The following is a 57,671-nucleotide window of genomic DNA, read 5'->3' as shown; positions in this document are numbered from 1 at the left end:
TTCTTCTGGATTTTTGACAGCAATAAAACAACCAGAATTGACTATCAAAAAATCAATTGCCCCACTTTAATAGTTTCGGGAACCGATGACCTGGCAATTCCCCCTTCCACAGCACAGTTAATCGCGGAGCGGCAAGGTAAAAATACCACCTTCTACCGGGCAGAAGGTTATGGTCACTATTTAATGCTGGAGCCAAAATGGAAGCGGATTGCGGAATTCTGCAGCACGTGGGTAAGCCAACAATTTCAAAAAACCACCTCCACTAGCAATAAATCACTGTGAACCCTTTACTACACCAAACCCTTAATCTGCCTCCTCCCTTTTCTCAAGTGAGATACTCGGCTAGATAATCAATCAGCAGCCTGACTTTCGGCGCGATATATCGATTGCCGGGGTAAACTGCGTATACCCCTTCATCCCTATCTTCGAGATCACTTAAGAGGGTGATTAATTTTCCTTCAGCGATATATTGCTCGACGTAGTAATCGGGCAACTGCACAACCCCCAGGCCTTTAAGCGCAGCATCTAAAAGCGCCCCGCCGTTGTTGTAACGAAGGCTACCTTTGACCCTAAGGTTTTTTTCTCCTTCCCTGGTATTGAATCGCCAGTAATCCAGTGTGCCCAGCAGGCAGTTGTGCCTGTTCAATTCCGACAACGAGTGTGGGGTCCCGTGCTCTTCAAGATAATCCGGTGAGGCGCACAGATGAATTCGCCGGTCCACCAACTTTCTTGCCATCAAAGTTGAGTCCTGCAACTTACCCAGGCGTATGGCGATATCGTAACCCTCATCTATCAGGTCAACCTGGCGATTGGTGAAATAGGCATTGACCTCAATCTTGGGGTTTTGAATCACAAAATCATTGATCAGTGGTGCAACCTTCTTTTCAGCATAAGTGACCGGTGCCGTCAGTTTGATCTTGCCCTGTGGGTGGCTCTGTAATTGAGCTACTGCTCGTTCCGCCGCCTCCAGCCCATCGAGCACCCCCCGGCAATGCTGGTAAAAAAGCGTACCTTCTTGTGTCAGTGACACCTTGCGCGTGGTTCGATATAGCAGTTTGACATTCAAACGGCCTTCCAAAGCACTGACCTGGCGGCTGACTTTAGCGGTGGAAATAGCCAGCCGCTGCGCTGCGAGGGTAAAGCTCTCGCTTTCAGCAACATAAACGAACTCCGTGATGCCTTCCCAGTCTTTCATTATTGCAAATATGTAAAAGTAAGTTTCAAAAACACCCAATTATAATCAATTCTGCAATCAATATAATGGCTCCCCAGTCGTCACAGCGGGGCCAACCAACTCCAGGCCCTGAATGACATGGTTTAACAGCGAGTAATCTTATGTCTGAACAATTTATCAAGTCGAAGGCCGCCATCGCTTGGGGGCCTGGCCAACCGTTATCGGTCGAAGAAGTGGATGTCATGCTGCCAAAGGCTGGTGAAGTATTGATCAAGGTCATTGCATCGGGAGTGTGTCACACCGACGCTTTCACCTTGTCTGGCGACGACCCGGAAGGCAAATTCCCCTGTATTTTGGGCCATGAAGGTGGCGGTATTGTCGTGCATGTCGGTGAAGGGGTTACCAGTGTCAAAGAGGGTGATCATGTTATCCCCCTGTACACACCAGAATGTGGTGAGTGTAAATTTTGCAAATCCGGCAAAACGAACCTCTGCCAAAAGATCCGTGAAACTCAGGGCCAAGGCCTGATGCCTGACGGCACCACACGCTTCTATAAAGATGGCAAGCCCATCTATCACTATATGGGCTGCTCGACATTTTCGGAGTACACCGTATTGCCAGAGATTTCGCTGGCAAAAGTAAATCCGGCTGCTCCGTTAGAGGAAGTCTGCCTGCTGGGTTGTGGTGTCACTACTGGTATGGGCGCTGTGATGAACACCGCCAAGGTTCAAGAAGGCGATACCGTTGCGATCTTTGGCCTTGGGGGTATCGGCCTTTCGGCGATTATCGGCGCTACTATGGCAAAAGCTTCACGAATCATTGCCATCGATATCAATGAAAGCAAGTTTGAATTAGCCCGCAAACTGGGGGCGACGGACTGCATCAACCCCAACAACTACGATAAGCCAATTCAAGAAGTCATTGTCGAACTCACCGAGGGCGGTGTTGATTATTCCTTTGAATGCATTGGCAACGTCAATGTGATGCGCTCCGCTCTGGAGTGCTGCCACAAGGGCTGGGGTGAATCGGTCATTATCGGTGTAGCTGGTGCCGGCCAGGAGATCTCCACCCGTCCGTTCCAGCTGGTAACAGGCCGAGTCTGGCGCGGGTCCGCATTCGGCGGCGTTAAAGGACGCTCCGAATTACCAGACTACGTAGAGCGCTACCTGAATGGCGAATTCCAGCTCAACGACTTTATCACCCACACCATGAGCCTGGATGACATCAATAAATCTTTCGATCTGTTACATAAAGGCGAAAGTATCCGCACCGTCATTCACTTCGATCAATAACCAGCAATAATCAATTGGGCCATCTCTTGGAGGTGGTCCAATTAGGGCTATCCATCATGTCTATTGAAAATATCAGTGCCAACCGGAGTTTTGGCGGCTGGCACAAGCAATACCTTCACGACTCACAGTCACTTAACTGCAAAATGCGTTTTGCTATTTATTTGCCACCGCAAGCTTCACAAATACACAAGGTTCCGGTGCTCTACTGGCTGTCAGGTCTGACCTGTACCGATGAGAACTTTATGCAAAAGGCAGGAGCCCAGCGGATTGCCTCCGAACTGGGGATAGCCATCGTTGCTCCCGACACCAGTCCCCGTGGAGAATCTGTTGCCGATGATGAAGCCTCTGATCTGGGGCAAGGTGCTGGATTTTATATTAACGCCACCCAAGCGCCCTGGAGTCGCCACTACCACATGTATGATTATGTGGTGGAAGAACTGCCGGCACTTATCGAGAGCACCTTCCCTGTGACAACACAGCGGGCCATTGCAGGACATTCAATGGGGGGCCATGGCGCACTGATGATCGCCCTACGCAATCCGGCAAGTTATGTTTCCGCATCAGCCTTCAGCCCCATTAGCAACCCCACTCAGTGTCCATGGGGGCAAAAAGCCTTTGAAACCTATTTGGGCAAAGATCGGGATAGTTGGCGCGGCTACGATAGCAGCGAACTGCTCAAAAATGCCGTCAAGCCTGTGCCGATGTTGGTGGATCAAGGGGAAGCCGATAGCTTTCTTGTTGAACAGCTGAAACCCGAGATGCTCGAAGCGGCTGCCAAAGCAAGTAACTACCCGCTCCAACTTCGCCGCCATTCCGGTTATGACCACAGCTATTACTTTATCGCCAGCTTTATTGAGGAACATCTTCGGTTTCATGGAAAATACCTAAACTAAATCTTCTTAATTACATTTATAAGATCGGCATTCAAAATACTGCCTCTCCAAATTGCATGGAGAGGCATATAGCAAGCGGGATACCCGCAGAGAGATGAGTTCAGGCCTCAAGTTTTCTTTTATGCTCAAGAGAGTGGAGCTCAAGTTCACTGATTGACTTTAGATCAGTTAAATCTTCAATTCGTTTAAGCAGCAGATTAGCCACCTGCTCTCCCAGCAAGTCTGAGATTATTTTCACTTTATTCCCGTTGTCAACAACAAGGTAAAAATCAAAGTACTCCTTTTTCCTGTCGTCCATACCTTTATAACCGGTATATTTTTTCATATAGACGCCAACTATCTTTGACTTCTCGAATACCTTTTGTTCATGCTTCGCCCACATCCAGGAGAAAAGGCAAGTAATCTTACTTTCTCCTATATAAGTTTGATAGAATCTGACCGTCCTTTTTAATGCAGAATTAATAGGAAGTAACCCAACTATCGCAAAGATAGCAGCGAAAATAAATGGTACGCGGGTAAATACTAATGCCAATCCAACAGCAGACACGATCAGCCCGCCAACGAACTGAATTACGGTGGGTACCGTGGTGAGAATTTTCTGCCGGATCTGGTAACCGGTATCTAACCTTTCGATCGATACAAGTTTTTTCAGATCTTCAGAGTAGTCCAACTTCTCTCGCCCAAGTGGGACTTTAACCAATACCTCAGAACTAAACACATCAGCCTCTTGAACCTCATAGCCCTCACTGAAAATTGGAACTTCGTAGGTTCGATTAAACCAAGCTCCTGACATGCCGCCCTTGACCTTAAGCCGCCACCAATCTCCAATATACCCCTCAATTATTGACTGGGGTAAATCATCTGCGATTTGAATTGCAAAATAGACTCTTGAACAATTATCGACCAACTCTAGATGACCTATCCCCCCAGCTTCCCAGTTGACAGAATTCTGAAGATTAGTGTTTTCATCCAAACCACTCTTAAATGTGTTTACTTGTTGAAGTGAAAACTGAAAGTTGTGCTTGTTAGCATCAATTTCGTCCGGAAACTGCAAGTATCCAGAAAGAGTACGTCCCAGGATTCCAGGAAATGGAACTAGCACCAAAGGCACTCTCCCATATCGAAGCTGCTGTATATTACCCTTAAGAGGGCGATAAAGCGCAATCAATAGAGATATTGAAAAAAACAACGCCATTATTATTTCAAGATCGTATACCCCTCTAGTTAGCTTATCAACGGCAACATATATGCAAGTAATAACCGGAGCGGTCAGGAGCATGATCAATAGCCACATAAACCATTGACTTCTATGCTCTATCGATAAAATCCCGCTCTTCCTCCATTCTTCTTTAAATAGGAAATCACTTGATTCCAGGTCGATATCGGCATCTCTTTTTCGCGTTACTGAAGCAACCATAACCATGAGTGCGAAAATCATTACGGGCAAGCAAAAGAAGATCAAGGGTAGTACTTGCATCCATCTCAAGTTTCGATCAATCACGGCCTCAGATGGATTTTTGGGGTTATACCACCCCTCAACTAGAAGACCTCTCTCTTTGGCATTATTCAATCTATGGTAAATATGTTTCTGGTATTGCCCAAGGCTCTCAAAACGATCATTGATACCCACTCGATTGTTCCAGTAAGCCTTATCATCTACTATAAATTCATATGCTGAGAAAGTTCGATAACTTACTGAACCTCCATCTCCCCAACTCTCTGCCAATTCAACTTCGAGTATCTCTGCTGACATTGACTTCCAACTATGCATCTTAAGCAAATCTCGGACAGGACCAACAACTTCATAGAGAAATGCCGCAAAAGCAAAGCTAAAGAATATCCCTGCGATGCTAAATAAGTAAGGGTTGAAAGAAAAATAGAACCTACTAAACTTACTCATATTACCGCCGGCTATCCTTTCTCTACTGAATCAAGCCTACGAGGGCTCTTTTTAGCTTGGCGCGCTCGCCGCCCAATTATTAGGCTCACTCTTTTTCGTAATTGTTCAACTACTCCAAAACCAGGAATAAAATCTGCGATCAAAATATCCCGTCCACACTCACTTTTGGCAAATAGGTTGTAGTATTTTCGAGCCTGACCTCCTACATAAATTGTGTACCCAGTACTTTTAGCCGCTAACTCATTAACTGAGTTACGCCGTACCTGCTCAACATCTCGGAGAATGCCAAAGCGAATATTTTTTCGAATCAAATAGTCTCGCGTGATGTGTACCTCCCTCATCGAAAATATTGTCGGAATCGCCAAAGCAAAGATCAAGAATGCAACCCCAAATGCAAAAAGATAAAACTCAGCTTTTATAATGGAAATCACACTGGCAATGATTACAATAAGGAGAGACGCCCCCATCATCCACAAACAAAAATCATAAAGAATTGGCCTTTGCCTTATTATTGTTGTAGCTCCACATATTTCCATTTCAACTCTCCTTGACAGTTCTCCAGAAAAATTCTTAACTGGCTCACCCACAGGCACGGTAATTAGCGTTTTGCCAGCATTACTTGCATGACCTTTCTTAGGAGGCGGACTTAGCAGGCGATTAACTCTATCTCTTCCGAAATTTCTGTCTTGCTCTTTTTCAGTAGTTTTAGCTTTCGTTGAAAGGCTTCCTTTAAACACTGGGAGCTCATACCGTCTTTCAAAGTGATCCCCAGGTATCTCTCCACTAACATTTAAGAACCAATATTCCCCATCTCCACAGTAGACATCTGTATTGGATTCAGGCAAGTCATCAGGAGCATTGAAACTAAAATATATGCGAGTTCCTAATTTAGTAACCTTCAGCTTGCCGAAAGTAACTGCTTCCCAGTTTACAAACTCCCTTTTATTATTGCTATTAGCCGTACGCTTTGTAACAATTTTGGATTGCTTTAGCAATATACGTATAGATTTATCTCTTATTGCTAGCAGTGGAGGAAATTGAATATATCCAGATACTTTTCCACCTATCTGGCCAGGGAAAGGTGTAATAGTAACGAAGACATCTCCAATCGACTTGAATCTAAGCCAACTACTAACTGACTTGAACATCACATAGAAACCAACCATCCCAATTACTATAAAGAACAGGCCACTATAAGCTCTATTTAGTATAAGCATCATCCCCACATAGACAAAAATCACACCCAATAAAGCTGCTAGCGTGCCTCCCAAAAGCTGCCCTCTTATATCTTTTTTGGTTTCTGACTGTATCCCTTCAGGTTTCCACTTACTTTTTGCTAACCATGGTGTTCTTCTGACCACATCGGGGCTCTTTTCCTGCTCTCGAAAAATATAGGCCAGATAAACGACAAACCCTATAAAAATAAACACAAAACATACCAATCCAGGAATAATTATCTCCGACCACCGTATGTTTTTGTCTAGCACTGAATCATATGGATCTCTTGGGTTATACCAGCCGCTAAATATGCTCCCCTGCTTTATATGTTTCTGGAGCAATCTATACATAGTTGTATGATAGCTAGCAAGCTCGGTATCGTTTGGCTTTGAGTGTATATCGACCCGATTATTCCAATAGGTCTTTCCATTTATAGAGTACTCATAGCTAGCTACAACCTGTTTCTGTGTACCATCTTCACTCTCGTAAATTTCCATATCAACGTCAAGCAGTTGAGCATCCATTGGATACCAATTTAACATTCTGACATTATCAAATATTGGCGAAAGCACCCAAGGATATAGAAAACTGATAAATACAACTTGATAAAAAGTGAAAAACAGTAGGGATCTTGGTGTTATCTTAGCTTTCTTCTTAAGCTGATCTTCCATGAATAAAAACCTTGTACAACTTTAATTATTATCAGAACCAGTAGACTCCATCACCATGAAGACTTCTAAGAAACTTAGCAAATTGAGAAATAATAAACAGGGGGGCAAAAGAGGAAAGAAAACATATATAGCGTACCAATTACTGCGTTAAATTAAATTGATAGATCTACAATATCACAATCGGTATATACCAGAAATAAGATTTAGTTTTTCATTCCACTCTGCAATTAAATGACTCGATTAAAAAGGAAAGCTCTAAATCCCTACCCTGGAGTTCGCACCACCATCAGCCTCTCCTCGGTCATATCCGCAATAGCCCAACGTACCCCCTCCCGACCAAGACCCGAATCCTTAACACCACCATAGGGCATATTATCTACCCGCCAGCTGGGTACATCACCAATAACCACACCACCCACCTCCAAGGTATCCCAGGCTTGCTGGGATTTGTAAAGGTCACGAGTGAATATGCCAGCCTGCAGACCAAAGGCACTGTCATTCACCTTGTCTAAAACATCATCAAAGCTATCGAAAGGCTCCAGAATTGCAACTGGACCAAATGCCTCCTGCTGCACAATGGAGCAGTCATGGGGCACGTTTTCCAATAGCGTTGGATCAAGCATGGCGCCATCTCGTGTACCTCCACAAAGCAGGGTTCCCCCGGCTTGAACCCCCTCTTCCACCCAGGTATGCAAGCGGGTAGCCTCTCCCTCAGAAATCATTGGGCCAATAAATGTATCTTCTGATCGAGGATCGCCTTTCTTAAGCTTTTTGGTACGCTCAACCAGACGTCGCTTCAGGTCTTCATATAGACTGCAATGTCCATAGATCCTCTGGACGCCGATACAGCTTTGACCCGACTGATAGAAAGCACCGAAAATCAGCCTCTCTACAGCATCATCAAGATCTGTATCCCGATCGATAACGCAGGCTGCATTACCTCCCAACTCCAAAACCACTTTCTTTCGTCCCGCCCTGGCCTTTAGGTCCCAGCCGACCGCCGGTGAGCCGGTAAAGCTCAGCAGCTTAAATCGATCATCCACTGTAAACAGCTCTGCTCCCTCTCTATGGCAGGGTAATACAGAAAAAGCACCTTTCGGCAGCTGTGTTTCGGCCAGAACTTCAGCGATGATCAATGCCCCTATGGGCGTGCGGCTAGCGGGTTTTAGTACAAAGGGACATCCGGCAGCGATGGCAGGTGCCACCTTGTGAGCGGCAAGGTTCAAAGGGAAATTGAACGGCGATATAAATGAGCATGCGCCTACTGGCACTCGCCTGATATATCCGCGATAGCCCCGTGAGCGCTTGGATATCTCAAGATTGATAATCTCACCATTGATACGCACTGCCTCTTCCGCAGCCACATGAAATGTATCGATTAGACGCAGCACCTCGCCCCGCGAATCATGAATCGGCTTACCAGCTTCAATACACAGCGCTTCGGCCAGCTCTTCAAACCTTTCACGAAAACGTACAACACAATGCTGTAAAACTTCCTGGCGGTTGTAAGACGGCAAATTAGCCATCGGTTTTTCTGCCAAAAGCGCCCAGTCGATGGCACTGTCAATAACCTTGGCATCAGCCATTGCAACCCGGGTAGCTACTTTCCCTGAATACTTGTCAGTAACTTCCAGATCGGTGTTGGCATGCACTGCTTCATTGGCCAGGTAGTAAGGGTAAGATTCTTGCAGCAAGGTAATATCCTTTTACTTGATGTCTTGATCTATCAAGAGTGCCCCAACGCTAGATACAGCATTGTGCCCATCGTCGGGTATAGATGACCCGCAGGCATATATCAAATGCGTGTTCAATGGCTTATTAGTTTTGCTACCGGGGAAGGACTTTCTTACTCGTACAAGCTAGATATGATGCAGAAGGGATAGAAATAGAGGAATCTTGTGAAGTTGGGGGCAAGCGCCCCACAACTTCATATTTACTGGGAACCAGCTACTTTTCGGTTAACCACATGCCAACAGGCTCATAATTAAACTTCTTATATACCGCTTTTTCGGTATCCGGGTTATCACTCTTCTTATCGATGTTGTATACGGTCCAGTTTAATTCATTGACATTGAATTCGATCACTGCATATCCATAGATATTACTAACAAAATCTTTGATATGTGGGTTATTGACCTGAACCCCGCCATTTAGCAGTGATGTAAACACACTGCCAACATCAATACCTTTCTCAATCGTATCGTTCATATTGGGAGAAGATATGGAAGGGGTCATCAGCTCAACGCCAACCAGGTTGTCGTAGTCCCAGTTGCTAATTTTGCTGAAATCAACTTTCAGGTATGAAGCGATACTGGAGTGGAGGTCCCCTGTCAGCACTACAAAGTTATCGACATTGCTGTCCTTAACAGATGACAGGATCTTTTCCCGCTCCCACTGGTAACCATCCCAGGCATCATAATTGGCATACACAAGAGAGCGCCCCAAGATAGTACCAGCCAATTGTGCCAGCAAAGTCTGGTTCCCCCACACTTTCCAGCGGGCACTGGAGTTAACAACTCCATCAATCAGCCAATCCCGCTGAGTCTTACCCAGCATGGTTTGGGTATCTTCTTCATAATCTGTGCACCAGTAGTTTTCCCAAGCTGTACCATCCTTGCACGGCTCCTTGGTCCTATAGGTGCGGCTATCTGTCATATACAGATCAACCAAGTCACCGAACTGGAAAGAACGATAAATCTGTAAGTAGTCAAAAGCGTGGCTTGCGGATTCATCGACTTTTACCCGCGCTGGAACATATTCGATCCAGGCCTGCTGAGCATCGCGACGCAGCTGGCGCAGCTGGTCAGGGTTGTTATCGCCGGTCTGGTAGGGATGAGATGGCACACCCAGAGTATCCCGCTCGTAATCCCAGTAAGCATTGTCTGCAGTTTCATGATCATCCCAGGTGATGATAAATGAGTGCATTTCCATCGCTCGCTGCAGGTTCTTGTCCTTGCGATACTCTCTGTAAATATGACGATAGTCCTCAAGATCCATCGCAACAGAGCCGCCAGAAGGCAGGGAGAGTGAATGCACTATTGAGCTTTCAAAGCCCTCGTACTGGGCATATTCATAGATAAAGTCACCCAAATGCAGTACGCAATGTACATCTTCGTCCGCGATATGGTTGTAGGCGTTGTAATAACCGGTGGTGTAATCCTGACAGGTAACCACAGCCATCTTTAGATTTTCTAGGCTACCGGTAGGCAGTGTGTGACAACGCCCAACGCGGCTACTGACAGTCCCGTATTTGAAGCGGTAATAGTAACGTTGGTCAGAAGATAAGTAGCCTTCCAGGTCAATGTTAACGGTGTAATCACGGTCTGCCGTGATATCGCTAGCATTAATCTCAGCACTTAGAATTGGCTGGGTAAATTCTTCATCCAGCGCGACATCTACATACAGAGACTGACCCGCGATATAGGAGTCTGGGTTAATATGCGTCCAAAGGACCACTCCAGTTTGACTGGGATCTCCCGAGGCTACTGATAAATCAAAAACAATTCCGTCGTTATCAATTTGATCAGCAAATGTGGTGCCGCCCAGTACAAAACGTGCATAGGTTTCGCTATCAGTGTCCGCGAGAGAACGGACCGTAAAGGGAGTCAAAAGTGCAACACCCATGGCCTGGACAAAGGTTCGGCGGGAGATGGTCATATATAAACTTCCTGTTATCGTACGCATGAAGAATCGGAAAGGGAGCGGATTCTATAGAAGAACGTACCAACAAAGAAGTTTGACTTTTTATCTAGTAATCTCTTTTTCTCTCGAAATTAACACTTATGGAGTTAATACACAAAAGTCAGATGGAGAAAAGCAAAGTCCCCCTCCCCATCAGCTATGAACTTGAAAAACTTAGCGTTGTTAACCATTAGCAATCTGAAATCATCTCTGGCCTGAGATAAGCAAAAGCGTGCTGTACATAGTCGGCTTTACCTAAGGAAACACCTTGGGCTCTCAAGATTGCATAGGCCGTGTTGATATGGAAATAAAATTGAGGTAGCGCCCAGTCCCTGGCATATTGCTCATTAGTCATATCGAAAGTCATCCCATTCGGGAGCTTAATCGTCACAGGCTCATCCACTGCTACCATCACTGCTTCTGGCGTAACGCTTCTTAAAAATACCAGTGCCTCTCGAATTCGCTCTTGAGCTTCGGAAATGGACCCGGGGTTTTCATCAGCTCTCTGCCCTTCACGAGCCAATTGCTCCAGAAAATCTGGAAGCGCACACCGCTTCAATCGAAATATTGCCTCTTGCGCCTGTAAACAACTAAACCGCACTTGGGATGATAAAGGAAACATATCTGGGGCAAGCCTCGCTTTAAGGAGGGCTTCAGACTCATCTTCTGGAAATTCTGTTTTTGCCTTTTCCAACCAACTAGAAAGGGCTTCCAATAGTTGTATATATGTAGGTAATAACAAATCTGTCAGGTTCATAATATGTTTCCACTGGTTTTTATTGATAAACGACAAAATATATCTCTGGTAGCATTCTAAAATAATAAGGGAGGCACAAGCATAATTTAGTGTCTTCTTGCCTCCATATCTAAGCTAAATTCATAAGGCGCCAACTCGAGATAAATAAATGCTCAGGATACTCAGATATATTGCTGCTAGTTTAATGGTATTGGTGTCACTAGCGAATGCTGAATCTATTGACGTCGCAGTTAATGGCACGCTAATGCGTGGATTCGCCCTCGAAAAACATATGCTTAAAAACCATGCCACTTTTGTACGAGAGGCTAAAACGGCGTCGATCTATCGCATGTGGTCAATTGGAGACAAATACCCCGCAATGGAAAGAGTTCTCAACGGCGGCACATGGATTACACTGGAGATCTGGTCGATTCCGCAAGCCAACTTGGTCAATCTATTAGAGGAGGAGGCCAAAGGGTTAGTTTTAGGTAAAGTTGCTTTAGCGGATGGAACACAAGTATTAGGCATACTGGGTGAAAACTATATTGTCCAAAACCAGAAAGATATATCCAAGTGGCATGGCTGGCGAGCTTATGCGGAGAGTATGAGTAGTAATAAAACCGGTCAGTAGCACTAATATCAAATATTTGATTTAGACAGTCGAAATGAGTACACATACAGAAGTCGCAGTAAATGGACCATTGATGCGTGGCCTGGCGTTAGATAAAAACTTAATACAAAACAATGCAACATTTGTCAGGGAGGCTAAAACAGAAGCCATTTACCGGATGTGGGCAATCAAAGGCGAATATCCTTCGATGCAGAGAGTGCGTACTGGTGGAACATGGTTCAACATTGAAATTTGGTCCTTACCCAAGGCTAGTTTAATTGAAGTGCTTAATTTAGAGGCAACGGGACTAACTTTGGGTAAAGTAGTCTTAGAAAATGGCGGGCAAGTTTTAGGGATATTAGGAGAAAACTATTTGACTCAGCAACAAGAAGACATTTCCCAATTTCATGGATGGCGCAACTATATACAACAGAAATCTAAAAACTGACGTTGAAGCTGCTTTTATTTGGCCCTAAACAATATCATTAGGTAGACAATCCACTCAGTCTATATCTTTGGGCGATATAGCTGCCTACCACGGCACGGTATTCCTACCCACTCTAAGCACCCTGCATCCAGAATCGTTACTACCGCCCCACCTCTCGAGTCTTCGCAAAAGGCTATATTCGTGGGACGCTTACCACAGGTGGGTATACGTTCGGCCACACTTCCCTCACCATCAAGAACGGTCACGTCACCTTGACCAAAAACTGCACAATATAATCGCCCGTCGCTACCGAAAGCCATCCCATCTGGCCCTACAAACCCCTCTGGCACCCCAACAACCACATTGCCGAAAAGCTCCCGCTTGGGGTGCGTTAACGAAGCGAGATCGTAGCGGTAGATATTGCCGCTAATAGTCTCCCCTACATACAGCTGGCCCCGATCATCAATGGCAATACCGTTGGGAAAACGTAATCCGGAATCAAGCTGTCGCAACACATCTCCATTGCGAGGATCTATCTCTAATACCTGTCCATCGTAGCGACAAGATCGGCAATCAGCTCGAATCACCTGCCCCTGAACAAAAATATCCGGGTCAATCCCGGAGTCGGTTATGTAAAGTAAGCCATTTTCACCAAAAACCAGATCATTGGGCCATAAGTAGGGCTGATCTTCTGGTCCGTCATAAGATTCAATAAGATCCCCATTTAGCCCCATGCGAACAAGCTGCTTACCCCCTCCATCTGCAATCCATAAATTGTCATACCCATCGATTGCCATGCCATTAGGTCGCCGAGCAGGATAGCCTATTTGTTGATATTGACCCTGCAAGTCAATACGGCTTATACAGTGCCGTCCAGATGCCATTTCAGTGACATAAATGCGGCCATCAGGCAGACAGATGGGCCCTTCTGGTTCTTGTAAGCCTCTACACAGTACTTGTCTTTCCATGCTAACGACCACAGACTCGAGTTGCTTAAAAAGGCATCATTTCTGATACGAGGGCGTATCAACGCCAGGAGGGACTAGTCCAGCCAACCTAATACGTTCCGCCAAAGACTCTCCTTGAACTCCTTTCGGAAAAACCCAAAGTGGCCTATTGATGTATTTCCAATAGAGCTGGTTTGAATCACCTCAATATCTGTATTCGCATTACAGTAAAAATCTCGCAATGCGTAGACAGCCTTCTCTGGTGCAAAGTCCTTATCGTCATCTATTAGCAGGAACTTCATATCACACTGCAAGCGCTCGAATCCCTCACGAATCGGCCGACCATGCTGATCGACAACGTAATCCTTATGTCGAGCCCAGTAAGCCCATTCACGAGCTATTCCTGCAGGTAGGTTCTCTCCCCCCCAAAGTACTCCAGGCACCCACCCCAAAACATTCGATAGCAAAGGAAATGCGCAGTACCATCCAAACAACAGCTTTGGCTGATACCTTGCATCCCAGTGCCCCCAATAACCGCTCTGAGAAGAAACACAATACACACTCGCAAATCGGGTGTTATTTGATGCAAGACCTACAATTTGACCACCGACACTATGGCAAATGCAGTGCCACTCCAAGCTTTTAGCTCGTTTGCTACACCAGTCAATCACTGCCGCCAAATCTCTCTCCCCCCAGGCTCTTAAGGTCAGCCGTTTGTCCCTTTGACTCTCGATAGCGGACTTTCCGATACCTCGGTAATCATAAGTAAGAACCAAATAGCCATTCCGGGCTAAGAAACAAGCAAAATCCCGATAGTAGCTCTGCTTAACCGCCATAGCAGAATTAATAATGATGCCGGCTTTGGGCACCTCACTCGGCGAGAATAGCCTTGCACCAAGCACTATCCCATCGTTAGTGGCGATTTGCTGAGCCTCAATCATTTACTCAAAAGTTGCCCCGTGTAATTCAACACAAAGCATTGGGGTAAGTTAAAATTTCACCCAATACTTCCGGTTTATAGCATGAGATATAATTAACAAGTTGATCCCTAACAGGTATTTCCTCCTTCCACGAGCAGTAAATTGACTTGAATATCCACTTTTCGACAGTTGCTATCCCCTAAAGACTAGAGCAAGTTAAAAGCCTTAATTATATCGCCCTATATAATGAGATTTGATGTTCCAGTTTATGAATTGAAAGGAGGTAGCTTTACCAAAAAGTCAAATAACATGGCAGACTATTGCTCTAGCTTTCCACTATTTCACCTGCAAATGTCCACGTGAGCTGCACAAAGATATACCCTGCCAATAATCCTCATATTCACTATCAAAAGTGCTAAAACTTCTAAGTACTCTAAAATGCAAGGATAAGGTTTGATAGCCGATCAATCCAGTCGCCAAGTTAAGGAGATTCGATTTATCGCTCACCTTATATTCCACCTGATTCACTTAAAATGATTTTGAGCTATAGACAACAGGAAGTTTAGGTGCATGTCCGATCGATTCAGTATTATTATGCCATGCTACAACGATTCTGACCTTCTGTATAACCTATTACAAGGCTACACTTTACAAACCTTTCCAAAGGAAAATTTTGAAATCATTATTGTAGATAACAACTCGCAAGACCCCAACATCCTGTCATGTTACAACCAGTTTAAGAACCACCTTACTTTAACTTTACTATTCAGACCTCAATTACCAGACCCATTTGCACTTAACTCGGCGCGAAACTTAGGGGTAAAGATTGCTAAATACGAGTGGTGTGTATTTACAGATAGTGATTGTATCCCCGCCCCGAACTATCTGGCAGAGATTCAAAAAATAATCAATGATTATGGGCCTAGTATCTGCATGACCGGGATAAGGGAATTTATTCACTCTAAAGATATTGACCCAGCAGAAATGGACGGCGACGGCAAGTACCTTGATGCATGCCCTAGATTTAATAGCCCATCAAATTATGGGCTCAGTAAAGATAGGCGCCTAGGGAAAATAGAGCAATTACCCAATACAGAACACCCCTGGGGGCACTTTTATGGCTGTAATATGGTGTTTAAAAGGCAGGATGTCATTAAAGTTGGTTTTTTCGATGAAAAATACGATGGAACCTGGGGTTACGATGACATAGACCTGGCTTATCGAGTTATCAATGAGCTCAAAGTTCAGCCAATTTTTATGAAAGAAGCCATTGTCTACCACCAAGACAACATAAATTTAACAGAGACAATCAATGGCAAGAGGAACAAAATTAAAGATTTGAGCAACCCAAACTATCAATATATCTGCAAGAGAATTTCCGGGTATTATGAGTTTAGTAATCGCGAATTCAAACGATTTGGGCTAACAACTACTGCAAGCTAACAATTGACCTGAGTGACCAACTTAAACGCGCCTAAATATTATTATACATTTTTCAAGCATCTATCAGATATCTGATAGTTCAATCTCGCTAGAGAAAGATTTCAGAAACAGAACAACCTTATCAAGAGAGAAAATAGCCTCATTAACAGCAACCTCAATATGATAACCATCAGAAGCTTTGCTAATAACAAAAACCAGTGCATCTCTTGTGATTGAATAGGTCGCGATACAGTCGACCTCTCGAGCAGGCAAATAACTAAATGTAAAGTCTTCATTAATACTTGATGTAACTTGCTTCTCAACTTTTAACATGTTGAGGAGCACCATTGCATAATATGCAATATGGTACCTTTTTAATAGGTATATTTGATACCTAGAGAGTTTATTTAGAGAAAAATAGAAACCAGATGCCGTATTTCCTACCCCAGCCAGTCTTTCACCCTGATCCGGAATGTTGTGAATAAACTCTTGTGTAATCAATATATTTGCTCGCTGCCTTTCAAAAGTACTGACAAAATTATCTATAAAAGATTTCAAGACATTTTCGAAAGATATCTCGCTAGATTCAACTTTAGCTGACACCAATACGATGTCATCGAGATCTCCTTTTATACAACCCTTTTCCTCCAAGAGAAATGGATTTGGCTTGCTCTCCTTCCTATTAAACATTCTCAGACTTAAACCTATAAATATAGCTTGGACCAGCCCTATAACTCGGTGAAAATTTGAGTATTGCCCATTACCCTTGTATATATGCATTATTGAAGAGCAATATGCATCTGACTTTTCCTGATCTTTCTTCAACAAGCAATTGGCATATTTAGAAAAGAGCAGGCCAGTGTAACCGGAAAAAAAGTCATGATTTGCTATAAAGCATACAGATGTGCTATCAAAGTGGATGTAGAAGGGGATCTTTTCAACCTCCAACCTCTTATATAGGGCCTTCCTTCCAACGACACCTGTCAGCTCTTCCCTCAGCGCCTTTATCTTTTCTAAGTAAAAGCGTTTCGGGTGAGGCGCGGTAGTCAATGCAACTAAGTTATAGAGTTTGTCTAGACAATCAGTAATTTCGCGCTGGTCACTTCTAGTGACAACATTTATAAGTAGAGTAGATACACTGCCATAACCTTTTAAGTGCTGCTGGACAAAGCTCTCTGGCGCTTCTATCGGCGTGAATAATCTGGATAGAAAGTTGGATTTGTCGGCCACGATACCACCTTACAAGGAAGGGATTGTCACTTCAGTCGATCACATACCATCTAAATTTAGTCAACTACCCTTATGGCCACAATTACTTCAAAGTTTTCCTTTGAGCAACTTAGCATAAAGAGGACGTAGAAAAAAATAAGACAAGTAGTTATTATCAGCTAACAACCATTAACACAACTGTGTATGCGCCGGGGTCCTTATCTAAATAATAACTAAAGAAAAACTACACGCCCATAGATACCTGACAGGGTTGTCGCAAGACGCATGTTTAATCAAATTATTTTCTTAAATTTAAAGCTAACGAAGCCTTATCTGATGATAAGCCTCACCATCTAAATAATTGGCAGACCAAGCTTCTAAAGTGACTCAACAACTGCAGTTGGATCAATCCTGAATACTGTTGCATGTGCCCACGTAGCCCCATAGAACCTTAACATGCTATAAATCGTTTGAGCCTGTTGAGTAAAGCATTGCCCTGTTCCAATACCGTTAAACACAATGGAAAATTGTTCTTTTATATGAAAAGTAAATATTTCAATACTCAAAGCAACCTTTATTAAACTCAATAAATCACCTTCACTCTAACCTGAAATGCATCTTGAATTATACAGATAGGGAAGCTTCAAATTTCTTTAAGTCTGGAAAGGTAAGTATATTTTTTGATCCTATCAAAATACTTATGCCTATGATTCCCATCCTTGCTCAGACCTAACCACACAAAGACATAAGCAAAGCAAACTTCATTAAATGCAAAAAATAGCCAATAGTTTCAATACTTATAGAGGCTAACACACCGGGTTAGTAGTTAGGAGCCAGGAAATGAGTAAATAGCTTTCTGATATAGTTCAAGTGCCAACCAAACACCACACCTTTACAGCCCAATATAAACCCCGTCTAGAGCTCAAACTTGAAAGGTGCAAATCCTACAGAGGCACCCTCCTCTATTTTTAAATGGGGGCTCGAATAGATTTTTTAAAAGTCAATTAGCTGGAACGCAAAAATCCTATGAAGCAATTTAATGTATCAAACAGCGCGACTCAGTGTATTTGGTTGCCTTTAAGAGTGACTAAACTATTAGACTATGGAAATGCTATTTGTTTACTTGTTACTCGGCGCCATCGCGGGTACTGCGGCAGGCCTCTTGGGGATTGGTGGAGGCTTAATCATCGTGCCTGCTTTGGTGTTGATTTTTTCTGCCACGGGTATCTCCCCCCAGGTGCTGACCCATATGGCGGTGGGGACTTCGTTGGCAACCATTATCGTGACTTCAATCAGTTCGGTCTGGGCACATAACGCAAAAGGTGCCGTTGACTGGCACCTATTTTGGATTATGACTCCAGGGATACTTGTAGGGTCTTGGCTGGGCGGCGTGACAGCAGACTTGTTACCTGGTGCTTGGTTGCAGCTATTGATTGGCGTATTTGCCATATTTATGGCCGTGCGTATGGGCTTAGGTGGATTGGCCTCGGCAACCTCACAAGAAAATGGCGGTCACTTACCCGGGACAGCCCCCTTGATCTGTTCCGGAGGAGTAATCGGATGGCTCGCAGCGATCTTTGGTATTGGTGGAGGGGCCTTGGTGGTTCCCTACTTATCGCACTTCGGTACAAAAATGCAGCGCGCTGTCGGAACCTCCGCTGCCTTTGGTCTGCCAATCGCTATTTCTGGTTCAATCAGCTTTGCCGTGCAAGGGTGGGACAATCAGTTACTACCAAAGTGGAGTAGTGGTTATATTTACTGGCCGGCTTTTGTGGGAATTGTACTTACCAGCGTGCTCTTTGCCAGGCTTGGTGCCAGCGTTGCACACAAGATATCTGCTAAGCGCTTAAAGCTGTGCTTTGCCTTACTGCTTTGTATTATCGGGGTTCGTTTTATCTGGCAAAACTTCAATCTGTTAGCTGGGCTAGGCTAGACCTACCCTCTGGATTGTTTTTAGCGGATCGGAAGTAAATAGTCAATTCCTCCCAAGCATCTATTATCAGATGCTCGCAATAGCCTTTGTGGTTTAAAAGACTACCAGTCGAATTACTCTTCCCAGCCCTTCGGATTACGCGACTGAACCATCTTTATAGGATATTAGTAACACAATGATTGGTATTTACCCCTAATGCATACCTACCAAACATTATGTACTTAAAGTGGAAAAGATTATTTTTAGCCATTGACAATCTCTACTGTCAAATTAGGAAAGACTGCCACCCGCGTTAAACTCGCCAGCAGGGAATTGAAATTTTAAAGATGGAAGTCCATTAAAATATAGTTACGAAAATAGTCATATTGGATTTTACACACAGGATAGACAACATGTAGGCCTCCGAAAAGAGCGCCGTGTTGCCGAGAGCTCAGCGCCTATCTCTGCACAGCCACTATATCAACCAGGCACTGACCATTTCTGAATCGGAATTCTTTGAGGCTTTGCGAAGACTTTGTGAGATAGTGGGAGCAGTACAACAAACTTATATTTGCTTCAATAAATGCTGATATCTTAGCGCAGGCTATTGCCGATGCTCCCTCCCCTGCGCACGCTGCAACTTAGTTCAAACCTTTTAGTACATTTATCTCCAGCCGCACCAACTTTAATGGAATTTATTCCAGCAACAGATTAACCCCCTACCCTTTCACTCTTGAAAACCTTATCAAAGAGCTAGCCAGCATCATTGGTAAAAACTATAGGACCAGCAATTCCAATTAAGATAACAGTCGCCCTACTTGATCTTCGACAAAAATTCTAGTGATTCCACGTAAAGCTTCTTCAGATGCTCAAACAGAGGGACTTCACCAGATTTCCTATCAAAATAATGTCCCTTTAGAGAAATTATTAAGTAATCCACAGAAAGGTAGATCAAGAGAACTAGAATGGCGCTCCCAATTCTAATAACTAAAAAGTGAGATTTTGTCGACAATTTCACAGATAACAATCGATTCCAATCGCACATTTACGGGCAAACTTATGAGCAAGCTATTCAGCAAGAAAACTTTGGCGCTGGCATTTACAGTCATACTGGCTTCATGTGGAGGAGGTGGAGGCTCTTCTTCAGATTCGGACCCGGCCCAATCATCTGGCGACAATGGCGGGGGCCAAGGCTCTGGAGATGGAGGCGGTTCAGGTAGTGGTAGCGGCTCTGGGGATAGCGGATCGGGGACCCTTCCAGACAACGAACCTGGTACCGTGACTGTTGGCGATATAGAAACGGCAGATCTGGGGTTTGCACAGATTACTTCCCGGGATATCACATTGCCGAATGGCCAAACCAATGCCGAAGAAGTCCATGGACTCCCACACTATATAGCCAGAACAGATAGTAATCAGGATGACAATCTACAGTCTGTGCCCATGCGAAGTTACACCACAGCTTGCGCAACCGACACTGATAGACCCAGGATGTTTGTTTCCAAAACCCTTAGCGAAGGTAGTGGAGAAGATGAAACCACTTATGGCACTGTTTATGAGCTGCAATATAATCCTGAAACTCTAAGCTTCGACCAAACCGGCAATACCACAATTCTAAAACAATGCTACGAAGCCCATGGTATCGCAGCTAGCGCTGATTGCTCACGGGTTGCCGTCTTGTGCAACACCGAATACCAGGCAAACGAGCGCTATGACGTACAAGGGGATCTGGTTGAGCAATACGGTAGCGACTGGATGAAGATGGAAAATAATATCAGTGCTATTGACGGACGTATTGAAAGGGATATCGGCCTGATGATATCTACCAATCACAGTCAATACATTGGCTATTTTACGGACCACCCCGCACTGAAGTTCGAGGACTTCCTACCTGGACTAAAAGAAAATTTCCCCGAGACTGACTTCGGCGACTCCCCGACCTTTAAGACAATTAAAGGTAACGAAATGCAAGAGGAGATGGCTTATATAGTCGATCAACTCTCTGATGCCGACTATAACGCTATGGTCGAGTATATTCGCGAGAATGGCTATAAATATAATGATCAGATCTGGCTAATGGAGTGGGATAGCTTAGCGCTTAGCGAGAAGCCTGCGGCCTACGTTGTAACCAAGATGCACGGTGGTGGCCACGCCGGAGCCCAAGAGCTTATCTATGTCGAGAATGATAGCCAAGGCCGCACCAGCTACGCCTTCTCAGTAACTGCTCGGGTTTTTGATAGCAGCTATGGTGGCTCCCACTATTCTGCTGGAATGACTGTTATTGATCGCGATAACTGGTCCTTAAATATGAGTGGCAGTAATAACAGAGGCTGGTATTGGCTTTGCGGCTACGGTCATGTCTTGAACATCCGGGCATTTTATAATCCTGGTACCGAAAAATATGGAGCAATTTGCACTAGCGATGGCGGTCAATATAGTCAATCGCGCGGATTAAACACTATTGCCATCAAGATGGAGGATATTTCCTCTACCAGTAGATTTGAAGGTTACTACAATTACCTGATCCCCTCCGACAATGCATTTTTCTCTAACGGAGGTGGACATACTGTAGTCCCTGTGGATGAAGATACTAACTTATCTCTCATCGTCTCCCCCAAGTACATTGATGATGAGGAAATGAATCGCTTCCTGCAAAGCGAATACGGCATTGATACCAGCACTGAAGGGCCTTTTGACCAGCAATGCTCATCCGATGATACGAACTGCTTCTTTTCCTACATGTCAAACAGCGATAATCCAACCATTTCAAGACAGGGGCTACGCAGTGGGGATGCTCTGGAATCCTCATCCCTGACTCGCATTGGTATTGCTAAAGTGGATGGTGAAGGAAGTATCGAGGGGGAAGGCTTTAAATGGCTTGTAGAAGAGCCCGACTGTCAAATCAGTAATCCACAACTTATCGACTTGAAAAATGGACGTTACCTATTTGGCTATGCGCAATTTCAGTGTATTTCCGACAACCTTTCTTATAACCGGAGTTCCGCTAAAAATGGGGCAATGCGGATGCTTGTTCCGAGAGCCTACTATGTTATGGAAATTGATGCAGACCTAAATGTATTGGAAGGCCCTGTAAAGCTGACGAATTTTGGTTGGGGCGGACTTGACGAACCTGTCTTCATGGGCAACGGTAAAGTCGCTTGGTCATATATCAAGAACCCTACAATTGATAGTTACGGCGGCGGCAAGCAGAATGTTTGGCAAGCGATGATTTACCACTCAAATAGCGCCAATTGATTCATTCATAAAAAGTAAAACTAGCTGTGATAAAAATAGAGAATTTTGCTCTCTATTTTTATCACACAACTATTAGACCTCCAGAAGCTACAAAGATAAAGAAGTGCTATTCACCTATTTATCGACCAATAGCAAAACCTGGTCGAATAAAAAACTCAAAACTACTGTTTCTTCACACAATGACTACTGGATCGGTAGAATAATACGGCAACAGCTCAGTGTAATTGCTTGAAACTACGTACCCAGATACAAGTATGCTAACCTCCCGCCTAAATAAAATTAGTCACTGAACTAACTGTCCTTTCTTCATTGAGTTTTGAATTTAGAAGCCACTACGCAATAAGGAGATCGCGATGGCTATTACTGTTCATGTCTGGAAGCAAAAGACCGGGAATGTCGGACATGCTTCCATCACCATTGATAACACCTATATCAGCTACTGGCCTTCTTCAGCGGCAGGGAAAAAGGACTTTAAAATCGGCCGATCTCACAGCCCTTCCTTTCCAAGTGGTTATCGAGTTGATAGACGTCTCGAGGGTGGTGATGCGGATCAGAACATTCTTATCGATGGGCTGAATGAAACAAAAATGATTGAAGCCTGGGAAAACTTCAAGGGCGAGCAGAAGCATTACAATATGAAGGACCAGAATTGCTCGACGGTCGTTGCCTGGTTACTTGAGACTGGCTCAGGGTTCGCATCACCTGGAAAAGGAGGAATCAAAATCAGTGACTGGGCAGCAAGTCCTATTCATCGTATTCTCTTCCAGTTACGCTTTTTTGGTAATCATATTGATATGTGGACACCCAATGATGTGTTAGCTTATGCGCTACAAATTCGAAGCCAGATAACCTCATGAGCCTACCGCTATTCTACTCGCCAAATTACAACATCAGCTTGCCGCTGCTTTCCAGCTTGCATCCTTTTGATGGCTGTAAATATGAGAAAGCATTGGCACTGATTAATGCCGAGTCAGAAGCGAACATTGAGTTAAGAGTTGTTTCAGAGCCTCTTAGTCAAGACTGGCTATTATCTGTACATACGCAGCCCTATTTAGATAGCTTACATCAATCGAAAACACTGGCTCGCGTTATAGAGATGCCGCTACTGCGCTTGCTGCCCGCAGGCGTATTAAATAGATATTTCATGAAGCCAATGCGCTTTGCAGCTGAAGGCACTTGCTTGGCGGTACAGGAAGCCTTGAGTAAGAAAGCCTCTACCTTAAATCTCGGTGGAGGCTATCACCACGCATTTGCTGGTCACGGTGAGGGGTTCTGTGCTTTCGCCGATGTAGCCATTGCTATTAATCGTGCCCGCAAACAGCACCTGCTCTCACCAGATGACAATATCTGGGTAATTGACCTTGATGCCCATAGAGGGAATGGGTTTGCTGACTGGGCCATGGAGGACCCCAATATACATATCTTTGATATGTACAATATGCAAGCCTACCCCGGCTTGCACCCCGATGAGCAGGAATCTCGCTGGCCATTTTTAGTCCCCCTAAAGCAAGGAACAGATACTAAAGGTTACCTCAGTCGGTTGGAGTCGGAATTTTCGGACTTCATTAAGCAGAGTCCGCTGCCTAAATTGGTTATCTACAATGCAGGCACAGATATTATTGCCCAGGACAAGCTGGGGGGGCTCCAGGTCAGTATCGATGGGGCCAGAAAAAGGGACCAATGGCTGGTTGACCAGATTCAATCGCTGGATGTGCCTATGGTCACCGTAACCAGTGGCGGCTACTCCGAAAACTCCTATCGTCTAATAGCTGACTTAGCGATTTACCAGGCGAAAAAGGTAACAAGTTGAAGCTCTGGAGAGGCCTCTGTCATTGAGAAAAGTGGCCCAGTAAACAACCGCTCTCTAACCCACCAAATTTTTCAAAGACTTTTGAGTATTTAGGCACTTGATTGACGCTGGAGTACTGAGCACCAAGTTACTCTTTGAGCTCTTTCGCCCGCAACCAAGCCAACCCAAGACCAGCGGCAACCGTAATACCCATGCCTATCACACCACGGATACCGAATTCTGTGTCAAACATAAAACGATCAGCTAACACACCGACGAGGATCGCACTGTAAAACAGTGCCCCAACGAGGTAAGCAGGTGCAACACGATTAGCGATCGTGTAAGCAAGATTCTGTGGAACAAACAGCAGCGCTGGAATCGCGAGAATCCATAGCGACGATGTCTCTACCTTCGCCCCCTCCCAGAATACAATAGATAAGCTAAAGACCAACATCCCAACAGCGAAATAGAACATGATGCGCTCAGGTGGTTCCGTCCGGCCTGCGACACCGGTTGTGATACTACCCGCTGCACGCGCTACTCCCGCCAGCAACGCAAGGAGTGAATAGGGATTGAAAATGCCCTGAACACTGTGCTGGATCAAAATGAGGCATACTCCCAAGAATGCCAGTATCGCAAGAAAGATAGTGGCGATACTAACCCGGTGACCGAGGAATACTCGGGCCATCAACATGGCAAAGAATGGATTCGTGCTTTCCAGCACCAGCGCATCTGCGATGGGTATTCCCTTGACCGCCCAGTAAAAGGCAGCAAAATAGACAAAACCTGATATGGAGCGAAGGACAAGGATCTGAGGATTCACCGGCCTTATCCCCGCCACCCCTTGTCGCATCAGAAGAAACATACCCGACAATGGAGCAAGTAATATGACCTGTGCAGCCAATAGCAGAAATGGGCTAAGGCCTGCACCAGAACCCAGCTTTCCGGCAATACCAAGACACCCCATCAGCACTCCGCCGAGAAGAGCTAACCCAACACCCAGGGAATGATTTTGATAAGTAGATGGCAAACTGTCACTACCTTTGGCAATTAGAGGTCAAACCTGCCTGAGAGGTAATAATGATGCCTTCATTTATGTATCGGGCGGGTCATTACAGAGCAGGACTCTATGTAACATTAGCCCCCCGATTGATTCATTTCCTATTGGGCAAGCCAAAGAGTTTGGCGCAGTAATTACTTGCCTGCCGGCGTCAGTTTCCCTGTAACAAAAAATATGAACTTCATAATATGAAATCTGAGCTTTGACCACTTTAAGATCAAGAGTATTAATCCTGTCCCCAGTTCTGCCTCAACAGATATACAGCATAAGCGATTGTCGGCACTACCTTTCTGCCAGACGTAACCCCACATAATATCTAGTTACTTCTCCTTGCGGTTTATATCAAACCCTTTGTGCGTCATCGCACAAGGGTAGTTGGCAGCCCTAAATTACTTCAAATTGGTGGTGGAGCGTAAGAATCTATAGGCGCTCGCTTGAATATGACGATTGTACCCACACCCTGTTTACTAAAATCGAGTTATGCCCTACGATCGCTAACTTGCATAAAGATCACTGCTCTCGGAAAACTCTCTTAGTGTCTTCATATATTTTTCTACATACTTTAAAGCACTTTCTTTGCTAACTAGCGGTTCACAATGCCCGAAAACAAACACCCCTTCTCCATCTATTGTACAAGTCACTAGCATTATTGGGTGTTCTCCATGTGTTTGAACAGTCATAGCCACACCAAAGTCAAAGAACATTAAGGAGCCTGTATACTCACTGATATCCCCTACATTGGATACACAAATCCCAGAGGGGAAATAGTCTTTCTCAGCACTAGAATTTTTAGCCAAATGTTTGATCTCATCAAGGCTGTAATCAGGCACAAGTGGAGGTTTAAAAAAATGCCCATTTCGCAATTGCAAATAAACTTTTCTTTGAATTAAACGTGCGAGGTTTAATAAGTCGAGACTAGTTTCATCTGAGGATAAGGATATAGTTAATACAGTTGTACATTCCCCGATAACATCTCGATCTATCTGGCGTTTACACAAATATTGTGCATTTATAGGTAACGTTAACTCTGTTGTTGAGCGAAAACTTGGTAATGACTGGGCAGCAATAACAGCAATGGCATTATAAATAGAGGTAACCTGAACATTCTCACGCTTTGAAATTAAATGTAAATAGGAACATAATTTTTTAGGGAGGACACGGTACATAGAACATCCCATTCTAAGGGAGGCGTTTGCTGCCTGCTCTACTGGCCACTTTGGAGAAACGTCATTTCCGCCACCAACTGCCGATTGTCTTTTTTTAAGGTGTTTTATGGAACTAACATACTCCACCACCGATTTTTGCATGATCGAAGCAGAGGGTTTACTTCCTGAACCCCCTCTCAAGAACCGATCCAAATCTCTAACCAAGATTAATAAGGAGCGTCCATCCATGGCAGCATGGCTTACCATAAAAGCAATCCACTTTACTTCTTCCTGCTCATTCATATAAACCGTGAAACGATACACATATTTATCCAGCTCAAGAACTTTACTTCCTAAGCGCCTGAACTCTTCCTGATAATTTAAAGGCATTGCATCATGCTTTATTTCAAAAGGAATAGTTTCAAACCCCACATCACAGAACCAATAGGCATGAACATTTTTTTCTATACGAGAGCGGAGCATTGGGTGCAGGTTATGGAGGTATTCCATTCCCTTTAGTAATTCTTCGATACCGAGAGAATTACATACCCTGAAGAAGACTGCTAGTTGAACTGCGCCATTTGACTTTTCAGTCAACTCTACAGAGAGTGCTTCCTGAGCTCCAAGCTCACGAAAAGGTTTTGTATTTTTCATTGCAGGCTCTTCCCAGTCGGGAGATCACTGTCAATAGTATAGAACGAGAAAGCGCTATACCCTTGAAACATTTATAACAATCGATTCTAGATAACCACGAGACTCACACAAACCTTATAGATCTCGGCGCCATAGGTAATGAGTTCTCTTTCCACCTACTTATTGATGATATCTTTCAGGACCTTCATGAACTTTCACTTACTGTCAACGCCGCTCAATATTCTCCGCCTAACAAATACAAACAAATGATAAGCAACAACTACAAATCCGACCTTGCACCCCATCTGAATTGAGTTGATTGCCTTTTCATTCTCTGAATCAAAAAACAGTGAATACACATGTGCAATAACATTTGTTAAATCAATCAACACAACCATTAAGAATATGACCAACCAATAACAAAACAATAAGAGCCTATTAAGGTTCATAAATATCAATCCATTTCCTCAGCGACTGTTAACTATCACCCCAACCTCTAGTTACTTCTCCTTGCAGCGTTTATCGAACCTAATGGGTTCCATCACACAACTAGGTTTTTTAATTTTTTACCATACCTTTGCCCTGACTTGAAGGGAAACATCCCTCGATACCGGTAACAATAATATAACGAGCTCTCATCTCTAGTCTTTTGGTGTCCTGGATTTATCATTTAGGATAAACCACTCCCTTTAGTCAAATATTGTATTCACCAGGAAGCAACTAGCCTTAAACTCCCGTTAGACTCTCTATGTACTTTCAACTCACGCTTGAACGCCCCCAAAACCATGACCCACATGCCACCCAATATTCTTCATCGCGCCCCTGCAAATAAAATACATCTTGAATATCGGACACCTTCCAAATCAACTTACTCTTGATTAGGTTGTTATTTTCTATACTTAAAATTTCTACGTTATTTGATTTTGCCCATAACTCAATCTTTTTTCTAAAGTAATTATATCGCACTATTAACAGAGTATATGGAAGCCCTCCAAAGCAACCTACTACCACCATCAGTATTCCATGGTACAGATACAATCCAACTAGATTAAAAAAAGTCGCACAATTCGTAGCGAAAGCGTCACAAATATTGACACATTAGGACCAGCAGGATCAAATACTGTGCAAGCACATGCCCCCTATATAGATATCGCTTACTACCGCAACACCCGGTCCACTACCACCACTGCTAACATCTTCATTCAACATTCAGGCCTCCTGAATTATTTTGAAAACTGATGCTTCCAGACTAATGAAGAGGATAGCTTAAGCAGTAAAACACAAGTGTTGACCTATTCTGATCTCAATATAGATATTGTGGGTAGATCTTGTAATCTCACAGTATCCCTCGCAGATCACTAACTTATATGTAAATCATTGCTCTCGGAAAAGTCTCTTAGTGTCTTCATATATTTTTCTACATACTTTAGAGCACTTTCTTTGCTAACTAGCGGTTCGCAATATCCAAAAACGAACACGCCTTCTCCATCTATTGTACAAGTCACTAGCATTATGGGGTGCTCTCCATGTGTTTGAACGGTCATAACCACACCAAAGTCAAAGAACGTCAAAGGGCCCGTATACTCACCTATATCCCCTACATTGGATACGCAAATCCCAGATGGAAAGTAATCTTTTGCAGCACTAGAAGCTTTAGCCAAATGTTCGATCTCAACAAGGCTGTAATCGGGCACAAGTGGAGGTTTAAAAAAATGCCCACTTCTCAACTGCAAATAGACTTTTCTTTGAATTAAACGCGCGAGATCTAACAAGTCGAGACTAGTTTCATCTGAGGATAAGGATATAGTTAATACAGTTGTACATTCCCCGATAACATCTCGATCTATCTGGCGTTTACACAAGTACTGTGCATTTATAGGTAACATTAACTCTGTTGTTGAGCGGAAACCTGGTAATGACCGGGCAGCGATAACAGCAATGGCATTATAAATAGAGGTAACCTGAACATTCCCATGCTTTGAAAGTAAGTGTAAATGGGAGCATAATTTTTTGGGGAGGACACGATACATAGAACATCCCTTTCGAAGGGAAGCGTTTACTGCCTGCTCTACAGGCCACTTTGAAGAAACATCATTTTCGTCACCAACTGCCGACTTTCTTTTTTTAAGATGCTTTATGGAACTAACATAATCCACCACCGATTTTTGCATTATCGAAGCAGAGAATTTATCTTCCGCCCCCCTCTCAAGTACCGATCCAAATCTCTAACCAAGAGTAATAAGGAGCGTCCATCCATGGCAGCATGGCTTACCATAAAAGCAATCCACTTTACTTCTTCATCCTCACTCACATAAACCGTGAAACGATAAGTATACTTATCTAGCTTAAGAACTTTACTTCCTAATCGCTTGAACTCTTCCTGATAATTTAAAGGCAATGCACCATGCTTTATTTCAAAAGGTATCGCCTTAAAAGCTACATCACAGAACCAATAAGCATGATGATTTTTTTCTATACGAGAACGGAGCATTGGGTGCAGGTTATGGAGGTATTCCATTCCCTTTAGCAATTCTTCGACGCCGAGAGACTTATATGCCCTGAAAAAGACAGCCAGTTGAACCGCACCGTTTGACTTTTCGGTCAACTCTACAAAAAGTGCCTCCTGAGCCCCAAGCTTACGAAAAGGTTTTACTTTTTTCATTGCAGGCTCTTCCCAGTAGGGAGATCACTGCCGATAGTATAGAACGAGAAAGCGCTATTGCCACATAACATCTATAAAAATCGATTCAAGATAACCACGAGGTATGCACAAAAAAACATAGCTGTAAACGCCAAAAACAAGGCTCACATAGCTTAAGAAACTTGCAAATCGCCTAGAAAACCCACATCGCCGCACTCCAGATATACTCGAATATAGTTAGACAAAAATAAAACTATACGCTAAACAACCTTCACCGCCATCTACATTCAGTCGAAGTACTAAAGCTTATATCCGTATATCCTAACAACAATAACTGGGCACGAAGTTGATCAATGGCAACTGGAGTAGGCCGATAATGACCAGAACAAGTGTTAACGAAAACTATCTTTCCACCCTCCGCCACGATCTCACCCGCTGCTGCAACACTATCTCCTGCCAGAAACGTCGAATGAGCAAAGACTGGCTTTGGGTAAAAGTAACTTGAATATATATTCCCATTCTTATCCATAACATAGATAGCGGCTCTACCATTATAATCTTCTGCCTGTTGTGCACGCCTAGTATCAAAAAGCTCACCAGTAGAGTCATAAATCTTCCCGTCCATCACCGATAGTTTCGTCCCCTCTCGCTGGGCATCTGTGTAATAAATAACATATGCAGGACACATATATTTAAATTTTTTAAGGCACCTTACATCTTCACCCTTGTATTTTGAATGAAGTTCAAAAAGCCTGTAGTTTTTTATTTTTGAATTACCATGTACCGCAACACTAGAGATACTTTCATTAGCCCTATTCGTATCGTTCATAGTAAGAATCCACTGGGAGATTCCTTCTGGTGCACATCTGCCCGCATTAACCCCATGGTAATTACATGTATTTTCACCTGACCACCAGTCAGTTGGTCTAGGCAATACACTATTGGAAAGACCTATTTCCATTAAGTATTCTGGTGTTTCATTTACATTTCTGCTCTCAACTATAAATGCCCTATCACGATAAGCCATACCGCTTGAGGGCTGGCCGCAATAGAGCGCAGTCAAAAGTACGGCAATAACTTTCTTTAGATTCTTAACGACCATTATCGGCAACTCTTTCGCAACTGAAAAGGACGGGAGAATACAGTGGTCTCAAAACGCGCTGTGAATAGGTGTTTATAAGCTTTCAGCCGGCATCTATGCCTATATTGTCCCGCACGCACTGTATTTTCCTTCGCAAATTTAAGTTTTTCAGTCATCAAAACCCACTCTAAGAAGAAAACCCAAGACTAACCAGCAGGACCTGATACATAAGAGTAAATAGTATGACGAGTGGGGCGACTTCCAAATCAAAATAGAAATGGTCCCCCTAGATGCTCAAGCCGCAGCATTCAACCAACCTAAAGTGTCCCTCCACAAACTATCTTCGTAGCGCGCCTTGAAGAAACCAAAATGACCTATTGGCTTTGTATCCACGGCTTTAGCATTCACAATCTGCATTTCAGTATTTGCATTACAATAGAACGCCTTGAGAGCCTTCACAGCCTGCAGTGGAGCAAAATCTATATCATCATCTATGTATAGAAACTTCATATTGCACTCTAGACGGGAGAAGCCATCTCGTACGGGCCTACCTCTCTGGTCGACAATATAGTCTTTATGGCGCCCCCAGTAGGCCCACTGCCGAGCAATACCTGCGGGTAAACTCTCACCTCCGAGGAAAAGGCCTGGAACCTGCCCCAAAATATTTGATAAGAGCGGAATCATAGCGAACCATGCAAACAATATTTTGGGCCTCTGACGCAATCCCCAGTGACCCCAATACCCGCTTTGGGAGGATACACAGTAGACACTGGCAAGTTGGGTATTGTTATCTGCGAAGCCAATAATTTGGCCCCCTACACTATGCCCCACACAATGCCAGGTTAGCGTTTTGTATTGGCTAGTAGACCAATCGATAACAGCGGCCAAATCGTACTCTCCCCACGAGCTCATAGATAGTCGAGAGTCTCGTTGATTGGCAACCGCAGACTTACCTATACCTCGATAGTCATAGGTCACTACCAAGTAGCCATTCTTAGCCAGGAATTTTGCAAATTCAGCATAATAGCCCTGCTTGACCGCAGTAGCCGAATTTATGATTACCCCCGCTTTAGGCAGACCTTTTGGTGAAAATAGCGTTGCCCCGAGAGATAGGCCATCCTGAGTTACTATTCGACATTCTTCAATCATTACTTGAGACCTCCATATCTTGGTCTAATACAAAATTTATGAGAGGACCCAGCACCACATCCGGAGCCTCCAGCTCAGGGAAATGTCCAGCTTCTGCTATGCGTAGTAGAGAGGCCTCCGGGATCATATTCAAACTTGAATGCTTACAAGTACATCTATGAGAAAGGTCCCGCTCCCCCCAAAGAAATAAGGCTCTCACTGTTAAGGGTTTGGAGAAAAGAGTACCCTGCAAAGGAGATTCGCCGACTAATAATCGTTGAAAAGCTGACGCCAGATTAAAAGTTGCTCCATGTTGGTAGGCTTGTTGGGCCAATTCATTAAACGGTGTGATCAGCTCACTCCTCCCTAGCGCAGCTTCAAACCAGGCAAGTGTTCGCTTACGTTTCAGAGCTTTTAGCAACAGCTGACTTAAAATTGGCTTGCTCAGCAATCCTCGTGGATCTCTCCCCTCCTTCCATCTCAACATTTCTCCCCAGCTCGGTACTTGAGATAGCACTATGTGGTCAAGCAAATCTGGGCGCTTGTACGCAAGTGCAATTGCTCCAAAGCCGAGTACGCATGGAGCAACAAGCGTCACACATCCAAGGGCAAGGTTTTGTAAAAACACCTCGGTAAGGCTAACCAAAGATGCAAAGTTATAATCAAGACTCGTTGAAGGAATGGAAAAACCAAAGCCAGGTGGTTCAAATATTACAACGGTGAAATCACTTGGAACTTGGCTTACAAGATAGTCATAATGCTCAATAACAACTGGCGGATCTGCTTCAAAAACAATTACACGGCTGCCTCGCCCTATCTTTCGATAGCGAATCACACAAGAGCCCAAATCCATAAACTGAATACCATCTCTTGAGTGAGCTGCGTACCCTTTAAGGGTTTGACTTTTAAGCAAACTCGGCACAAAGCCATCTATAACTGCCGATATCATACTCTGGCCACCTGATTACTTTAGATACTCAATCAGATAATCCTAGGGAAGTGACAACACTGCGACAAATGGGTTTTTCCTTAGGCTCAGGCAAGAAAATCTTGTCTGGGAAAATAAAGCTAGGTGATTAACCTTCTAGGGAATGGACAACTTCTATAAACCAGCGAACAAATCCTTCAATAATTTCGTTACCCTCCAATGACTTGCTAAAGGCAAGATACAAAGGAGCCAGCTCACTGAATTTTTCAGGGTAGAGTAGTTCAAGCTCTCCAGATCTGACTTTAGGCGTTAGTGCGGGAAAGTATCCCATTGCGACTCCCAACCCTTGCTCGGCCATCTCGAGTACGGGTTGTAAGCCATCACAAGTCAGCGTCTCATTGAATTCAACTGATAAGCCCCAATCTGCCGACCATCTTTGCCAACCCAGCTTATCTGTAGACAATTGGATCTGATTTGCTCGATCGTTCTTCAAGTAACCCGGCGCGCAAACCGGTGAAATTCGCACCCTTGAGATCTCCCGGTAACACAAATCATCATTCGACTCCTTGTCATAACGTATAGCAACCTGCAGCTCGCCAGGGTCTATGCTAGCGCGGGCGATTTGAGACTCGATACTAATACACACTGTGGGGTATAGCGCTTTAAAGGATTTGATATTTGGGACGAGTACTGTATTGGTCAGAAATGGAATACTGTGGATGGTAAGTGTTTTACTTTGATCCCGCGCAAGTAAATCCAAAGTTGCCCGTCGAATCACTTCCAGTGCCTTGGCAATTTTCAGATGGTATTCCCTACCAACACCCGTAAGTTCAATAGTTCGATTGAAACGAATAAATAGCTTGGCTTGCAACTCCGCCTCCAGCGTTCGTATCTGGTGCCCAACAGCGGAGGGTGTTACATGAAGCTCTTGTGCAGCGTCCTTGAAGCTTAGGTGCCGAGCGGCCGCATCAAAGGTTACCAGCAAGTTAGTCGAGGGAAGTTTCCGCATGAAGAATACTGTGATGCCATACTATTATTTTGTGAATGGCAGATTATCATGGGTACTACAGGCTCCCTCAACGTGTTAGCTGCCAAAATTGAGGAGAATCTAGCCCAAAACAACCCCTCCCGTTGGAGCGGTTACGCTTGAAAGCAGCTCCAAACTCACCTCCCTCCTGCAAGCCCCTCTATCTGATCTAATGTAAACACATCCCCTCCCCGATCGTGTGAGCTACACCCATGAGAGATGTCGCCGTTGTTGCCTATTGCCGAACTGCCATTGCCAAAGCCAGGCGGGGTGCGCTGAATGAAACTCACGGTATTTCTATGGCTGCCCATGTCCTGAGGGAGGTGGTTTATAAGGCGGGTTTAACGCCACAGGAAGTGGAAGACGTTGTGTTGGGGTGCGGCTTACCCGAGGGGGCTACTGGGCACAATGTCGCGCGCAACGCGGCACTATTTGCCGGCTTTGGGTCTCAAGTGCCGGGTTTTACTATAAATCGCTACTGCGGCTCTGGCCTCAATGCGGCTTCTATTGTGGCCAACCGTATTGCCGCAGGCGAAATGCAAATTGGGGTGGCCGGTGGCGTCGAGAGTATCAGCCTGGTGCAGTTCAACTTGAACCTGAACCATTTTGTCTATGAGCCCTTACAAAAGAAAGTGCCGGCAGTTTGGTGGACCATGATCCAAACGGCCGACTATGTCGCCGATCAATACAACATCAGTCGCGAAGATCAGGATCGCTATGTGGTTGAATCACAAAAGCGTGTTGCCGAAGCTCAAAAGGCCGGAAAGTTTGCCGAGGAAATCACGCCGTTTGATACGGTAATGGCAGTGAAAGATAAGGAGAGTGGCGAAACCAATCGCCTGAAAGTCACCTTGTCAGAAGATGAAGGCCCCCGCCCCGGCACAACCATGGAAGCCCTGTCTGCGCTGGAACCGGTGAACACAGGAGGGACGATAACTCCCGGTAATGCGTCCCAGTTATCCGATGGGGCCGCAGCGGTCGTCATGATGGATGCTGAACTGGCAGCGCAGAGAAACCTGCCTATTCTGGGGCTGTTTCGCGGTATGCAGCTGGGAGCGGTAGCGCCAAAAGAGATGAGTATTGCGGTAGCGCCAGCGGTCAGTCGCCTTATGAAGCGCCACCAACTCACCCAGGATATGATTGACCTTTGGGAGCTACATGAGGCTTTTGCCGTAACCACCCTATACAACCAAGCTGAACTCAAAACCCCTTGGGACATTACCAATGTTAATGGCGGTGCTATTGCGCTCGGCCACCCCTACGGTATGTCGGGCATCCGCTATCTGGGTTCAACCCTATTAGAACTGGGCCGGCGCGACGCCCATCGGGCAATTATTGGTGTCTGCACTGCCGGCGGTATGGCGACGGCTGCTTACTTAGAGCGATAAGGAATCAGCCCATGAACACCTGGAAGCCTATGGCTGCCCTAGTATTATTGCTACTGCTCCCCTTGGTGGGTTATCTACAGGAAAATATGCAGGGGGTAAAATTTGACACACTGGTAGAATCGACCAAGGATTGGGCCGGAAATACCCTGCCCCAATATCCAAAAGGACAGCCAGAGCTCTCTGTGGTGCGTGTGACAATCGAGCCCGGCGCACGGCTACCAGTGCACAAACACCCCGTACCTAATAGCGTCTATGTTGCCGAAGGCACTTTAAAAGTTACCCTCGTTGACCAGGATAAAAGCCTAACTTTGGATGAGGGGAAAGCCTACGTTGAAGTCACCGATATGTGGCATTTTGGGCGCAATGAAGGCGACAAGCCGGCGACACTTATCATTTTTTACGCTGGTGCTAAGGGAATTCCGACAACGGTCTTTCAAAAAGATAATTAGGAAGCATCCTACTCTAATAACTTGCCAATGAATTGGCAGCTAACTGACGCGCAGCAGGGCCTCTCTAAGATAGCCAGGTAATGGGGTCTTCTCCTTTTCAGGGGATGACAGAGTGACATAGGTAATATTAGCGGTGAACGCTAGTATCCCATTATCCAAAAAGCCTTTCGTTTGAAACGTAAAAGAGTGATTACCAATATCCGCAACAGAAACATGGATACTTAATTCTTGATCCCAGGTTACAGGGGATAGAAATTCCAGATTAAAAGCTCTTACAGGTGTAAGAAAACCCAGTTGTTTCATTCTGGCGATAGCAGGCCCTTCAAGCAGAACAGCCATTGCATCATGGGTTGCCTCAAGTGCAAACGATGAGAACCTTGGGGTGTATACGATTCCCTCGGGATCACAATCCCCGAACAGTACTTTTCGTTTGACTGTTATCATCGTATCAACCCGTTATTTCTTATCTGGGCTGGAATTATATGTGAAGGTCCCCGCTCCATTCCTACCAAACCACCTACCCAAATCCATCATTGAGAGATCAAACCTCAAGGACCAAATATGGATAATACAGTTACTTCTGGTGGCACCAGGAAACGTACTGGCAAAATACTGGTCCCTACCCCAGGGCTTACATAGAGGTGTTTATCACCTTCAACAATATGCCCAATAGCAAAACGCTGCCCGTAACTTGAAGGTACTATGGGCCGCCCAATAAACGGCAAGTAGACCTGGCCCCCGTGAGTATGCCCGGCGATAGTTAATGACAGCTCCGCAGGCAGTTCGGGGAAAATATCCGGATTATGAGTGAAGGCCAATATCGTCTCACCTTCATCTATCCCCTGCATTGCTTTTTTAACATCGTGAGGCCCCTCCCAAAAATCACTGATTCCCACTAGTCGTAATTTACATTCGCTACTAACCAGACTTACTGACTTATCCTCAAGCACTGAAATTCCCTGGTTTTCAAGGGATTGCTCAACCCGCGCTGCATCAAGCCACCAATCATGATTTCCCAATACGGCAAACACCCCCATCGGGGCCTTGAGTTCTTTAAGGATTCCCGCTGCATCCTCCGGCGGAACGAATTTACCTCCAACAACCCCCTGAATAACAAAGTCACCGGGTAGGAGAATAAGGTCGGGTTGGCTTTTATTAACAGCCTCAACCAGGTTTTGTAAGCTCTTCCGCCCCTTGTAAGGGGAACCTACATGCAGGTCAGCAAGTATCGCGACCCTTAGCCCGTTACATTCCTTTGGCCAGGCATCTACGACAATATCATCTTCATTAATTCGGAAACTTGCTGGCTCAACGATAAATGCCCATACGGCCAACAACAAACCAATACAAAATAATACGATAAAAGTTATACGCCACTTACTCAAAACAAGGCCCAAAATTTACGACTAACACTCATTATTATTTGCCGGATGGCCATGACAGCTACAATCTGTCAGCTCCCGCATAATGTCACAGGCATTAATTGCCTGGCCACCCTCACATCGATTGCGTAAATCTACCAAGCTTTTTCGCAACTGCTTGAGCGATTCCAGTTGTTTTTCGACTCTTTGAATTTGATCATCAACCACGCTATCAATATCAGTGCAGCTTTGCGATGGAGCCTCTTTTAATCTCAACAGGTTGCGAATATCCTCGAGGGGGATATCCAGAGAACGACAGTGGCGAATAAAACGCAGTTGTTCCAGGTGAGACTCTGAGTAGAGCCGGAAATTACCCTCTGAGCGAGCGGGCTCTGGCAGTAGCCCTGCCTGCTCGTAGTAACGAACCGTTTCCACTTTGCAGCCCACCCTCCTGGCTGCTTCACCAATCTTGTAAGCCATGCCACTCCCTCTTGACTCTATAGTTACTAGAGGGATTGTAATACTGGCTCACTGACTGATCTATCCGAGAGTGAATAATGGTCAAGCGCGATTCCAGCTGTGGCTGCAGCGGGGCAACCCAAGCCGCAACCATGACACCGATTCAAAACAGCAATAACAACAGCGACAAAGGTGACCTGTCCCTGTTCTCCATCAGCAAGATGGACTGCCCCACTGAAGAGGGGCTAATACGTGCCAAGCTCTCCGGTATGCAGGGCATTTACCAGCTGGACTTTAATCTGGTGCAGCGAATCCTGCAGGTGCGCCACGCGCCAGGTATGGAGAGCAAGATCCTCAATACCTTGACCCCCCTTGACCTGGACGCACGCCTGGCCACAGAAGATGACATCGATTCCGCGCCACCTACCACCCATGCAAACTGGTGGTTATTGGGCGCTGCCGGTTTGGCGGCGATTGCCTCCGAGGTCGTATTCTGGTTACAGGGGGGAAACAATTGGCTGGTAATGATACTGGCCTTGGCCGCTATCGCTGGCGGCGGACTCACGACCTACAAAAAGGGCTGGATCGCGCTCAGCAATCGCAACCTGAATATGAACGCGCTGATGTCCATCGCGGTCACCGGCGCCCTGCTTATCGGTCACTGGCCCGAAGCGGCAATGGTGATGGTGTTATTCACCCTGGCAGAATTAATTGAAGCCAAATCCCTGGATCGTGCCCGCAATGCGATTCGGGAGTTAATGGACCTGGCCCCGGAAACCGCCACTGTACAGGGGCCAGATGGCGAGTGGGTTTCCATGTCAGCCAAGACTGTTCCGGTTGGCACAACCATCCGGGTGCGCCCCGGCGAACGTATCGCTCTAGATGGGGAGGTAATACGCGGCAATTCAGCTGTAAACCAGGCCCCAATTACCGGGGAGAGCCTTCCGGTAGACAAAGGCCCTGGAGATGAACTTTTCGCCGGCAGTATCAACGAATCCGGGGCACTCGAATACCAATCTACGGCTGCTGCCAACGATAACCTGCTCGCCCGAATTATTCATGCGGTGGAAGCCGCACAAGGTAGTCGCGCTCCAACCCAGCGCTTTGTCGACCAATTCGCCCACTGGTATACGCCCCTGGTATTTGCAGTGGCACTGGCTACTGCGGTAATACCGCCGCTGCTTTTTGCCGGCAGCTGGATGGAATGGATCTATCGCGCACTCGTGTTACTGGTAATCGCCTGCCCCTGCGCACTGGTGATTGCAACTCCTGTCACCATCGTAAGTGGCTTGGCATCAGCCACCCGCCACGGAACCCTTGTCAAAGGCGGGGCCTACCTTGAGCAGGGGCGCCACCTTCGCTGGTTAGCATTGGATAAAACTGGAACCATCACCCATGGCCTGCCAACCGTCACGGATTTTAAAGTGATAGCGCCAATGCCCGCGGAAGAGGTACAAACCCTGGCGGCGAGCCTAGCCGAACGTTCCGATCATCCGGTATCCAGGGCCGTACTAGAGTTTGCTCAGATTCCCCACGAACGTCTACAAGAAGTAGATTCTTTTGAAGCCCTGGCCGGGCGCGGCGTCAGGGGCAGAATTCAGGGGGATCAGTGCTACCTGGGTAACCACCGCCTTATTGAAGAATTGGGTATTTGCTCCGCCGATCTGGAGCGCCAATTGGGAGCCCTTGAGGAAGAAGGGAAAACTGTTGTGATGCTGACCCGGGAAAACTCCGTACTGGCGATATTTGCTGTCGCCGATACCGTGAAGGAATCGAGCCAACACGCCATTGAGAGCCTTCACAAGCTGGGCGTGAAAACACTGATGCTTTCCGGGGACAACCAGCACACTGCAGATGCGATTGCTAAACAAGTCGGCATCGATCGGGCTGAAGGCAACCTATTGCCGGAAGACAAGCTCAGAGAGGTGGAGACTCTATCTGGAAAAGGCCAGGTTGGCATGGTTGGCGATGGCATTAACGATGCCCCCGCCTTGGCCCGTGCTGATATAGGGTTTGCGATGGGAGCAACGGGAACCGACACAGCGATAGAAACCGCTGACGTGGCCCTGATGGACGACAATCTGGGCAAGATCGCCACCTTTATCCAACTATCTCGTTCAACGGCCCATATTCTTTGGCAGAACATTATCTTGGCGCTGGGCATTAAAGCGGTCTTTCTGGTGCTTGCTTTTGCCGGAGAAGCAACCATGTGGATGGCTGTTTTTGCCGATATGGGTACCAGTTTGTTAGTCGTCTTTAATGGGCTCCGAGTGATGAGAAAATAATCAATCCTACTCAAGTTAGTCAGTGCTGGAGAGCGGCACCTCTAAGTTATTCTTAGCATCGATCACAGCACTGATTAATTCCGCCGGCTGATCAACTCCAATATAAATCCGTCTTACCTGCCCAACTTGCCTGTTTAGTTCGATAAGAATATTTGGATTACCGGAAAAGTTAAATCATTTTACAGCTTTCGACCTTGGAGCGTAACCAGAGCTTTGGGTAATAGAATGGATATCACTTAGACAAATATTCTTCTGATTAAAGAGGCCAAACCTTACTATGAGGTAGTCATTATTAAGAGATATTGGTCTACGCCCCATTGACCTATATTCAGCAACCAAAAATAGAAGCCCAAACAGAGTTAAAAAGCTGATAATATTTGCTGCCATTGGCGACCAAATAAAGTGTAAAAGGAGGTGTACTATTGGCAGTTCGAATAAAATAATAAAAATGAATCCTAGAGCAGTAGTTTTTGCTCCAGCCTTCAAATGATAACTAAAATGCTTACTCCCATGATATTGGCTTGGGTCAATGCGATGACCAAGGAACGTGAACATCCAAACACGGGCCTCGAACTCCAATATTTGTGCTAACACTCCCCCACCGGTATATTTCTCCACTGACGAGCGTATTGCGATATCAAGATCATCATGGTTGATAGTTGCCGCCCTAATTGCCGAACACATTGTAGCTATAGCCGTCATTTCAACTATAACCAAGCCTGCCAATAGCAAGTATCTCCCCATCTCCAGGTATGGCCAAAGGACTTTACTTTGATTAGGGATAATGTAACTTCCAACCAATACTACCAGGCTCCCAAAGACCAGTATTTTTAGCAGTGCGTTCCGCTTATTTTCGGAATAAATTAAATACAGAATAGGTAAAATAATAAGGCCATCTATCAGTAGCAACCACTCGTAATTAGCGCGACCGTAATCATTTAGGGGGCCGTTAGAGCTATAGTATAAGCCCCAAAAAATGGAGATACAGATTAGAAATAGAAGTGGAAAAATCTTTTTTAGCGCCGCGTTCATTGCTTACCCTATCGAAAGAAGTGCAACGAGCAAAATCACAAACCTAAAGCTGTGACCTCAACCAATCTTTGAATTTGATAATACCGCGTGCAACCAAAAAAGGAACCAAAAACTGGCCACTCATCTGCAGCGCAAACTTTGGCCAGAAGTCTATTTCTTCAGAGAAAAATGACAGTACAAGATTGCCTGGAAATAAAACTGTACCGAAATATGGCCAACCCCCACCAATTATTTTCCAGTTATACGCAAATGCCAGTAAGCCGATAGTCAGGGAAATTACCCCTACAACCAGTGAAAGCCGTAATCCTTTATCGCTAATCAACATTGCAACTCCTTGCTTCATATAGATTACTTACCTCGAACAACCTCTTTCTTGATGTAAACACCCAACCTTTTAGCGAGACGCACCAAGTTCCCTCGGTCTACGGATAGTAATTTGGCCGCTTTACTCCAGTTCCCATCGGTCTCAGCCAGGGCACTCCCAATGAGTTCACGCTGATAGTTTTCCGTTTCCACCCTTAAATCAATAGCCTCAGACAGCGACTCTACCGGTTTCTGCGGAGGCTTCTGAATAACCAGGTCATCGGGAATTTCAATTTGTGCTGCAGTAATGGCAACAATAGCTTCTGGAGAGCTACCTTTGCGGGCCCTAAGGGCTGCGCGGCTGATAATATGTTCCAGCTCGCGAACATTACCCGGCCAAGCGTATCGCTGTAGCTTGTTGGTGGCCTCTGTACTGAGACGCAACTGACGAAAACCCAGCTTCCTGCGGGAGCGCTCCAAGAAGTAGTCTGCCAACAGCAGAACATCATTACCCCTCCGGCATAGCGGTGGGACTTCAAGGGGATATACAGAGAGGCGGTGGTAGAGATCAGCTCGGAAAGTACCGTTTTCAATCCCTTTGCGTAAATCCCTATTAGTCGCCGCTACAATGCGAACATCTACATGCTGCACCGTATCTTTGCCTACCGGCTGAATCTCACCACTTTGCAATACACGCAACAGTTTGCTCTGCACCACAAGCGGTAACTCGCCAACCTCATCCAGGAAAATAGTGCAGCCGTTCGCCAGTAAAAATTTGCCGGGCCTCTCGCGATCTGCGCCAGTGAAGGCCCCTTTTGAATGACCAAAAAGTTCAGCTTCCGCCAGGGTTTCAGTCAGGGAAGCGCAGTTCAGATAGACTAAGGGCTTCTCCTTGCGAGTCGACAACCTGTGGACGGTACGGGCCACCAGTTCTTTCCCCACCCCCGTTTCACCGAGAATCAGCACGTTGTAATCCGACCCAGCCACCAGCTCTATCTCACTGCGCAGGGACTGCATTTCCGCGCTCTCACCAATTAATTCACCTCCATCTCGCTCCAGAGCCTGCTGGGTTAGGTCTTTCACCAATTGCTCGGCATGCTCAGCGGAGTGTGACAGGGCCTTTAGCTCTAAAGCTGTGCGTAAAGTGGCCGCAGACAGCGCGGCTATCAGTTCAAGGGTTCGATCACTGATTCGGGCATAGGCATCCGCAGACATGCTATCCACTGTTACCAGACCAATCAGGTGGTTATCTGAATAGAGAGGCAAACCCATACAGGAGTGCACGGGAAGATCTCCCTCCCTATCCAAAAGCAAACCATCAAAGGGATCTGGTAGCTGACAGTCAGATGGGAAGCGGACTGGGTGTTCCGAAGCGCAGATTTGCGCAAGCCGTGGATGCTCATCAATCAGGAATCGCCGCCCCAGAGTCCTTCGGGCAAGCCCCTGAACTGCGAGAGGGGTGAGTGTAGCGCCATTGAGCCCAAGCAAGGCAACAGCATCGCACTTGATCGCTTTGCGGATAGTAGAGAGCAGACGCTCAAAACGATCGCTGTTGTTAAGGCTATTAGCCAGGTCCAGAGCCACTTCGAGCAGTAAGGTTGCGTTGGTATCTACCATAGCCAAATCAGTCCAAAAGACCTTTAAGAGTCATTATGACACAGCAACCATAAAGGTCAACTTGACACACAAACACCAAGAACAAACCATAACTCATTGTTTTTATTGGCATTTATATTTGGCATAGCAGTTGCTAAAGATAGATTGACGCCGTTTGAACCTGAGGCCGATATGCTGAATACGGAAAACCCCTTACTGCGTGAGCGTTTCAAGCTTCTGCTAAAAGCCGGTAACTTTACGCTGCTTCTGTCAGTTCCCCTGCTTATTCTGACGATTGTTATTTGCTACCCCCTGTCTCACCTGTTTTCAATTCCCGCTCAGGTCGCAGGACATATCTTTATGGTCATTAGTGCGACGTTTCTAAAACTGGGCTACATAGGTCGTGTGGTTGCTCAATACAATCTGGACCTTGAGGTTCGATAAAGGCTGAACCGCCGCCTCCGAATTCCCCCCTTCCTATTAGCAGCGAATAAATCAACCCAGAGCCTCTGCTGGCTCTGGGGCTCTGGGGCTCTGCATTGCCCGACACCTCAAACCACCGTGGACTATACTGACAGTCTCAGAGATAGCATTTCCTTCTAGGGAGACTTATGGCTGCCCCTCTGGTTGAGCCAAGGTCTCTTTTACAGGCTCTATAGCATAAAGGGCCAAAGTCAGGGGGTATCAAAATTGGGCTTAGCCTATACAAGCAGTGAGCTGATAGCCCTTACCAGTGAATGGAAGCCAAGCGTAAGACCAACCTTCCATGCTCGCCCCCTAGTCCACCCAAGCGAAGTGCCGCAAGACACTCACTGTTCTCCAAATAAGATCACTACCACATCACAGATAGGTAACAGCAATAGCCGGGGCCTGTATTCGCCTATTCAGGAGCAGACCTAAATGTGGGAAATGATCGATGATGGAATTACTTTCTTTGCCACTCAGAGCTACGCCACCCTCTTTACGATGTTTTGGATCGTGGTGGTATTGGAATTCCCTAGATATTTAATGTCGTTTTTTACCTCGGTATTCTTTTTCGCCACAAAACCAGAGTACGAGGAGGACATTGAATCCTTGGGCAGACTCACTGCAGTCATCGCCGGTCACAACGAAGAAAACTCTATTGAAAAGTGCGGCGAACGCTTACAGGAACAAAGCTATATCCCCTATGAAGTCATCGCAATCAGCGATGGCTCCACAGATAAAACCCGAGACGATATTCACTACCTGCAAAACAAGGGCCGCTTGGATGGCGCTCATGCAACAGAACTGCGTGGAGGCAAGGCCTCAGCCCTCAACTTAGGACAGAGATTTTCAACTGGCGACTTTATCGCATCAATTGATTGCGATTGCACCTTCGATCGCCACGCTATGAAATACGTGATGCAAGGCTTTGCAGATCCCAGGGTTGGCGTGGTTTCTGGTAATGTAATTGTCCGAAACTCCACAGAAAATATACTCAGCTCATTCCAGGCCATTGAATATGTAATCAGTATTTGCTTGGGGCGACACTCTCTAGCGATGCTCGACCAAATGTGTTGTGCCTCCGGTGCCTTCAGTGCTTTTAGGGTATCCGCAATGAATCAAATTGGCGGCTTTGATGCCGGCGGAGGAGAAGACTTAGATATCACCTTTCGTTTGCGGGATTACGGTTGGAAAGTGGAATTTGCACCTGAGGCGATTTGTTATACCGATGTTCCCACCAGCATAACCGTTCTAATGCGCCAGCGCTTTAGGTGGGAACGGGATGCTATTCGTCTTCGCTACCGCAAGTACCTGCATTTTATTAATCCGTTCCGCCAAGGAATGCAGCTAAAAGAATTTTTTCACCAATATGAATTCCTGGTTTTCAATGTTATTGCCGCAATAGCTTTACCAGTCTATTTAGTCTGGCTATTTGTACGCTATGGCGACAATGCCTGGTTTATTTTAGCGGGAGCCCAGGTTGTATTAATTGCACTCGATACAATTACCTTTGCTTTAGCTTCTTACGCAACCCCAAAAGTCAAGTCACTTCCCCTTTGGCCCTATATTCCTGCCTATAGCATCTTTTATGTAAACTTTATGCGAGTCGTAAGACTGTATGCTTATGTTCAGGAGTGGATCTTTAGAACATCCTATAAAGATTCTTTCGCCCCTTTAAAAGTACACCGTGTTCGTGAGTAGCTTGAATGAAGGCTCTGCGAAAACGACTACGCCCTGATAGTTTCGAAAGTGAACAGCGAAAAACCCGGGGTTCTGCAAGCCGTCGAATATATTTAGCCATGTTAATCCTATTTGGTATTGGCGTTATTCGCTATATATGGGGTGACTGGTTTTTACTGCGAAGCGATGGGTTAGTACTACGCGATCAAAGCGTTATTGAAATGGGCTACTTGGTAAAAGTGGTAGAGGTTGCCGTAGATGAAGGGCAAGCTGTTCGAGAGGGCGAGCTACTCTTAAGGATTGAATCAATGGAGCTACTGGAGCGAATCGCCGATCTCTCCACCCGCCAAGCTAACCTAATACAGATTTCTGCTGAATTCACTTTATTGGCAGAGACTGCAAAAAAACTACTCACTCCCGCCAAGGAGCGTAAAGTACAAATTGGCCGAATCGTAGATAGAATCAATAAACTTGCAAATAGAGGAGTAGTCAGCGAAGTCGGTTACCAAGATGTATTGAAAGATAACTTCGAGGCCAGTGAGACCCTGGTAAAATTACAAGTTGAAAGCGCCACCCTGGAAGGAAAACGTAGATCTGTTGATGAGGCAATTTATCGCTCCGAACAAGCGCTGAGAAAACTGGAGGAGCATTACAATAACGGTATTATTCAAAGCCCCACTTCTGGTCTAGTTGGGGCTTCAGTCCCCCATGTCGGCAATGTCTATGATGCTGGGGAGCCCCTTATGTCTATCTACACCGGGGAAGCCTATGTCCTAGCCTATCTACCCAATCAATATCAATTCGTGATCAAGCCTGGAATGGAGGTATTGGTTACTGGTGGACGCTTTAAAGACAAAGGGGTACTTGTAGAAATGATCCCCCTCTCAGCCGCACTACCCCAGGAGTTCCAAAATACATTCAAGCCCACATCGCGTAATCAGTTAGCGAAAATAGTCTTACTTGACCCATCAAAATTTCCGGTGAACGAGAAAGTTACCATAACCCTAAAGATTGACTGGATTGATGTCATTATTGATAAATTTATTAATTAACTTCCCCAGATGACGACTACCTTCTATGTCATACAATTATTCCTAATTCCTGCCAGGGACGTAGGGCACCTATCCCTGCCTATTGCCAATTTTTCACCTATCTTTTCTTAAATACTCAACAATCTATTCAGTTAAAGGGACGCCATATACACTACAGGCTACACAGTTACGTATAACTGGCATGAAATAAGCTAAAACACTCAGTTAATCTTTCAAACGCCAGCTGTTATATAGGTGTGGAGGAATCAGCATCTCCTTTTTAAGTGACGAATATAGCTTTTTTCGCTGGCCCGGCGACTCTAAGGTGACATCGCATACTGGTGAATCCAAAGACGCTATTTTAATTGAGGAGCCAGCATCAATAGATGACCTGACGCATATATGGCATATGCGTGGTGGCTTGTATCTACTCCCGGTTATTGATCTCACTGGAACAGTCGGCGAGAAGGCAGATCTGGATTGCTCAAAGCTTAGTGCGCAGGATATGCCCGTTGTGAGCCAGGTTATTGACGACTTTCACTATCGGCGCGCGCAAGTCCACCTGGATTTCCACACCACTCAGAAAGATAGCGACAAAATACTAGCGCGATTATTTGTATCTGGCGTAAGTCTCTCGCCGCACTATAGCCCCAACTCCAAAGCGACTGTTGATTTTAATATTATCCTCGATAGCCCAACTGTTGTGACGGAATGTGAAAAACTGATCGAATCAGGATTTCTACAGGGCAAGTTTTTCGATCGACGCCATATCTGTAACGGCTGTGGAGGTTCCCAGTTTAATGTCCGTGAAGAGTGCGCGGTATGCAGATCCTCTAACCTTACCGAAGACTTCTATCTGCACCATTTCAGCTGCGCCTACCTGGGACGCGAAGCTGACTTCAGGGAAGGTGAAGACCTGATTTGCCCCAAATGTCGAAAGGAGCTTTTACACTTCGGCAGTGACTACGACAAACCCGGCACACTACTTATTTGCAATGCTTGCGGCCATGCCAGCTCAGAAGTGGAAATAGGGTTTTTGTGTCTCAACTGCCAGATGGATACCGATAGCGAGTCAATCCGTACCGGTGATATTCATAGTTACGACCTCACTGAAAGAGCCAGCAGTTACCTTAGGGCAGGATACGCATTTCTCGATTTCACTGACCACAATCCCATGTTTGCCGACCTGCCCTTCACCCTGATCGTAGAACTCAACCAGGCGGCAAGAGCATGGAAAGAGAACAAAACAAATTTTTGCTTGGTGAATATCAACTATGAACATGCTCATGAACTCGAAGTCGAGCATGGGCCCCGACAAACAATGCAGAGCCGCCGCCAATTTATAGAGAACCTTCATGGAGTTTTATGTAGAGCTTACGAAGGTATACGGAAAGAGGACTTTATTACCGGGAAATATGAAGATTATATGGTTCTACATGGAATAGCTAAGGAGGACATACTTGAAGATCGCAGAGAAATGATCAAGATTGCCATGTCCTCCATAAGGCTGGATATTGGCCCCTACTTTAAAGTACTCGGGCCCGAGGAGCTTGTTTAAAAGAAAGCCGAACACCTCCCTGTTACAACTACCTTACCCGAGCCGGCTACCCCTACAACTTACTCGACAACTCGCGAATTTCATGATTCAGGATACGGTCGTTGTGGCTGTAATCCACGGGCACATCCACGAGATGGACCCCACCCGCCCTACAGCATTTTTCTATCATCGGCTTAAACTCATCTGTGGCCGTTATTCTGTGGCCATGAGCACCATAGGATTTTGCATAATCGACAAAATCAGGATTACCAAAATCCAGACCAAAGTTATCAAACTCCATCATGGCCTGCTTCCACTTGATCATTCCGTAGGCATCATCGCGCAAAATAAGCACGATAAGGTCAAGTTTTAAACGAACCGCCGTTTCAATCTCCTGGGAGTTCATCATAAAGCCCCCATCCCCACAAATTGCGACCACACGGCGGTCTGGACACACCAACTTGGCAGCCATTGCCGAAGGCAAGCCCGCCCCCATCGTTGCCAGTGCGTTATCGAGCAGCACGGTATTCGGGGCTAAAGCAGGATAGTTCCGCGCGAACCATATTTTGAACATGCCATTATCAAGCGCAATAATGCCCTTCTCCGGCATCACTTCGCGGAGATCCTTTACCAGTCGTTGCGGACGAATTGGGAAAGTGGTGGTATTTGAGCCCTCCTGGATATGCTTTTGAAGCGCGGCTCGGATACGGTGCGCATCGGTAAAGCTCCAGTGACCCTGGGGTTCCAAGTGCTGGTCCAGCTGCCACAAGCTGTTGGCAATATCGCCAACCACCTCTATCTGTGGGAAGTAGACCGGATCCACCTGCGCTGAATTGAAGTTGATATGTACAACTTCCGGGCCACCGGGACGCATAAAGAAAGGCGGCTTTTCTACAACATCGTGGCCCACATTGATAATCAGGTCGGCCTGCTCAATGGCCCGGTGAACAAAATCCCCGTCGGATAGCGCGGTATTGCCAATAAAGTGCGGTCCCGATTCATCAATTACTCCCTTACCCATCTGAGTTGTCACCACCGGAATACCCAGCTTGTCGACAAACTTGCGCAACATTTTAGCGGTTAATTTACGGTTTGCGCCTGCTCCCACCAACAGCAGAGGTTTACGGGATGCCTCAATCGCTTCTGCAGCTTTGCGCACTGCCTTCTCTTCGGCAATTGGCCTACGGTTATAGCTGGGCTCCAAGACCGGCATGGTGGAGTGTTCACGGGCAATATCTTCAGGAAATTCCAAGTGGGTTGCCCCCGGCCGCTCCTCTTCAGATTGCCGAAAGGCTTCACGGACATGAGCTGGCACATAGTCGCCCCCCACGATTGTCTTGGTGAATTTGGTCAGGGGGCGCATCATGTCAACAATATCAATAATCTGAAACTGCCCTTGCTTGGAACTTTTGATAGGTTTTTGACCGGTGACCATCACCATCGGCATTCCACCGAGCTGGGCATAAGCTGCGGCAGTCACCAGATTCGTGGCCCCCGGACCTAAAGTAGACATACAGACACCTGGCTTGCCCGTAAGCCGACCATAGGTGGCAGCCATAAAACCGGCACCCTGTTCATGGCGCGTGACAATTAGTTTTATCTTTGAGCCCCGCAAAGACTCCAGCATATCCAGGTTTTCCTCACCAGGAATCGCGAAGATATACTCAACGCCCTCTTTCTCCAGGGCACGAATAAAAAGGTCCGATGCTTTCATTGGGGAGGCTCCTGTAGTCCCGCCTTACTAACAATAAGATCCCCGCCAAAAGAGCTGTTTTTATAACTGCCTGTCACGATTGCTCAATTACGCGGATACCTCTCTTACATCTCACTTTATCGGCTTGTAAGTTTGCACCCTGCACAGTAGCTCACATGGTGCCTTAGCAATGTATTGCTAAGATCAGTCTCAGGGAAAATTAATTTCTTGCGCGCTGATACCCACCATCCAAGTGATGACAGCAAACTCCCTGATAAGTATTAAATCACTGCCTTTGTATGACACTGGATGATAAGAGTTGCAAATGGAATCTCGCTCAGAAGGCGCAAGAAAACACTGGGTTCTCTCACTTGCCGCTCTCGGGGTTGTATTTGGTGATATTGGCACTAGCCCACTCTACGCCTTTAAACTGATTTTCCACCCCCGGTTTGGAATTCCCCATAACACAGAGACCATTATTGGTGGAGTCTCTGCTGTCTTCTGGGCACTTACCCTCATTGTCACTATTAAGTACGTCATATTGGTAATGCGCCTGGACAACCGGGGAGAAGGCGGGATCATGGCGCTGATGACGCTGGCTCTGGAAGCGACAAAAGGGCGAGAATTATTAAGAAAGTTCATTATAGGCGGCGGGATCTGTGGCGCGGCACTATTTTTTGGTGATGCCGTTATCACACCAGCCATCTCCGTTCTCTCCGCAGTCGAAGGACTGGAGATAGTCAACAAAACTCTAAAACCGTTTATCCTGCCAATTTCTATCGGCATACTCTTTGGATTGTTTTTTGTACAGCGCTTCGGCACCGAAACCGTGGGGAAACTGTTCGGCCCGATTACCGCCATCTGGTTCTTAGTTTTACTACTCGCGGGCCTTTACTGGGTGCTCCAGAACCCTGTAATCCTCCATTCCGTCAATCCCCTACATGCTTTGAGCTTCCTCACTAACCATGGCATGGCTTCATTCTGGATATTAGGTGCAGTATTACTGGTGTTTACCGGAGGAGAGGCTCTATATACCGACATGGGGCATTTTGGACGTATGCCTATAAGAATTGCCTGGATAGGTTTGGTGTTCCCCGCCCTCGTGTTGAACTATATGGGACAGGGCGCTCTACTTATTAGTGACACCTCTGCGGTAGACAACCCCTTTTACCGGATGTACCCGGACTGGTCGCTCTACCCAATGATTATTCTTGCAACTGTAGCAACCTGCATCGCTTCCCAGGCCTGTATCTCGGGGACCTTCTCCCTGACAAAACAAGGAATCCAACTTGGCTTGATGCCCCGTTTTGCCATCCGGCACACGTCATCAGCACTCGCGGGACAAGTCTATATGCCCGGGGTCAATTACCTATTAATGACAGCGGTAATACTGGTGGCAATTCTCTTTGGAAGCTCAGTCCACCTGGCTAGTGCTTATGGTGTGTCAGTGAGTGGCGCAATGTTGATTACCTCCTGCATTGCAGCAATCGTGTATCGCCACTACCTCAAATACAATCTGATAATTTGCCTGGCTGTCGGCTCATTCTTTGCTTTTATTGATTTTGCCTTTGTTACTTCAAACCTGGCAAAGATTGGCCACGGGGGGTGGTTCTCTATAAGTTTAGCCGCCTTTATTGCGATGCTGATGATTACTTGGAGAGATGGAAAAAAAGCAATAAATTGTTACTTGCAGGGTAAGAATTATAAATTGGAACCCTATTTAAACTCACTTTTTGATAATCCCCCATTACGAGTACCTGGAACTGCAATATTTGTGGGAACCAATCAACTCTTTGTACCTCATGCCCTGATATATAATTTGAAACATAACAGTGTCCTTCACGAAAAGAACCTTTTCCTAACCGTTACGTCGGCCAACACCCCAAAAGTACTCCCAAAGAACCGAGCAATCATTAGCAAGATAAGAGAGGGATGTTTCAGGCTAATCTTACGCTATGGATATATGGAACGCCCAGATGTCGAAGGAGCCATAAATAAACTCAACAAAATGCACCTTTTGGATATAGATCCAAGTAAGTCTTCTTTCTTTACCTGCCGATACAATATATTTCCTGTTAAAGGCGGCTATAGCAAGATGGCAAATTGGAGAGAACGAATCTTTGCCGCCATGGTAAGGAATTCAAGCAGTACTATAGACTATTACCGTATTCCAGCTAATCGGACTGTCGAAGTACAAGAGAATATAATGATATGAAATGACAAGCTATTTTATCAAATAACTGACGAGCCTATGAGACTCACCTTAGGGCATAGAATGGAAAGGTAAATATGTGATGGTCATACCGCCTGCTTCCTTTACAGCTAATATGGATGCAGGCGGTAGGCCGAGCCCCCCCTAAATACTCTAATTAAGAAGTATAAAGATATTCAGGAGCTCCCTATCCCATAATCAGTTCGCTTCGTTTTTAAGTATAGAAGCCATATCACCGGACCATCGGCCGATTACTTGTGTTAAAGCTTTATTAAGCCCTGCCATTGAAGAGGAATTGAATTTTTTAGCTTCTGGCTGGCTCAAGAACTCCTCATATTTCGCTAAGCTTGCATCGTCGAAGCCTTGATAAGTTTGCACGAAAGAGAGAGTAACAAATTGCTCAACATTTTGACGCATCTGGGGCTTCATTGCCTCCATTTGTGCCTTATAAGCATCTAGATTGATCTCTTGGCCGGGAGCCATCACTGCCATCACTGCGGAATAGACAGCTATACCCGTAGAGGCCTGCATCTCCATCGCCATATCGGTAGCACCAACAAGCTGATCAATACGAGTTGCCATTTCAACGCGCTTTGTGTCAGCCATCAACTGCTGTGCATTAGCCATCAAATTCCGGAATGCCTCTTCAGAGCTTCCTTCCTCTTCAGCCTTAGTAATTTTCTTACCGATATCTGATTCATACCAAGCCAATAAGACCTCAACATCTTTATCGGTCAAAGAAGTACTCAGTGACGAGCGCACTTCATCCATAATGATGGACGGCAAAATTGTATTATCTGCACTTTCAAGAATCTTTTGCAGTTTATCCTGAGGAATTGGTGCACCCTGCTGTACGCCTTCCGCAAATCCAGATTTTACTAGCTCAGGAAACCCCTCAACCTGATTGGTGAAACCCGATACAAGCAGAAGCTTATCCAAATTGGCTACTTTATCGGAAGCCAGGCATAATGAGCAAAAGGTGCTGATGAATAAAGCAAATATAACTTTTACAGCTTGAGTTCCCATAGGAAGCCCCATATGAAAGTGAATTTGGTCGCCATTATGCCGATTGACTCACAACAATCAATCAAAAAGCCCTAACCATTACAAAACAGACGTACCACAGCTTCGCTATAGAGAGCCTAAATAATCCCCAACTCAGATAGTTTTTTTCTGGCAATTTCAATTCTTTTCTTTTGTACTTCCCGAAAACTACTGCCATCTATGTTAATCGCAAAATAATGAATATTGTTATTGGACTCTACAATTCCAATATACCAACCTAAAGCCTTATTCTTAGCTAATGGCCCTCCTCCTGTTTTTGCATATACTACCTAGGCAGCAGCAAAGAATACAGTCGACTCTTGAAAAAATGATTTCACAAGTTTTCTATTTTTCTTGATGCTCTGCAAATCTGCATTTGCACGACTCAGTAGTGTCTCACCTTTTTTCAGCGGCCTCTTTGAAGTCCCTATATTTCTCATATGATTCCAGACCAACTCATCTGGATTTAGGTTTGGTGCATATGGCGGTAAGAACACCATTTCAAGCTTTCCATCCTGTGAATCGACATACTCCAATACCTTTTTCGATTTGTGTACTGGGTGCCCATCAACAATGAGAATCACTGGTCTTTTCTGACTTCTCTGGAAATTTTTGAAGCATTCTACGCACTTTTCTGCCGTGAACTTTCCACTATAAATATGATACCAGAAGCCACCTCTATTCGATAAAGCTGAGATCGCATTGATTGACTGTCTTTGACCACTCGTTTTTACCACTGGAGTTTTTCCTTTTTCTCCCCATGTCCTTTGGAGTGGATCGTCTGATCTGATACTAGCCTCGTCCAGCCAAAATATTTCTGCACCAGTTTTTTTCGCATAAGATTTAATCTTTGGATAGACTTCCTTTACCCATTTATTCACCGCCTTCTCATCTCTCTCGTAAGCTCTTCGTAGAGGCTTTTGTGGCGTCAGGCCCAGTCGATGTAGAAGTGTGCCGACACTAGAAACGCTAAGTTCAATTTTGAATCTCTCAAAAATCAAATCCGATACGATCTGACGTGTCCACAATCCGAAATCAAAGCCATATTGCCTTGGATCGCCACCAATAATCCATCGTTTGACTTCCTCTTCTTCAATAGCTGACAGTTTTCTACCGCGTCCAGGTCTAATTTTTGGAGATAGCGCTTCAATACCTTTCTCCCGAGCAGTCCTTAACCATGGGAAAATAGTTCTGCTCCCCAGCCCTAAGCTACGACTAACCTCCGCCGCAGATTCTCCATCAAATACTCGCTGAACAGCAATTTTACGTATGAGGTGCTGCTCCTCAGTACTAAGTTTTCTGGCATCGTATTTCATGCAGTTTATATTACCAGGGTGTACTGATTATTTCTGCCCCGCTAGTAACTTATAGGCATCGGTCTCCTCTACCAGCATCACTTCTTTAAATTTATCTATAGCTGACTGCGATACAGGTAATTGACCAGTAAATAAACGCTCCAGGAAGTCTACCTGCTCCAACGCTGATATTTTGATACTCTCATTGAGCCAGAAGGTATCAATACCAGACGAAGCATTCCGATTACCATAATTAAAACCTGCCAAATACTGATTCATTCTCTTAGCGCCAATCTCCGTTGCTAATTGCTGATAGATCGGAACCGCTGAATTTTGAAATGCTTCGCGAATCGTCAAAGGCCTTTCTAACCAGATTGTAGGCCACCACTCTTTAGCCGGGTATTTGTCATGATTATAGGTTAGCTCTTGTAACAGGTTCTCAACTAAACCCAAGTCAAGTGCAATAAGGGTATTGGGAACCTTAAAAGTAGAGAATGGTGTGAACTGCTTGGCTGCCCTCTCCCTATTAATTACTGTATATTCTGAGGTCCGACTATTCTTGAGCACAAAAGTACATAACTTGCTACATGAGCCCCCACCTTCTGCGATCACCGAGTTGCTGGCACCAAAAACCAATATTGCAGCAGTGATAAACCATATAAAGTGTTTCAACCGGAATCTCCTTGATTTAGAGTGCGTGATACCCGAGGAACATCAATAAATTTAATCAGGATATAGCGGGTAATAAGCACACCGAAAAGTACCTTTCGGATATTGTGAGGAGTTACCTAGCAAGTCAAGTAACTACGAGACTAACAGACAGGCCTCATTAAGTAATGACTGTACCATCATTTAGAATTTAGGAAATACTGCCAACTGAACAAACTAGGCTTGGCGTTTCCTATTGATAAACGCCAAACCTTTTGTGTAAAAAGCGAGCAAAAATCTAGCTTTGGGCCATCTTAATTTCTGCGGTCTGAGTTATTCCCCATATCCCACAGAATTGGCTGATCGCCACCCATAATCGTTGAAGGCATTTGACCATTCCATTGCTGCGCGCGGATATATTCAACCAAGGTATGGTTTCTGGCAATCGCATCAGCTTTTGCTTTAATCGCTGCGGCTTCCGCTTCCCCTTTCTCCAGAATCGCAAAAGCTTCCGCCTCGGCTTCTACACGAATCTTATGGGCTTCACCATCTGCTTTAGCTTTGGTGGCATCACGGCGCGCATTAGCAGTATTCACCTCACGTTGCGCTTCCAGCTTTTGACGTTCCAGTTTGTGCTTTTCGGCAGCCGCCAGGTTCAACTCTGTCTGCTTGGTTTCAATAGATTGGATGTACTTGGGAGGCAAGTTGATGCTCTCAATCTGTACATCTCCCAATTCCATAGGTAACCCCTTGGTTTCCTCCTCCAAAAGTTCCTCAATCCGTCGAATTGCTGCATTCCGGTTCTGGATAATCTGCTCTGCCTTGAATTCAGCCAAACCAGCTTTACTGGCGCTTCTCAGCCTGGGATCGAGAATCCGCTGTTCAAATTGTTCCAAACCGCCATATTGCTTATACAAATCAATGGCTGCACTGCGAGTTACCGTCCAGTTCACTGCAGTCACTGCTTTCAACGGCATTTGTTCTGCAGTGGCGGCATTCATCGTCTCAACATTTTTCCGGGTTCTCACTTCAATTTCGACCACATTATCCATAAATGGGACTTTTGTATGAATTCCGGGATCAACCTGTGAGATTGCCTTGCCAAATCGCTTTACGATTCCTACGTGACCCTCATCAACTGTGAAAACGGTCCCCATGGTGATAGGGATAATCAGTAATGCAACACCAGCGAAAATTCCCTTCTTAAGATTTTCCACAAACTTTCCTTTAACTACTTACATCCAAAAACGGTTCTTAACTTCAAAGATGAATACATAAGCGGATATTCTTTAATCCCTATATTTCTAAACCAGAAGGGAGTACCAAATAAGCCCCACTAAAATTCACTCAAAATGACCCGCAGGATAATATAGATAATTTTTCAATAAAAAAAGTGTGACGTTTCACTTCCACATATCAGTGGAACGAACTCTTTGAACCGAAATATAGAAGTAAGCTTCAACTATCCAACCGTGATCTTGTTTGTAGATATTTAGCGCAAAATAAAATCGCACTCGAAAATTCATATGCTAGATATACGAATAAAGGCGGCCTTTTAAATTTGATCAAATAGTTGAATAGAAACGAATACACAAAATATATGTCGCAATGTTTTTGGCCTTTCATGAACAAAAGATATAGGAGAAATACGCCTAAACCCACTACCAGATGAGAATTCATTACTCATGCGGGTTCGGTCATACCTCACCTAAGCAAGAATTGTGCGCCCAATAAAGTCTTACCAATCAATCAAGCTCTCAATCAACGCTATTATCCATTGGCAATCACTTTCTCTATCAATAAGTAGAGGCCTTGACAATGAGCACTTCAGATTCATCGGACAAAAATGGCCCTGTCGAGGCCAACCCATACAAGTGGCCATATAATGGGGATCTCAGGCCAGAAAACACCGCTCTCGTGGTTATTGACATGCAGGTGGACTTTTGCAGCCCCGGCGGCTATGTCGACAAGATGGGATATGATCTGGAGGCAATGCGCAAGCCCATCGAACCCATCCAGCAAGTATTGAATGCGATGCGGGCAGAAAACTATCACATTATGTACACCCGGGAGGGGCATCGCCCCGACCTTTCTGACCTCCCTGCAAACAAACGCTGGCGCTCGCGACAAATTGCTGCGGGTATCGGCGACCCGGGACCATGTGGACGTATTTTAGTCAGAGGGGAACCTGGTTGGGACGTGATCCCTGAACTAGCGCCCAAAGCTGGTGAGGTCATTATTGATAAGCCAGGCAAAGGTACCTTCTTTTCTACAGACTTCGGGCTCATACTCAAGCTTAAAGGGATCGATAACTTGATTCTCGTGGGAGTTACAACCGACGTATGCGTACACACCACCATGAGGGAAGCAAATGATCGAGGATTCGAGTGCCTGCTTCTATCAGACTGCACTGGGGCTACCGACATCGGCAATCATGAGTCAGCTCTCAAGATGGTTACTATGCAGGGAGGTGTCTTTGGCGCTTATACAGATAGTCAGAAACTCCTGAAGGGACTAGCGGAAGCCTCTAATACTAGGTAAGTAAATCATGTATTGTTGTTGGGGAAGAGCTTGTTACTGAGATCGCTCTTCCCTAATGGAATTTTAAATCAAGCGGGCTCCGTAATTTTCAGATCGCCAGCATATGATAAAATGAACCCCACTAAAAACATGTGTACACTGACACTGAACTGATACTGCCCTTCACTCTCTGTTTCATAAGCCTTGACTTTGGGCCAAAGAAATTTTGGCAAAGGTATACCTAATAGCTTCGTTTTCGAAAACTGATATTCAAGTGCTCCGTTGACATTATGAGCGGTAAACTGCATTTCCAAAGGGCCGAGCCTTTCCACCAGGTAATTTTTTTCTGAATAAAATGATGAACTCATCTTGAACCCATCGAAATCTCTCACCCAATCCATCCGATCGGAAAAGTGTCCACAATCAACAACTAACTGCGAACTTGAACTCGCCTTCGGGAATCTAAATATTGAACAAATAGTATTCGCAATAACTCCACCTCGTTTGACGACAACAGAACCCTCATACCTCTTCACCCCAGTGTGTGCAAATTGCAACAGTGGAGATAATTCATTGAATGAGGACCCCATATGAGCAGAAAGTATGTTCAATATTCACTCCTATTCACTTCCTTTACCCGCAGTACCATCTATACAGGTAACTGGCAGGCTGCAAATATTCAACCTGCCAGCGCACTCTCATTCAACTCGATGACTAAATCAAGCTTATTTGCTATTCGCTCTCAGAATAGCGCTCATAGCCCGGTGGGCGTCAACGAACCCAAGCCCGGTGTTGTGATCACCTAACCAACTGCGGCGAGCATTATCTTTCAATGATTTGCTCACTATTTGAGCAGCTTCTACCCTGCTAAGGCCATAATAGTCTGCCATTTCAAGGAGCAATAGGCTGACAGCCGCTAGTTGAGGCGCGGCAAAAGAGCTACCAGACTCAAAGTTTTGACTGGAAGCTGAATA

50 protein-coding genes (2 of these 50 only partly in view) are annotated in these 57,671 nt (G+C 45.4%); 19 read left to right on the top strand and 31 right to left on the bottom strand.

Features of this window, described 5'->3' with window-relative positions:
• Window positions 1–282, top strand: partial view of an alpha/beta hydrolase gene (locus ACJJIQ_RS07390; RefSeq protein WP_444941659.1) — the end only. Its footprint begins 519 nt before the window's first position; the window shows 282 of its 801 coding nt (coding positions 520–801); its start codon lies off the left edge, out of view; its stop codon occupies window positions 280–282.
• Between the two features lie 43 nt (window positions 283–325).
• On the opposite strand, the gene ACJJIQ_RS07385 is transcribed toward ACJJIQ_RS07390, so the two are convergent.
• A complete protein-coding gene (locus tag ACJJIQ_RS07385) occupies window positions 326–1,195 on the bottom strand; it encodes a LysR substrate-binding domain-containing protein (protein WP_445364175.1) in 870 nt (289 codons plus the stop codon).
• 140 nt (window positions 1,196–1,335) lie between these two features.
• Between ACJJIQ_RS07385 and ACJJIQ_RS07380 the strand changes: the two genes are divergently transcribed.
• Entirely contained in the window at window positions 1,336–2,466 is a 1,131-nt protein-coding gene (locus ACJJIQ_RS07380; RefSeq protein ID WP_445364174.1) for an S-(hydroxymethyl)glutathione dehydrogenase/class III alcohol dehydrogenase, read from the top strand.
• A 56-nt stretch (window positions 2,467–2,522) separates the two neighbouring features.
• Complete coding sequence (gene fghA / locus ACJJIQ_RS07375) at window positions 2,523–3,359, top strand: S-formylglutathione hydrolase (protein ID WP_445364173.1); 837 nt, start codon at window positions 2,523–2,525, stop codon at window positions 3,357–3,359.
• 100 nt (window positions 3,360–3,459) lie between these two features.
• Here the strand turns inward: fghA and ACJJIQ_RS07370 are convergent, their stop codons facing one another.
• The 5 genes from ACJJIQ_RS07370 to ACJJIQ_RS07350 form a co-directional block, all read right to left on the bottom strand.
• Window positions 3,460–5,259 (bottom strand): DUF3592 domain-containing protein, encoded by a 1,800-nt coding sequence (locus ACJJIQ_RS07370; RefSeq protein ID WP_445364172.1) that lies wholly within the window; start codon window positions 5,257–5,259, stop codon window positions 3,460–3,462.
• Window positions 5,260–5,270: 11 nt separating this feature from the next.
• Window positions 5,271–7,148, bottom strand: a complete 1,878-nt coding sequence (locus ACJJIQ_RS07365; protein ID WP_445364171.1) for a DUF3592 domain-containing protein — start codon at window positions 7,146–7,148, stop codon at window positions 5,271–5,273.
• 263 nt (window positions 7,149–7,411) lie between these two features.
• Window positions 7,412–8,842 carry an aldehyde dehydrogenase family protein gene (locus tag ACJJIQ_RS07360; RefSeq protein ID WP_445364170.1) on the bottom strand — a complete coding sequence of 477 codons (1,431 nt, stop codon included), beginning with the start codon at window positions 8,840–8,842 and terminating at the stop codon, window positions 7,412–7,414.
• A gap of 253 nt (window positions 8,843–9,095) precedes the next feature.
• On the bottom strand, window positions 9,096–10,805 hold the full coding sequence (locus ACJJIQ_RS07355) for an alkaline phosphatase D family protein (RefSeq protein WP_413662096.1): 1,710 nt from the start codon (window positions 10,803–10,805) through the stop codon (window positions 9,096–9,098).
• A 214-nt stretch (window positions 10,806–11,019) separates the two neighbouring features.
• Window positions 11,020–11,586 carry a DUF1993 domain-containing protein gene (locus ACJJIQ_RS07350; protein WP_444908189.1) on the bottom strand — a complete coding sequence of 189 codons (567 nt, stop codon included), beginning with the start codon at window positions 11,584–11,586 and terminating at the stop codon, window positions 11,020–11,022.
• Between the two features lie 148 nt (window positions 11,587–11,734).
• Between ACJJIQ_RS07350 and ACJJIQ_RS07345 the strand changes: the two genes are divergently transcribed.
• Together ACJJIQ_RS07345 and ACJJIQ_RS07340 are read left to right on the top strand one after the other, a co-directional pair.
• Window positions 11,735–12,196 carry an allophanate hydrolase-related protein gene (locus ACJJIQ_RS07345; protein WP_444908188.1) on the top strand — a complete coding sequence of 154 codons (462 nt, stop codon included), beginning with the start codon at window positions 11,735–11,737 and terminating at the stop codon, window positions 12,194–12,196.
• Between the two features lie 34 nt (window positions 12,197–12,230).
• Window positions 12,231–12,623, top strand: a complete 393-nt coding sequence (locus ACJJIQ_RS07340) for an allophanate hydrolase-related protein (protein ID WP_445354118.1) — start codon at window positions 12,231–12,233, stop codon at window positions 12,621–12,623.
• Between the two features lie 59 nt (window positions 12,624–12,682).
• Here ACJJIQ_RS07340 and ACJJIQ_RS07335 read toward each other — a convergent pair whose 3' ends face one another.
• Together ACJJIQ_RS07335 and ACJJIQ_RS07330 are read right to left on the bottom strand one after the other, a co-directional pair.
• On the bottom strand, window positions 12,683–13,570 hold the full coding sequence (locus ACJJIQ_RS07335) for an SMP-30/gluconolactonase/LRE family protein (protein WP_445364169.1): 888 nt from the start codon (window positions 13,568–13,570) through the stop codon (window positions 12,683–12,685).
• Between the two features lie 74 nt (window positions 13,571–13,644).
• Window positions 13,645–14,490, bottom strand: a complete 846-nt coding sequence (locus tag ACJJIQ_RS07330; protein ID WP_445364168.1) for an alpha/beta hydrolase family protein — start codon at window positions 14,488–14,490, stop codon at window positions 13,645–13,647.
• A gap of 549 nt (window positions 14,491–15,039) precedes the next feature.
• On the opposite strand from ACJJIQ_RS07330, the gene ACJJIQ_RS07325 reads away from it, so the two are divergent.
• The gene (locus tag ACJJIQ_RS07325) at window positions 15,040–15,912 is read left to right on the top strand and encodes a glycosyltransferase family 2 protein (RefSeq protein ID WP_445361764.1); all 873 of its coding nucleotides are present in this window, start codon (window positions 15,040–15,042) and stop codon (window positions 15,910–15,912) included.
• 63 nt (window positions 15,913–15,975) lie between these two features.
• Here the strand turns inward: ACJJIQ_RS07325 and ACJJIQ_RS07320 are convergent, their stop codons facing one another.
• Both ACJJIQ_RS07320 and ACJJIQ_RS07315 read right to left on the bottom strand, forming a co-directional pair.
• Window positions 15,976–17,121 carry a hypothetical protein gene (locus ACJJIQ_RS07320; protein ID WP_445364167.1) on the bottom strand — a complete coding sequence of 382 codons (1,146 nt, stop codon included), beginning with the start codon at window positions 17,119–17,121 and terminating at the stop codon, window positions 15,976–15,978.
• A 356-nt stretch (window positions 17,122–17,477) separates the two neighbouring features.
• Complete coding sequence (locus ACJJIQ_RS07315) at window positions 17,478–17,687, bottom strand: hypothetical protein (RefSeq protein WP_444927948.1); 210 nt, start codon at window positions 17,685–17,687, stop codon at window positions 17,478–17,480.
• Window positions 17,688–18,208: 521 nt separating this feature from the next.
• Between ACJJIQ_RS07315 and ACJJIQ_RS07310 the strand changes: the two genes are divergently transcribed.
• The 4 genes from ACJJIQ_RS07310 to ACJJIQ_RS07295 all read left to right on the top strand — a co-directional run bounded on the left by ACJJIQ_RS07310 (window position 18,209) and on the right by ACJJIQ_RS07295 (window position 24,077).
• Window positions 18,209–19,033, top strand: coding sequence for a sulfite exporter TauE/SafE family protein (locus ACJJIQ_RS07310; protein WP_444927949.1), 825 nt, complete (start codon window positions 18,209–18,211; stop codon window positions 19,031–19,033).
• Between the two features lie 1,038 nt (window positions 19,034–20,071).
• Window positions 20,072–22,267 (top strand): hypothetical protein, encoded by a 2,196-nt coding sequence (locus ACJJIQ_RS07305; RefSeq protein WP_445364166.1) that lies wholly within the window; start codon window positions 20,072–20,074, stop codon window positions 22,265–22,267.
• Between the two features lie 353 nt (window positions 22,268–22,620).
• On the top strand, window positions 22,621–23,124 hold the full coding sequence (locus ACJJIQ_RS07300; protein WP_444927951.1) for a hypothetical protein: 504 nt from the start codon (window positions 22,621–22,623) through the stop codon (window positions 23,122–23,124).
• Window positions 23,121–24,077 (top strand): histone deacetylase family protein, encoded by a 957-nt coding sequence (locus ACJJIQ_RS07295; RefSeq protein ID WP_445364165.1) that lies wholly within the window; start codon window positions 23,121–23,123, stop codon window positions 24,075–24,077. Before ACJJIQ_RS07300 ends, ACJJIQ_RS07295 begins: the two co-directional genes overlap by 4 nt.
• A 127-nt stretch (window positions 24,078–24,204) precedes the next feature.
• On the opposite strand, the gene ACJJIQ_RS07290 is transcribed toward ACJJIQ_RS07295, so the two are convergent.
• The 8 genes from ACJJIQ_RS07290 to ACJJIQ_RS07255 form a co-directional block, all read right to left on the bottom strand.
• Entirely contained in the window at window positions 24,205–25,086 is an 882-nt protein-coding gene (locus ACJJIQ_RS07290; RefSeq protein WP_444927953.1) for a DMT family transporter, read from the bottom strand.
• 524 nt (window positions 25,087–25,610) lie between these two features.
• Window positions 25,611–26,915 (bottom strand): condensation domain-containing protein, encoded by a 1,305-nt coding sequence (locus tag ACJJIQ_RS07285; RefSeq protein ID WP_445364164.1) that lies wholly within the window; start codon window positions 26,913–26,915, stop codon window positions 25,611–25,613.
• 1,337 nt (window positions 26,916–28,252) lie between these two features.
• Window positions 28,253–29,065, bottom strand: a complete 813-nt coding sequence (locus tag ACJJIQ_RS07280) for a hypothetical protein (protein WP_445364163.1) — start codon at window positions 29,063–29,065, stop codon at window positions 28,253–28,255.
• A complete protein-coding gene (locus ACJJIQ_RS07275) occupies window positions 29,065–29,556 on the bottom strand; it encodes a hypothetical protein (protein WP_445364162.1) in 492 nt (163 codons plus the stop codon). Before ACJJIQ_RS07275 ends, ACJJIQ_RS07280 begins: the two co-directional genes overlap by 1 nt.
• Window positions 29,557–29,806: 250 nt before the next feature.
• A complete protein-coding gene (locus tag ACJJIQ_RS07270) occupies window positions 29,807–30,637 on the bottom strand; it encodes an IQM protein middle domain-containing protein (protein ID WP_445364161.1) in 831 nt (276 codons plus the stop codon).
• A 273-nt stretch (window positions 30,638–30,910) separates the two neighbouring features.
• On the bottom strand, window positions 30,911–31,765 hold the full coding sequence (locus ACJJIQ_RS07265; RefSeq protein WP_445364160.1) for an alpha/beta hydrolase family protein: 855 nt from the start codon (window positions 31,763–31,765) through the stop codon (window positions 30,911–30,913).
• Window positions 31,758–32,693 carry an alpha/beta fold hydrolase gene (locus ACJJIQ_RS07260; RefSeq protein WP_444917261.1) on the bottom strand — a complete coding sequence of 312 codons (936 nt, stop codon included), beginning with the start codon at window positions 32,691–32,693 and terminating at the stop codon, window positions 31,758–31,760. Before ACJJIQ_RS07260 ends, ACJJIQ_RS07265 begins: the two co-directional genes overlap by 8 nt.
• Window positions 32,694–32,820: 127 nt before the next feature.
• A complete protein-coding gene (locus tag ACJJIQ_RS07255) occupies window positions 32,821–33,681 on the bottom strand; it encodes a LysR substrate-binding domain-containing protein (RefSeq protein WP_445364159.1) in 861 nt (286 codons plus the stop codon).
• A gap of 230 nt (window positions 33,682–33,911) precedes the next feature.
• Here ACJJIQ_RS07255 and ACJJIQ_RS07250 point away from each other — a divergent pair, with 230 nt between their 5' ends.
• Complete coding sequence (locus tag ACJJIQ_RS07250; RefSeq protein ID WP_444908172.1) at window positions 33,912–35,087, top strand: thiolase family protein; 1,176 nt, start codon at window positions 33,912–33,914, stop codon at window positions 35,085–35,087.
• An 11-nt stretch (window positions 35,088–35,098) separates the two neighbouring features.
• The gene (locus tag ACJJIQ_RS07245; RefSeq protein WP_445364158.1) at window positions 35,099–35,536 is read left to right on the top strand and encodes a cupin domain-containing protein; all 438 of its coding nucleotides are present in this window, start codon (window positions 35,099–35,101) and stop codon (window positions 35,534–35,536) included.
• A gap of 39 nt (window positions 35,537–35,575) precedes the next feature.
• On the opposite strand, the gene ACJJIQ_RS07240 is transcribed toward ACJJIQ_RS07245, so the two are convergent.
• From ACJJIQ_RS07240 to cadR, 3 genes are all read right to left on the bottom strand, one after another.
• Complete coding sequence (locus tag ACJJIQ_RS07240; RefSeq protein WP_444908170.1) at window positions 35,576–35,980, bottom strand: acyl-CoA thioesterase; 405 nt, start codon at window positions 35,978–35,980, stop codon at window positions 35,576–35,578.
• A gap of 104 nt (window positions 35,981–36,084) precedes the next feature.
• Entirely contained in the window at window positions 36,085–36,921 is an 837-nt protein-coding gene (locus ACJJIQ_RS07235; protein ID WP_445364157.1) for a metallophosphoesterase, read from the bottom strand.
• 21 nt (window positions 36,922–36,942) lie between these two features.
• A complete protein-coding gene (cadR, locus tag ACJJIQ_RS07230) occupies window positions 36,943–37,377 on the bottom strand; it encodes a Cd(II)/Pb(II)-responsive transcriptional regulator (RefSeq protein ID WP_444897465.1) in 435 nt (144 codons plus the stop codon).
• 77 nt (window positions 37,378–37,454) lie between these two features.
• Here cadR and ACJJIQ_RS07225 point away from each other — a divergent pair, with 77 nt between their 5' ends.
• Window positions 37,455–39,641, top strand: a complete 2,187-nt coding sequence (locus ACJJIQ_RS07225) for a heavy metal translocating P-type ATPase (protein WP_445364156.1) — start codon at window positions 37,455–37,457, stop codon at window positions 39,639–39,641.
• A 174-nt stretch (window positions 39,642–39,815) separates the two neighbouring features.
• On the opposite strand, the gene ACJJIQ_RS07220 is transcribed toward ACJJIQ_RS07225, so the two are convergent.
• From ACJJIQ_RS07220 to norR, 3 genes are read right to left on the bottom strand one after another with little or no spacing between them, the layout of a single operon-like run.
• Complete coding sequence (locus tag ACJJIQ_RS07220) at window positions 39,816–40,673, bottom strand: hypothetical protein (RefSeq protein ID WP_445364155.1); 858 nt, start codon at window positions 40,671–40,673, stop codon at window positions 39,816–39,818.
• 43 nt (window positions 40,674–40,716) lie between these two features.
• Window positions 40,717–40,998: a hypothetical protein gene (locus ACJJIQ_RS07215; protein WP_445364154.1), complete on the bottom strand. Its 282-nt coding sequence runs from the start codon at window positions 40,996–40,998 to the stop codon at window positions 40,717–40,719.
• A gap of 23 nt (window positions 40,999–41,021) precedes the next feature.
• A complete protein-coding gene (gene norR / locus ACJJIQ_RS07210) occupies window positions 41,022–42,593 on the bottom strand; it encodes a nitric oxide reductase transcriptional regulator NorR (RefSeq protein ID WP_445364153.1) in 1,572 nt (523 codons plus the stop codon).
• Between the two features lie 171 nt (window positions 42,594–42,764).
• Here norR and ACJJIQ_RS07205 point away from each other — a divergent pair, with 171 nt between their 5' ends.
• From ACJJIQ_RS07205 to ACJJIQ_RS07190, 4 genes are all read left to right on the top strand, one after another.
• Window positions 42,765–43,016, top strand: a complete 252-nt coding sequence (locus tag ACJJIQ_RS07205) for a hypothetical protein (RefSeq protein WP_444894013.1) — start codon at window positions 42,765–42,767, stop codon at window positions 43,014–43,016.
• Window positions 43,017–43,472: 456 nt separating this feature from the next.
• Window positions 43,473–44,738, top strand: a complete 1,266-nt coding sequence (locus ACJJIQ_RS07200) for a glycosyltransferase family 2 protein (RefSeq protein WP_445364152.1) — start codon at window positions 43,473–43,475, stop codon at window positions 44,736–44,738.
• A 5-nt stretch (window positions 44,739–44,743) separates the two neighbouring features.
• Window positions 44,744–45,769 carry an HlyD family secretion protein gene (locus tag ACJJIQ_RS07195; protein ID WP_444957827.1) on the top strand — a complete coding sequence of 342 codons (1,026 nt, stop codon included), beginning with the start codon at window positions 44,744–44,746 and terminating at the stop codon, window positions 45,767–45,769.
• 304 nt (window positions 45,770–46,073) lie between these two features.
• Window positions 46,074–47,306: a TackOD1 domain-containing metal-binding protein gene (locus tag ACJJIQ_RS07190; RefSeq protein ID WP_445364151.1), complete on the top strand. Its 1,233-nt coding sequence runs from the start codon at window positions 46,074–46,076 to the stop codon at window positions 47,304–47,306.
• Between the two features lie 52 nt (window positions 47,307–47,358).
• Here the strand turns inward: ACJJIQ_RS07190 and ACJJIQ_RS07185 are convergent, their stop codons facing one another.
• Entirely contained in the window at window positions 47,359–48,999 is a 1,641-nt protein-coding gene (locus ACJJIQ_RS07185) for an acetolactate synthase large subunit (RefSeq protein WP_444913937.1), read from the bottom strand.
• Between the two features lie 304 nt (window positions 49,000–49,303).
• Here ACJJIQ_RS07185 and ACJJIQ_RS07180 point away from each other — a divergent pair, with 304 nt between their 5' ends.
• On the top strand, window positions 49,304–51,193 hold the full coding sequence (locus ACJJIQ_RS07180) for a potassium transporter Kup (RefSeq protein WP_445364150.1): 1,890 nt from the start codon (window positions 49,304–49,306) through the stop codon (window positions 51,191–51,193).
• Window positions 51,194–51,388: 195 nt separating this feature from the next.
• On the opposite strand, the gene ACJJIQ_RS07175 is transcribed toward ACJJIQ_RS07180, so the two are convergent.
• From ACJJIQ_RS07175 to ACJJIQ_RS07160, 4 genes are all read right to left on the bottom strand, one after another.
• The gene (locus ACJJIQ_RS07175; protein WP_445364149.1) at window positions 51,389–52,216 is read right to left on the bottom strand and encodes a DUF2059 domain-containing protein; all 828 of its coding nucleotides are present in this window, start codon (window positions 52,214–52,216) and stop codon (window positions 51,389–51,391) included.
• 308 nt (window positions 52,217–52,524) lie between these two features.
• The gene (locus tag ACJJIQ_RS07170) at window positions 52,525–53,550 is read right to left on the bottom strand and encodes an IS630 family transposase (RefSeq protein ID WP_445362554.1); all 1,026 of its coding nucleotides are present in this window, start codon (window positions 53,548–53,550) and stop codon (window positions 52,525–52,527) included.
• A gap of 27 nt (window positions 53,551–53,577) precedes the next feature.
• Window positions 53,578–54,201, bottom strand: a complete 624-nt coding sequence (locus tag ACJJIQ_RS07165; protein ID WP_445364148.1) for a penicillin-binding transpeptidase domain-containing protein — start codon at window positions 54,199–54,201, stop codon at window positions 53,578–53,580.
• A 290-nt stretch (window positions 54,202–54,491) separates the two neighbouring features.
• Window positions 54,492–55,394 (bottom strand): prohibitin family protein, encoded by a 903-nt coding sequence (locus tag ACJJIQ_RS07160; RefSeq protein WP_445364147.1) that lies wholly within the window; start codon window positions 55,392–55,394, stop codon window positions 54,492–54,494.
• Between the two features lie 601 nt (window positions 55,395–55,995).
• Between ACJJIQ_RS07160 and biuH the strand changes: the two genes are divergently transcribed.
• Window positions 55,996–56,718 carry a biuret amidohydrolase gene (gene biuH / locus ACJJIQ_RS07155; protein ID WP_445364146.1) on the top strand — a complete coding sequence of 241 codons (723 nt, stop codon included), beginning with the start codon at window positions 55,996–55,998 and terminating at the stop codon, window positions 56,716–56,718.
• A gap of 68 nt (window positions 56,719–56,786) precedes the next feature.
• Here biuH and ACJJIQ_RS07150 read toward each other — a convergent pair whose 3' ends face one another.
• Window positions 56,787–57,308 (bottom strand): DUF4166 domain-containing protein, encoded by a 522-nt coding sequence (locus ACJJIQ_RS07150; protein ID WP_445364145.1) that lies wholly within the window; start codon window positions 57,306–57,308, stop codon window positions 56,787–56,789.
• Between the two features lie 114 nt (window positions 57,309–57,422).
• Window positions 57,423–57,671, bottom strand: partial view of a S8/S53 family peptidase gene (locus tag ACJJIQ_RS07145; RefSeq protein ID WP_445364144.1) — the 3' portion only. It continues 1,056 nt past the right edge of the window; only the last 249 of its 1,305 coding nucleotides appear in the window; its start codon lies beyond the right edge, outside the window; the stop codon is at window positions 57,423–57,425.

It is taken from the genome of Microbulbifer maximicatervae (SeqCode) (assembly GCF_052468295.1).
Note: the sequence above shows the minus strand (reverse complement) of the source record. Positions and strands in the feature narration are given on the sequence as shown.

Excerpts from the sequence above, each read along its gene's own strand:
- ACJJIQ_RS07385 (WP_445364175.1), bottom strand. The coding sequence starts at position 1,195 with ATGAAAGACTGGGAAGGCATCACGGAGTTCGTTTATGTTGCTGAAAGC.
- ACJJIQ_RS07380 (WP_445364174.1), top strand. The coding sequence starts at position 1,336 with ATGTCTGAACAATTTATCAAGTCGAAGGCCGCCATCGCTTGGGGGCCT.
- fghA (WP_445364173.1), top strand. The coding sequence starts at position 2,523 with ATGTCTATTGAAAATATCAGTGCCAACCGGAGTTTTGGCGGCTGGCAC.
- ACJJIQ_RS07370 (WP_445364172.1), bottom strand. The coding sequence starts at position 5,259 with ATGAGTAAGTTTAGTAGGTTCTATTTTTCTTTCAACCCTTACTTATTT.
- ACJJIQ_RS07365 (WP_445364171.1), bottom strand. The coding sequence starts at position 7,148 with ATGGAAGATCAGCTTAAGAAGAAAGCTAAGATAACACCAAGATCCCTA.
- ACJJIQ_RS07355 (WP_413662096.1), bottom strand. The coding sequence starts at position 10,805 with ATGACCATCTCCCGCCGAACCTTTGTCCAGGCCATGGGTGTTGCACTT.
- ACJJIQ_RS07350 (WP_444908189.1), bottom strand. The coding sequence starts at position 11,586 with ATGAACCTGACAGATTTGTTATTACCTACATATATACAACTATTGGAA.
- ACJJIQ_RS07345 (WP_444908188.1), top strand. The coding sequence starts at position 11,735 with ATGCTCAGGATACTCAGATATATTGCTGCTAGTTTAATGGTATTGGTG.
- ACJJIQ_RS07340 (WP_445354118.1), top strand. The coding sequence starts at position 12,231 with ATGAGTACACATACAGAAGTCGCAGTAAATGGACCATTGATGCGTGGC.
- ACJJIQ_RS07335 (WP_445364169.1), bottom strand. The coding sequence starts at position 13,570 with ATGGAAAGACAAGTACTGTGTAGAGGCTTACAAGAACCAGAAGGGCCC.
- ACJJIQ_RS07330 (WP_445364168.1), bottom strand. The coding sequence starts at position 14,490 with ATGATTGAGGCTCAGCAAATCGCCACTAACGATGGGATAGTGCTTGGT.
- ACJJIQ_RS07325 (WP_445361764.1), top strand. The coding sequence starts at position 15,040 with ATGTCCGATCGATTCAGTATTATTATGCCATGCTACAACGATTCTGAC.
- ACJJIQ_RS07310 (WP_444927949.1), top strand. The coding sequence starts at position 18,209 with ATGCTATTTGTTTACTTGTTACTCGGCGCCATCGCGGGTACTGCGGCA.
- ACJJIQ_RS07305 (WP_445364166.1), top strand. The coding sequence starts at position 20,072 with ATGAGCAAGCTATTCAGCAAGAAAACTTTGGCGCTGGCATTTACAGTC.
- ACJJIQ_RS07300 (WP_444927951.1), top strand. The coding sequence starts at position 22,621 with ATGGCTATTACTGTTCATGTCTGGAAGCAAAAGACCGGGAATGTCGGA.
- ACJJIQ_RS07295 (WP_445364165.1), top strand. The coding sequence starts at position 23,121 with ATGAGCCTACCGCTATTCTACTCGCCAAATTACAACATCAGCTTGCCG.
- ACJJIQ_RS07285 (WP_445364164.1), bottom strand. The coding sequence starts at position 26,915 with ATGAAAAATACAAAACCTTTTCGTGAGCTTGGAGCTCAGGAAGCACTC.
- ACJJIQ_RS07280 (WP_445364163.1), bottom strand. The coding sequence starts at position 29,065 with ATGCAAAAATCGGTGGTGGATTATGTTAGTTCCATAAAGCATCTTAAA.
- ACJJIQ_RS07275 (WP_445364162.1), bottom strand. The coding sequence starts at position 29,556 with ATGAAAAAAGTAAAACCTTTTCGTAAGCTTGGGGCTCAGGAGGCACTT.
- ACJJIQ_RS07270 (WP_445364161.1), bottom strand. The coding sequence starts at position 30,637 with ATGGTCGTTAAGAATCTAAAGAAAGTTATTGCCGTACTTTTGACTGCG.
- ACJJIQ_RS07265 (WP_445364160.1), bottom strand. The coding sequence starts at position 31,765 with ATGATTGAAGAATGTCGAATAGTAACTCAGGATGGCCTATCTCTCGGG.
- ACJJIQ_RS07260 (WP_444917261.1), bottom strand. The coding sequence starts at position 32,693 with ATGATATCGGCAGTTATAGATGGCTTTGTGCCGAGTTTGCTTAAAAGT.
- ACJJIQ_RS07255 (WP_445364159.1), bottom strand. The coding sequence starts at position 33,681 with ATGCGGAAACTTCCCTCGACTAACTTGCTGGTAACCTTTGATGCGGCC.
- ACJJIQ_RS07250 (WP_444908172.1), top strand. The coding sequence starts at position 33,912 with ATGAGAGATGTCGCCGTTGTTGCCTATTGCCGAACTGCCATTGCCAAA.
- ACJJIQ_RS07245 (WP_445364158.1), top strand. The coding sequence starts at position 35,099 with ATGAACACCTGGAAGCCTATGGCTGCCCTAGTATTATTGCTACTGCTC.
- ACJJIQ_RS07240 (WP_444908170.1), bottom strand. The coding sequence starts at position 35,980 with ATGATAACAGTCAAACGAAAAGTACTGTTCGGGGATTGTGATCCCGAG.
- cadR (WP_444897465.1), bottom strand. The coding sequence starts at position 37,377 with ATGGCTTACAAGATTGGTGAAGCAGCCAGGAGGGTGGGCTGCAAAGTG.
- ACJJIQ_RS07225 (WP_445364156.1), top strand. The coding sequence starts at position 37,455 with ATGGTCAAGCGCGATTCCAGCTGTGGCTGCAGCGGGGCAACCCAAGCC.
- ACJJIQ_RS07220 (WP_445364155.1), bottom strand. The coding sequence starts at position 40,673 with ATGAACGCGGCGCTAAAAAAGATTTTTCCACTTCTATTTCTAATCTGT.
- ACJJIQ_RS07215 (WP_445364154.1), bottom strand. The coding sequence starts at position 40,998 with ATGTTGATTAGCGATAAAGGATTACGGCTTTCACTGGTTGTAGGGGTA.
- norR (WP_445364153.1), bottom strand. The coding sequence starts at position 42,593 with ATGGTAGATACCAACGCAACCTTACTGCTCGAAGTGGCTCTGGACCTG.
- ACJJIQ_RS07205 (WP_444894013.1), top strand. The coding sequence starts at position 42,765 with ATGCTGAATACGGAAAACCCCTTACTGCGTGAGCGTTTCAAGCTTCTG.
- ACJJIQ_RS07200 (WP_445364152.1), top strand. The coding sequence starts at position 43,473 with ATGTGGGAAATGATCGATGATGGAATTACTTTCTTTGCCACTCAGAGC.
- ACJJIQ_RS07195 (WP_444957827.1), top strand. The coding sequence starts at position 44,744 with ATGAAGGCTCTGCGAAAACGACTACGCCCTGATAGTTTCGAAAGTGAA.
- ACJJIQ_RS07185 (WP_444913937.1), bottom strand. The coding sequence starts at position 48,999 with ATGAAAGCATCGGACCTTTTTATTCGTGCCCTGGAGAAAGAGGGCGTT.
- ACJJIQ_RS07180 (WP_445364150.1), top strand. The coding sequence starts at position 49,304 with ATGGAATCTCGCTCAGAAGGCGCAAGAAAACACTGGGTTCTCTCACTT.
- ACJJIQ_RS07175 (WP_445364149.1), bottom strand. The coding sequence starts at position 52,216 with ATGGGAACTCAAGCTGTAAAAGTTATATTTGCTTTATTCATCAGCACC.
- ACJJIQ_RS07170 (WP_445362554.1), bottom strand. The coding sequence starts at position 53,550 with ATGAAATACGATGCCAGAAAACTTAGTACTGAGGAGCAGCACCTCATA.
- biuH (WP_445364146.1), top strand. The coding sequence starts at position 55,996 with ATGAGCACTTCAGATTCATCGGACAAAAATGGCCCTGTCGAGGCCAAC.